Source organism: Arcicella sp. (assembly GCF_964672035.1).
The window spans coordinates 1-56,449 of sequence record NZ_CBABQS010000011.1 but is presented as its reverse complement, the minus strand read 5'-3'; the positions used below and the strand labels follow the sequence as shown (position 1 = coordinate 56,449).

Sequence of the window (56,449 nt, the reverse complement as noted above, 5' to 3'; positions counted from 1 at the left end):
TTTCAACTCCACCACCGCAATCTCCAACTGCTTAACTGTATTACCCGTATTCGCAACAATCGCCTGCTGAGCCAAAAGCCCTTCACGCATCACCGAAAGCGAAGTATCTGAAGTAGATAAAGTCCGCTTATTAATATCGTACATCGCTCGAAAAAGCCCTAATAGTTCACTACCCGTTTGCTCTGTAATACTCCGTTGAATCACCCCCGAAATACTACTCCCGCCCGAACTCGCTGTACTCGAAGCAGAACCCAATTTATCCAAGCCCGTAATTTGTTTCAAAGCCTCAAACTGCGTATTCGCTCCCGAAATCAAGCCTTCAAACAAGGCCTTCAAATCCTTAATTTCGTCACTGGTTAAATTTCCGTCCGAAACCTCCGCCGCAAATTCCTTATAAAATTTGTCCATCGCTTCCGCCAAAACCTTATTTTTAAAAATTGAAAGAGCCGCATCCTGCATCGTCTTTTCAAAGAAATCCGCAAAATCTTTTGCCGAAGTCTTGCCTTCCTGAAACATTTGAACCAGTGAGTTAGTCAAACTATCTGCCGTAGTTCCCGTGAATAATTCCGCAATTTGTTGAGCCAAATCCCGAAGAGCCTGCTTTGCATCGTAACCCTTCTTTTCTAATTCCACAAGGCGAGTCACCAAATCCTTTGCCTCCCCTTGCAATTTTCCTTCTAATAACAATTTTTGTAAATCTGCAAAACTTTTCCCTGCCAACGTGTCCAGTACATTAACCGTACTCATCGTAAACAAACCAAAAAAAGTATTTTTCACAATCTCTTTCACATACTGCAAACCTTGCAGTTTCTTCATAATCTCAACGCTCTCTTTTGCATAATCTTCAATTTCCTGCTTTCTGATTTTCACCTGCTCCATTGCCGACTTGTATGCCGTATTATCAATTTTTGCATTCAAAATTGCTCGCTCATTCAACACGTCCTGATACTTATGCTCACCATCAATCGCATTCCGATAAAAACTTTCGTAGGCCGCATCCGCCGCTTGTATGCCACCAATAATACCGCCCAAAATGCCCATCACTCCCGTTACTCCGCCCACAATATCTCCCGCACCAAACGAAGCAGAGATGTTCGTGAGCTGGCCTGCCATTTTGGTCATACTTCCCAACGCAATTAAACTTCGTCCTAATCCACTATTTATCCCTCCAACCGACTGAGCAATGCCATCAAATCCACTCGCAAGCCTGCCTAAATCCTGCTCTAAGCCTTTTGCTATTTCCTTTGTATCACCCTTCAAATATTCAAACTGCTTCGCCACCTTATCTCCCCAACTCACCTTTCCGTTTCCATTCGCATCAATTGCTTTTATTTTCCCCTGTATTTCAGCGAGTGCTGCAACAATCCGCTTCCGTTCTTTTTCGCTTACAATACTATTCCCCACATCATCTTTGCTACCTAATTCCTGCGTCAATTCTCGAAAACGCAACTTTAAAGCATCTAAATTGCTTTGCTCAACACCAACTTTTAACTTAATTTCCAATGCTGACAAATCTCGCTCTAACTGCGACCGTATTTCAGCGGGCAAATCTACCTCACTATCCAAAGCCTTTTTAACCGTAGCAATCTGCTCAATTACCTGCTTTTTGGTATAGTCCAACAATTCAACCGATAATTTTCGATAGATAGCCGTTTTCTGCAAAGCTTCATCTTTTGCCGACTCAATCGCTTTATTTTTCGCTTCGTCTAAAGCCTCTTGCCTATCTGCGGTCAAAGCCCCATTTTTCAATAACGATGCCCTATTTTTGTTATAAGTCTTTTCGATTTCAACCAACTTATCAAAATAACTTTGACTTGCATTGAGAGCATCTTTAAAAGCCGAATCATCAATTTTCAACTGTGAAAATTTAGCCTCCGTCAACAACTTTTTCAAAGCCGTCATTCTTTCCGTTTCCGAACCCGTCAAAGTGGTTTTGTTTGCTAATTTATCGTATTCATCTTGCACATTTTCAGCAAAAGTTTTTGATAAATTCAACTCATTTTCATAGCGTGCCTTTGCCCTCTCTTCACCAAATGTCTTTTTATATTCCTCATAATCCCCGTACAACTTCTTTTGCTCCTCAAATCCGATTTTCATCTTTTCCGTTTCCTGCCGATACGTCAAATCCGCTACCGCATTATCACGTGTAGCCAACAATCCCGAACCATCCACCTTAATCTTGTTTTTCGGATTCTTATTAAACTTCTCCACCTCTTCAAAAATCTTCGTGAACCTATCTCGCAAAGCTTGCAACTCTTCCTCATCTTTTGTTTTAGCTTTTCGAGCATATTCTTCCTGAATCTCAAAAACTCGACGTTGTAAGGTTTCTGCCTGCTGAGCTACATTATTAGCCTTCACTACATTAGATTTATCAAGTCCCAAAGTTCCACCTAATGTCTTTGCTAAGTCTGCCGCTTCTTTTTGTGCTTTTGTCGCAATTGTTTTCAGTGCAGCTGATTCTTCATCAAGTCGCTTTGCTGCATCTTCTCGCTCATTTTTCAACCCTATTCCTAAATCTGCGACACTTGAACCTATTAATCTTTTAAAGCCTGCTTTTGCAATATCAACAGGTTCTAACTCCCTATTTGAGCGCTTTTGCATCGCTTCAAGAGCTTTCTTGCTTGCCTCTTCGAGTGCCAATTGAGCAACTGATTTTCTTAGCGTCATTTCAATAAAAGCATCCGCATTTTCAATCAAACCTCTCTCTGCTTGCTCCAAAGTATTAACCTGACCCGCTACCGTTCCAATGCTTTGATTGTATTGGTCTATTACTGCTTTTTTGTCATACAATCCATCCTTTGCGAGTGCCACATTAATTTTCAGACTTTGCACATTCTCAATTGCCTTGGAATATTCGCCACCTCCCGCCAGTGCTGATTGTAATTGTTTATTCGCTAATTCAGCCTCTTCCAATTTCGGTTTCAGAAAATCTAATTCTGATATATATTTCAAAATTGGTTCAACCGCAAACGCAACCAAACCTCCTATTCCTATTCCTGGCAAAAGGTTTGCAAGTTGTGATAGTCCTGGCAAAAACTTAGTGGCAAGACTGGTTCCGCCTTCCGTAATCGCATCACCCAAAGAATCAAACCCTTCCTTCCCTACGTTCTTTGTCCGCTCAATCTCCTTTTGCGTTTCTTGCAATTTTCGATTATACTTCTCTAATAATTCAGGATTGTTAGTAGTTGCTGCTCCATTCGCATACAGTTTCGCCAATGCCTGCAACTTCTGCAAACGCCCAATCGGTTTCTCCACGGCATCCACAATCTTATTTCCCAAATCATCAAAACCCTGTTTACCAATCACCGACAATCGTTGTATCTGCTTTTCGTATTCCTGTATCTTAGCGTTCGCAAGTTCAATCGTCGTTTCATTCGTTGCTGATCTTGCCAACTTTTTCGCCTCATCCAACTTCTTATTCAAAATATCAATCGAAACCAATTCTTTTTGCAAAGTCTTTTCCGTATTCGCTTGCACCCGTGCCGCCACCTGCTCCGCCGAAACCCCAACACCCGAAATCGTCGCTTTTGCCTGTTCCGAGGCCGCTTTGAGTTCAGGATTGTTAATCAAAAAATCTACGTTTACTTCTATATTATCCATATTTTTCCTTGATTCTTGCGGCTAAATCGTCCGTATTACCTTTTTTAATTTCACTGCCTTTCACCATCCGTGCGGAGTCGGCAAGTATCATCTCTATATTAATCCACGACCGCTCCCACATAATTTCCTTCCACGTCATCCCCAAATCTTTCATAATCGTGTGTACAATTCCCCAAACGCTATTAAGCCCAACGGCCCTTAACTCGTCTGAGCCTTTTGCCCCAGTTTCGGAGTCGTGATTTTCATCGCCCTGATAAATCTGGTAGTAGTCATAAAATCCGTAGTTCCCGAAAACTGCAAAATCAACGTTACCAACGTCGTAACATCTTTCGGATTAAGTTTCCAAAGCAACCACTTCGCTAAAATTGTATTAAATAATTGTGGCAAATACCGTCCTTTGAACATACAGAGCGCAACAATTTGCAACTGCGCAAAACTATGTTTCAGCATCATCGCCTCTGCTTTCACCTGTGTAGTTTCAAGTAGTTCAGCATCATCAATGTTCATGTCCAAATACAGTTTTGAAATCCTTAACCGATTCCCTAAACTCGGCTGATAAATTCTAAGGTGTTTTACTCCCAAAAACCTTAAAAAAAATGGGGTACGTATTCCCAACGACACCCCATTTTCTAATAGCGTTTCCGCCGCTAATAATTCTGTTTGCACCTTATACCGATTCCGTAATAGTCATCGGAGCAACGCCCACAAAACCCGTATCGGTTACCGTCACTTTACAGTCAATCGCAATTAGTTTAGAATCCGACAAATCAAGATTTTTCTTTGCCATTAATGATCCTCTCGAAATCGTAATTACACGACCATCAATCGTAGTAGCACGCAACACGCAAATTTTTTCAACGGGCTGTCCTGTCGCTTTTTTCCAAGTTGTCACCTGTGCCACCGTCGTTACCGTTCCACCGAGCAAAGCCGCTAAGGTAGTCGCTTGTGAATCCATCACCGTGAAGCTTGCCATCTCTTCACCACCTTGCAAGTTCACTACAATCGGATGATTCTTCCCTGCCTGATAGTGCTTTGTAGCAGTAGGTTCCGCTTCCGAAATCACCATCGTGTCCTTGTACACAGGATATTCTACAAAACTGGTAGCCGTGCCATCCGTCGTAGAAAATACCCCAATTTCAAGCTTCAAAAGCCCGTAAGAGTTTTTATTCGCCATTTTCTTAAATGAGTTTTAAATGATTTTTAATTAGGGTTTATAATTTCCCATAAACCCTAATTTTGTTATTGTAAAATATCAGATGCCTCAGCAAGAGCAGGAACATCACCCGCAGAAACTTCCTCCGTTACTCCTTCCTTCGTTCCTACTTCTTTAACTTCCTCCGTTGCTACTTTCTTCGTTTTCCCTTTTGCCCCTTTCGGTTTTGCAGGAGCCACAACTTTTGCAACTTCCGTTTCTCCTTCCTCCGTTCCTGCTTCCTCCGTTCCTCCTTGCTTTGCTGAACGACTAAACCATTCTAATGAACCATCTTCCAAAGTCTTCGCATGATTAGCGCCATCCAACTTGTGACCTTCCGAAAAAGCCTGATTGTCGGAAGTAAGAAAAAAGCCTTTTTCTGCCTTTAAGGTAGGGTCGGCAAATAAACCCTCTAAAATATCATCTCTTTTCATTGTAAGTTTTTGTTAATCCCTCGCTCCGAATTGAGCGAGGGCGTTGTGTGGGTTTGCATTTTTGACATAGCAAGTATGCCACCCGTTTTTATGAGTTTTTAGCCTTAAAATCGTATAAAATTATACGACAATCCTAATCCAATACTCGGTTCAATCCTACGGGCAGTTACATTATAACTATACCCAATCTGCAAACCTAAGCCAATTCTTTTCGTGCGGTCGGGAGGCAAAGTAAAACGTTGCACTCCCGTAATGTAACCATTCGGATCCGCCAACGACACATCTCTATACCACGTCTTACCCGTAAGCCAATTACCCTTATAATATTTCGTATCCACTAATTCGACATTATAGGAATACGCTAACATTGAATCCTTTGTCGTCAACTTCGCATCCAACCACTTGTTTTTATAGGCATACGTTTTGAAAACACCGCTTAAACTATCTGTTACGGTTGTTTTTACTTTGTCCTGAACCGTTGCCTTAATTCGTGTAACCTCGTTAATTTTTGATACAGATATATTTAGGGCCTTTTTCAACGAGTCAATATAACCGAGTGTAGCGATATACTTCTCATTGTCCGACTTTGCGAACGTTTCTGTATATACGGCGTGCTGCGTTTTGTCGGGAGCGATGTAGCGGGTAATAATTACACTCTGCTTATTTTGCACCTTTTCGGAACTTGCAAGGCGTTCTTTTACCTCCTTATTTTCCGTAAATTGCTGATAATTAAAATACGCTGATATGGCTAAGCATAGCCCCAGCAGTCCGATAACGATTTTAGTTTTCATTTTTAAGAATTTTTGATACTGGTTGTTGTGTTTGCTCCCGTAGTTCGTCCACGGGAACCGTTCCGTTTTTCAATTGTTTCAACAAAACATCTTGAAATATCACTTTGTCATATAGCCTCAAACGTTCGGTATTAATTGTATCAATCCTTCCGTTCAACCGTCTTACTTCACTTTCAGCGTCATATCGTTGCTGATTGAAATATATTATTGCGGCAATAAGGCAAGCAATCAGAACCTGAATAGGATATTTTTTAATATCCAAAAGCGAAAAAGGTTGTTTCAAGTCCATCTATATTTAGTAGGTAGGTTATTTATTTAGTCCTACCGCTGTCAGCCATTCGGCAACATCGAAAGAAGGACAATCTTTGTGAACATTCGGGAAGTCTCTGTGTCCTTGTACTTTCGCATTCGGAAACTGCTCTTTCAATTCTTTTACTAATTCCATTTGAGCAATTTTTTGCGGTATCGTCCGATTATCCATCGCCTTATTATTCTTATCCACACCCCCGATATAACTAATATGAATCGAATTATGATTATATCCTGCCACTCCATTGCTAATTTTGTCAATTTCCAAAAGGTTTACAATCACGCCCGTAGGCTTAATAATATAATGATAGCCAACATTCTGCCAACCCATCACCTCTTTCCAATATCTTTTAATAGCTTCCACAGTAGCATTTTGTTGCGTAGCGGTGCAATGCAATACGATATAATCAATCTGTCTCATCTTAGGTTTTTATTTATCCCTCCCGAATCTGGGAGGGATAATGGGTTAGGAATCTACGCCTTATTGACACTCAAAATCGCCGCACTAAGTTGCACACGCTTATTAATAGCAATAAAATAATGACGATAATTCAACAAATTTTGCTGATTAATCGGATCCATGCTTGCAGGAGCAAAATACTGCTTTGTCATACCTGTTTTCTTTGCAACGTTCTTAGCAACAAACACAAACGAAGCCTCATATTGTCCTGACGAAGGCGTTGAGCCATACGCCAGTTTTGCCTTCGTTCCTGAATTGTAATGCGGATTCTCATCATAAGAGTGAATTTCAAACCCAGCAATTTTCGGAGCCACATCGCCTTCGCTATGCTTGACCAACTGATCAGCAAAGTTTTTGCGGTCTAACAACAAATCATTCCAGTGATTCTGACACAAAACCAATCTTCTGCCTTGTTTTGGCAATTTTGGTACTGCATTATCACACGCATCTTTCAAGGCCACAAGGTCAGCGTAAGTCATCACCAATCTTGCCCCACTCGCTTCCGTGCCTTCACCTTTCACCAAAATCACAGGCGTTGCCGCCGTATGACCCGCAGGAGCAATGGCATGAGCTGCTTTACTATACTTCTTTTCCAAAACTGCCTCCGTGTGCGTTGCCGTCACTTCGTCAATTTTATTGTAAGAAGAACCTAACGTTTGATCATCGGTCAAAGAAGTTGCCTTCGTTTGAAACCTATCAAGATTAATCGTTACCGAATCATCCGTATAAGCCTGAATAGCAATAGGATAAGTAGTATTATTAATTAATACATCGGGCGAAAAATCAGTCGTAGGAATGTGGATTAAATTAATCTCGCTCGCAGAACCACTTCCTACCTCAATCACATCCATTGGCATCTCTGGAATTCCGTCAAGCCATGCGGCCTCTGTACCATTTTTTATGTTTCGCTCAACTCGGTCGAGCCACATTTCGGGATAATTTGCTGGCATTTTTTTATAAAATTTAAGGATTATAATTTATTTAAAATCGCCTTCCGCTCTCACGGAAGGCATTACAATAGCAAGGATTACAATACTATTTCTTGGCAAATAAAGCCTTGAAAGCCTCTGGATTGTCAGTCTTAAAAGCCAACTTTGCAGCTGTGCTTAGTTTCTCAAACTCATCCACGTTTTTCGGCAATTCACTGCCTGCATCCGCTCCCGTATTAGTCGCACCTAATTGTTTCTTTGCAGGAATACGAGCAAACATTTTAGCCGTCAATTCGTAGTTTTCCGTTGCATCTTTCACAAAGCTTTCCACTTCCGAACCTTCAATTTTTCCCGCAAGTTTTGCTTCCTCTACAAGGGCCTTTGCACGGGTTTCCGCTCCCTGTTTGAAAAGTTGTTTTGTCGCATCGTGTGCCGTTTTTTCGGATGTCAATGCACTCGAAAGTTTTGCAATGTGTGTATCTAATTCTACCGCATCGGCAGGTTGTTGGTTAATGCCCAACGCTACCAATGAGGTAGCCGAAAGATTAATTTTTTCCATTTGATTATTTTCAGTTTTAAAATTCAAATTTGTTTGTAATTCACTCACGGCCAACTTCACCTCTTCCTCTTTCATTTCAATTCCTTCCATGCTGAATAATCTCACAGCATTCTTATTTGAAGGAATTGCCACAATCGAAACCTCAAAAAGTTCGCACTCACTCAAAACCCATTTGCCATCGGGATTTTGCTTCATTTTCTCACGGTCAAAGGTTACGCCCATACTGCAACCCTTAATAAAACCTCTTTCCACTTTTCCCGCAATCTTTTTCGCAACCTCATCTTCTAAATCAAAATTTGGTTCCCCTTCCAATCTCCCCTCTACAATCGCAACATCTTTCCAATTCCCAATCACGTTATTAGTACTTGCATAATGCTCATCCAACATAATCGGATTGTCCGAAAACCGTCCTAACGAAATGCCCTTATTCGGTATTGAAAACCCGTAACTATTATCTACCGTTTCGTCATTGAAAATGAATTTTGCCATTGCTGTTTTTGGTTCTATTGCGTTGTTTACAATGCAAATATGACACACTTCCAAACATCCCGAAAATAACCGTACAAGCCATTACCTATTTTTTTCTTTCAGCCTAAAAACCGTACAATTTTGAAGAAAAAACAACAATATGGCAAAAGCAAAAGACAGGACTAAGCAATTAGCCGAAGATTATTATACCCAAAATCCCGATGCCACCCAGAAGGAAATTGCCGAACTTTTTCAAGTAACCGAGAAGACTTTAGGAAAATGGCTGGTCGAAGGAAAATGGTCTGATAAACGTTTTACCTTCCATTCATCACCCGTAAAAATCAAGCAACTTTTACAGGCGGAACTATTAAGCGTTTCGCAGGGAAAAGCCGCCGTTCTTAATGCCGATGGTATCGCAAAACTTATGTCGGCCCTGGATAAAGTAGAACGCAAAGCAAATCCGATTGTCGTCTCCGAAATCCTAAAGGCTTTAGATAATTTCATTTCGGAGGTTGATCCGCCTTTTGCCGTCAAATGCACGGAGTTTCACAAAAAATTCCTCCAACACCGTATTAATCTCGAATCATAATGCAAGCAATCACAGGAAATAGCAAATACGGAAAACTCCTTGCCGACTACGACAAGCATTGTACACGCATTGCCCAGTCCACCCACATAGATATTCACGAAACACCCGACGCAAAACTAAAAAGGGTTCGTGCCTTAGAGAAAAACTATGTAGAATGGTTCGAGTATTACTTTCCAAATTTTGCAAAGAAAAAATGTGCATGGTTTCACGCTGAACTCGCCAATAACATTATCAATAATCGGCGGATTAGAGAGCTGGCAGAAATGTACCGTTCAGCTGGTAAGTCCGTACACATAGATATGGGAATACCACTATTCCTATACTTAGCAAAATCCGACCTAAAATTCATGTTGCTCGTTGGCGAAACCGCCGATAAAGCCGCACAATTATTATCAGGAATTCAATCGCAATTAGAATACAACAACCGACTCAAAAATGATTATGGTTCTAAGTTTCAGCAAGGCAGTTGGGAAGAAGGAAATTTCACCACTACCGATGGCATAAAATTTATGTCCCTCGGTTTTGGACAAAATCCCCGTGGTGCAAGAGAGCAAGGTGAACGTCCTGATTATATTGTCGTGGATGATGTGGACAATAAACGTCACGTAAATAACGACCGCATGATGGGCGATGCAATTGATTATATCAACGAAGATATTATCGGCTGTTTTGATTCGGTCGAAGATGGTGTTGAACGCTTCGTATATGCAAATAATAATTTTCACAAGAACTCTATTACCAACCGTTTACACCTACATTTTCAGTCAATTATCAATCGACAAAATGAAGCAATAGAAAGCGGAAATGAAGAGGATTATGAAGATGTAGACTCTGACTTCTATGTACTGTATCACATTTTTAGGGTTTGTGCGGTCAAAAATCTTATTGATTTTGAGCCAGAATGGCCAGAAAAAACATCTTCAGGCTATTGGCGTGCAAAATACAGAAATAGCAATACCCGCTCTTTCCTCCGTGAATATATGCACAAACACGTGCAAGAGGGAAAAGTGTTTAAGGCGAATGATATTCTGAGACGAAAAGCAATGAGCCTCGACAAATATGATGCCCTTTGCGTCTATGGGGATTTATCGTACAAAGAAAAAGGAGATTTCAAGTTCCTGGGACTCATCGGAAAAACTGGAAAGGAATTCGATATTATCAAAGTTTACCTCCGACAAAAAAGCCGTGCCGATGTTGCCCGCTGGCTCTACGATATGTTCGAAAAATACGGCTGGGACAAATTCGCAATCAAATACCTAATCGAAGGCCTTTTTGCACAGTCTGATTTTATTAATGATTTTGATAAGGAAGGAGAAAAGCGATGGGGAGAAGGCAATTGCATTAGAATTGCCTCTGATACCAAACCAAAGGACAACAAATTCGATAGAATTGAAAACGATTCTGGACTATTTGAACGGCATGAAATATTTTTTAATGAAGATGATCAAGGACAAGACCAAGAAACACTTATCGACCAATACTTAGAATTCGAGAAAGGCTCTGGAGCAAATGACGACGGCCCCGATGGTTGCAATGGCGGATTCCGCTGGTTGAATAATAGAACTTTCAAAGCCCGTACAACCTCAAGACATGGCAAGCGGAGAAGTATGAAACATTAACCCCCAAAAAACATGGCATTTGTAACAAAAGAAGAATTTCAAACACATCTCTATGCGGAAGCACAAGAAATAATATCTCGTGATGACGAAGAGAAAATTAACAATGCCCTACTATTAGGACAACAAATCGTAGAATCTTATCTATCAGGATACGACACCGCAACCATTTTCGCCACCACAGGAAACGACCGAAATCCATTTCAAATCATTACAACCTACATTAAGGACATCGCCAAATGGCACGCCATCGCAGTATGTAATGTAACCGTAGATTTAGAATTGGCCGAACGTCGCTACTCATCCGCTATTAAGGAATTAGAGAAAATTCAAAGCGGAAAAACTCGATTACCAAATTACCCACTGGCAGTCAACAACCTTGAACCCAAGCCATTTCGCTCAGGTTCAAGACCAAAATTCAATCATTCATTTTAATTAAATAGATATGAATATTATCCAAACACTCGCTACAAGAATTGGAACGAGCATTGCCACAACATTAGCTCCATCCCTCAAAACACCGATACAGGATGCCAAAAAGAAACCGCTTCCATGGGTTGCGAAATCCGTTTCCAAAACCCGAAAAGACATGGAGTCTTGGAAACGAGCCGAAACGATGTATTATAATGCCGATTCTCCTTCCAATTATCTGCAACAACTTTTGTACGATGATGTGATGGAAGATGCTTTATTAGGCTCTCAAACCAATAACCGTTTTCAACAATCACTTTCAATGCCCTTTATTTTGAAAAATGCAAAAGGCGAAGTGGACGAAGAACAAACCGACATCCTAAAAAAACATCACCTTTACCGCTTTCTTTCTCAAAAAGGATTAGAGTCAAAGACCTACGGAAATTCAGTAATTCAATTCATTTTCGATGCCAAAAAGCAACTAACCGCCGAACTCATTCCCCGTACCAATATCGTCCAACAAACAGGTACATTTTTTGCGGATGCAACCGACCAAAGCAAGGGAATAAAATATCGGGAATTGGCAGAATTTGGCACGTGGGTTATTGAATACAATACGGGCGAAATCGGACTATTGAATAAGTGCATTCCAAACGTAATCATGCTTCGCTATGCCCTTTCGTGCTGGTCAGAATTATGCGAAATCTACGGAATTCCTCCCCGTGTAATGAAAACAAACACCACCGACCCGAAGGAATTAGAAAGAGCTGAGCAGATGATGAAAGACATGGGTTCCGCCGCATGGTTCATTATCGACACCACCGAAGAATTTGAATTTGCCGATAACGTAAATACTAAAGGAGAAGTTTTCGAGAACCTTATCAAGGTAGCAGGGGATAGAATTTGTCTCGCTATTTCGGGAACTGTTATCGGACAAGACACCAAATTCGGAAGCAAAGGCAAGGAAGACACCGCACAGGATATGTTGTGGTACATCGTTCAGGACGATATGCAATGGCAAGAACAATTGTGGAATAATATCAATTTGCCCGCCCTTGCAAAACATGGCATTATCAAAGACGGCCTAACTTTCGAGTTTGAACCTGCCGAAGACATCACCCAATTATGGAATTTTGTCAAAGATTCATTGCCATATTTCGATTTTGACCCTGCATGGATGAAAAACAAATTCGGAATTGAAGTAAAGGAAAAAGCCACCCAACAAACCGACCCGAACGCCACCAAGAAAAACGCACTCAGTTTTTTTCTGAACGCCTCCGAGCAGGAGGCGAATCAGAACCAGTGTTGTGGACAAGCCCACACATTAATTAAGCTATCTGGAAGCCTAAACGACGAGCAATTATTAGAACGTTTTTTCCAGGATAAAGGAGAACGAAAATTTGATGAAGAACTTTTCTCTTTCACCACCCAAAACCTTACAGAGGCATTTTCAAAAGGGTACAGAAAAAAGAAAAAGGCGAAACTAATTGGGCAAATCGGTATTACTTACGGACTCGACGACCCCGCTGCTTTGACTGCCTACGAAATGAATCTTTTCCGTTTCGGAGGCATCAAAACATTGGCAGAAAGTCAATTGCTCAATAAGGCATTCAGAAGTAGCAATTCGTTCAACGATTTCAAAATACGTGCGGGATTAATCACTAAAATGCACAATGTGGACTGGTTGCGAACCGAATACAATACCGCCATTGCTGTGGGCGAAACCTCCGCAACGTATCAGCGATTAATCACCCAAACCGAATTGTACCCATACTGGGAATACAAAACGGTAGATGATAATAAAGTACGCCCTGAACACAATTTATTAGACGGATTAATTTTGCCATCAACGCACGAATTATGGCAAAAAATCTATCCACCAAACGGGTGGAATTGTCGATGTTACATCGTGCCAAGACTCAAAAATGAACTCAATGGTCAAAATATCGAAGAGAATATCAAAACTTTTGAGGCCTTCATTGCCTCCGAAGAATTCCAGAAAGCAACCAAATCAGGATGGGGAATTAACCGAGCCGAAACCGAGCAAGTCTTTTCTGCCAATCAGCAATATATTACTAAGCAAAGTGAAGCGGATAGGCTGTTATCGAATCTTAGTCCAAGCGATTTTAAGATAAAGGAGGTAATTCCAAAATCAAAAATCACAGAAAACGAAGGCACAACCGAGGAAGCATGGAAGTATTTTCAAGATAAGAATATCAATTTTCACGATTACAATAACCGACAAATTAATATTCCTGAAAAAGAATTTATACAGGCCGTTAAAGATAGTAAGCTAATCAATGAAATTGAATTCATATTAGAAAAACCCGACGAAGTATGGCACAAAGCCGAAACAAAAGGAGGTATTTTCAATCAATTTCTGTACGTAAAATACTACAAAGATTCTGAACCGCTTGCGTTTGTTGCCGAATTAAAAGACGGAAATCTAATCATTAAGGCCCTCTTTAAATTAGCAGATTTGGCGGAAAGATGGGGACTTTTAATTAAAAATTAAATCACATTTAAACGGCCGTTAAACGCTATAAGCAAAATGGAATTCAAACTTATCATTTCAATATTCAGATTTATCATTTTCAGAATATCCAAAACTGAATTAACAATTTTGTGTCTTCGTAAGGTTACTTATAATTCTAATTTCACAAAAATTATAAACGAATCTTCTCTTATCCAAATCGAAAAAATTGGAAGCAAACAATATGGAGAATGGTACTATTTTCAATTCTTATTCTTCATAAAAATTCGTACAAAACAAAGAAAACCCTAACTAATTAACACTATGTTCGATTCAGAAGGATTAGCACAAGCATTTAGATTCGGAGCAATCTTTTGCTTAATTGTCGGTATAATTGTCACTTTAGGAATAAATAAAGGCATTAGAATTCTATCCCATTCAGATGATATAGAATCCCACAAACCAATTATTCCAATTAAAAAATTAGTCGTCAAAAACAACAAAGTGGACACATTATATATTTATCAAAAGCCAGAATAAAAAATATATAAATCCACCTTATTCCAAATTATATTCTAAGTACTCGCCAAATGGCTGCTATATTTTCAGAATATAATTTGGTTTAAATAAAAATCAAATGCAATTAACTCACAACATCAACCTTCCCCCAACCTACGGCAAAATAGTAGAAACCTACATACAAACCTTAGAACGGGATGTTTCGCACCCCGCCTTCACCGTGTCGGATAATCTCCAAATCGTCGGCATAAATGGCAGAATTGAAAACAATCAACGTTTGCACTACAACCATAATTCCGACAATTCCGAAGATGAACTATTTATTATTTACGTCGGAAGTGGAAAAAAAGAAAAACGCTGGTGGACAACCGATTTTGCTGAGGCCCAAGCCGTCCGAGCCAGAAACATCAAGGAATGGGAAAACATACTAAAAACCGAAATCAAAAAATATGCCTAATCATAATCAACAAAACTTGCAAGATTGGTTTGCTAATTTCGAGCATCGAATGAATAGCGAAGTTCCTTCCATTCTTGCCGAAACCGCCACCGAATTTTTCAAGGAAAGTTTCGTAACAAAATCGTGGGATGGTGTGCCGTGGTCGGATACAAAAAAGCCTGTAAGTCGTGGTTCATTAATGATACGAACCGCACAACTTATGGGGAGCATTCGCCCAAGTCACGTTTCAGCCGACAAAGTAACCATCTCCGCAGGTTCCTCAAAAGTTCCTTATGCAAAAGTTCATAACGAAGGCGGATTAATTACCAGAAAACCCCGTTCCGAAACCTTCCAAAGAAATCGGTTTAGTTCAGGCAAACAAAAAGGAAAGTTTAAAGGAGGCACAACCAGTGGACAAGGTTTTACTTTCAAAGAATCATCGTTTACTATGCCTAAACGCCAATTTATTGGACATTCGGCAAACCTAAACATCATCATTGCAAAACGCCTCATGGCACATTTTTTAAAATGAAAGAAATCTATCAGCGGGTTGTAGAACTACTCGCAACCGTCACCGAATTACGATTCATCGACAAAGACAAAGGACAATTAGAATACTATAAAGAACGGCCCGCTGTGGCGTTCCCCTGTGCCTTAATCAAACTGGATATTCCAAGAATTGAAAACCTTGGCAAAGCAACCCAACGCCGAACCGCCATTATTACGGTTCGAGTAGCTTTCGACTACGTGGGTCAAACCTCCGCATCGCTCACAGAACAAGCTCGCAACCAATCGCTTCAATATTTCGACATTATTCAAAGCATTGAGCAAGCAATCGAGGCACAAACAGGCATTCAAAACATCCTAATTCATCAAACCTCCGCAGGAGAAGAAAACCGCCCCGACGGCCTTTTAATTCTCAATATGAAGTTTCAAACCCAATACTTAAAGTCATAAAAAAAGCCTGTGAAGTTCACAGGCTTTTTTGTTTATATGGATAAAAAATTAAGCTCCCATAGCAAATTGTGAATTATCCGTTTTTATAGTCTTACCCACCAATTCACTATAAGCAAAGAAAAAATAAAACATACTTTTCACACCCCTTGAAAGTTCCCGTTTTCCGCCTAAATACTGTGAAATCGTACTTTTGTCAATGCCCAACTTTTCCTCTAATTCCGCCGCCTTAATTCCATGCTTTGCCATTTGTTCTTTTATCCATGCAGTCGTTACCACGTCGGCGGGTGCTTCAAAGTAAGGCTTTGCCCCAACTCGTAATTTGCGTCCGTACAATACGGGTGCAAATATACTTTCAGTGACCTCAATCAGTTTTTTGGCATCCGCATAATTCTCACTCAAATGTTTCAATTGTACCGTTTGCACAATCAACTCTTTTTCATCCACTTTTTTCACGTCAAAAGAGATATTTGAAAAACGTAAATGTGCCTGAGCTTTCACTTCAATACTTTTCTTTTGTGCCTCATTGAGGTACGAAATACGATCTAAATTTTCAACGATAGTTTTCATATTTTTGATATTTTTGGTAAAAGGGTAGGGGTTTTACCCCCCATCCTTTAAATTAATTCTTTGTAAGTGTTTGTGTGAATTTCGTAGATTCCAATTTGTTCATTTTCAATTCCCAACTTGGTTGCTTCATCTTCATTTTCGAGTATCATTACGGCATCAAAATAAAACTCTTTGCCATATTTCCAACCTCCTACAATTGCACTGGTCTTTTCCAATGCCACACTAATTACTTTTTCTGCTCCCACTCTGCCGAAACAATTTTGAGTTTCTTTGAGAGCCACCGCCCAACCTCTTTTAACTGGTTGAAAATCGGTTAGATTAATTGTGAACCCTGTTGGGTTTTCAGATGCTACACTTAGTAGCTTATCTGCGATTTGTTTGTTTGTCATGTAAAAGAACGTTTTTTGATTACCTTACAAAGATAGTTATAAGTTTGCATAGTGCAAACTATTAAGGGTAATATTTTTAATAATTAATAAAAAAAATGCCGTAACAATCTGCTACGGCATTCTAAACTACCAAACCTTATCTTAGAACAAAACCAATTGTTTTTTATTTACCTTAATCATCTTTCTTTTATGCTTATACCCTTGCATAAATCCTGTATAAGTCATTGAGTGTCCTAAATCCCTCAAAATTACTTTGACAAAATGCGTATCGGGTATATCACCGTTTTTTGCCTTCCAATCGTCGTAATGCTTCATTACGAATCCGACTCGCTTCATGTGGTTTCGGGAATTATAAGCCATAATTTATTTTTTTTAATGTGCTTTACCGTCGAGCATTATTAAACCTCACTCTACATTTATCATCACAAAACCGTTTCGTTTTGCGTCCAATTTCAATCCGTTTCAAACATTGTTCGCAAACCGTTTCACTTAGCGTTTCAACCTTTATAGGCTTCAAATAGCCTTTATTAGGCATTTTTACCGTTTCCGTCTCATGCTTTACCGTTTCAATTCTAAGCGTTACCGTTTCATCTTTTACCGTTTCAACCGTTTCAAGTTCCGTGTAAGTTTGCCACCGTCCTGTAAGTTCCCAATGCACAAAACTAAATCCATAACTCTCTGCCACTGCTCGCAACTTGTTTCTTGCTGTATTCCTTACTACTTCCGAATAATAGCTTTTCACATTCCCTCCCAATCGTGCAAGCTCCTGTATTTCCTTAGAATAATTAATAGCTTCCATGTTCAACACCCACCCTTAACAAACTCAATTATTTCGGCCAAACTATTCGTAGGAATCATATCAAACTTTCCTATTTTCAATTCAATTCCTTCAATTAATTCTGTCAATACCTCCTGTTCTGCTTCGGTATCACACTCGTTCTCTTCAATCAGTTCAGATATTACAACATACATCAGCATATTGCCCGCAATTTGTCTTTGTTTTTTTGTTAGTATCATTTTATTGTTCTTTAAGGTGATGTACTACTCCATAAGCATTAGGTTTCTTCCATTTTCGAGTTTTATTGATTTCCATTTTAGCGATAATAATTTTCTCAACATCTTGAAAACTCATTCCTCTTTTATGGGCAATACCAAAAAGCAATATTAAGCAATCCGCTAACTCATCATCTGTGGTCTGTACTTTACCAAGTAAATCTTCATATCGAACAGTTTGCGTTAATTCACCAACCTCTTCGTATAGATGTACTGCCATTGAAATAGCATTACCTTCAGGGAATGTAATATCCTGCCAACCCACAATCTCATTAAATAATTTTTCCATTTTAGTGTTATTTTTTAGTATTTATTCATCATCAAAATCACAATAATCATCAAAATCATATCTATCATCATCACAAACATCTCTAATTTCATCTTGACAAGCCCCACAATAAGCCCCTAATCTTGAAGTATCATATTCATTATTTCCAGCTGAAAAACTCCCACACCCAAAGCAAAAACCTGCCTCCTCTGCACAATTGTAACACAAAATATCTAACTGCTTTTCACCTTCAATATAAGTTTCTGTGAGCCAATCTGTTTTTTTACACTTCGTGCAAACCGCTTTGAATTCGCCTCTTGTCTCTTGTTTGAATTCGCTCAATTGTTCCATACAAAGTGTACTTTATTGATTGTTAGAATTAAACTCATCCCATTTCCATCATTAAAAAATTTCGTCCATCTCGGTTTATCCATCCGAAAATCCATAATTAATAACTTAAAAATTGGCGGATTTTCATTGTTACCATTATCCAAAGTCTGAAAATTTATTCCCGAAATAGTAAAAATTGATTTCTTAATATCTCTATGCTTTGAAAACAAACACCCACTTAGTTCTACCTCATGACCCACCAAATCCAAATAATTTTTTATGTCCGTTTTGTTTAATTGTTCCATAACCCAGCGTTTAAATAAGTTTCACAATGCTTTTTACTAATCCCACCCGAACGCCTTAAATCGTTCTCGTACCGCTCAATAAAGCCATAAGCCTTATATTGTTCCGACTCGCTCATCTTATTCCAAATTTTTTCCGTTTTCAATTTGGACGATAACCGTTTGTGATCATATTTTTCCCAGAAAACCGCAAACGTTACATTATCAAAATACTCAACCATGCTACGGTTAGCAGAATCCAAACTAACCAAATTTTTCAACTCGTCAAGACTCCTCGGAAAGTTCTTCAAAAATGCAATATGTTGAACCTCCGCAATTTCTGCTTTTGAAATATCAAACATTACTAATAATTCAGGAGCATCTTGCGAGTACCAGAGTAGCACTTCTCCCTCGAAGTGCTTACTCGTATACACATACTTTTTTATCATGCCGCAACTACCTCTTTTTTTAAGTCGATATAAAACATTTCATCTTGCACAATTTCAACGCCAATTTTTTTCAAATCTTCGTCCGAAATCGTATCCCGATTCGCCAAAATCAAATCCTTTGCGGGTTCCTCTACGACTCTAATATAGGTTGGCAAGAACTCCTTAATCAAATTCGTTACTGAGGCCCACGTAAAGCCTTTGAGGTTTTTCAACTTCGGCGTTCCCGTCCTGAATCCTACTACGCCATGCAATGTTTCCAAAGATTTTCTTTTCGCAAACAATTGTGAATTTTCGGCACAATACACCTGAATTAATTCAAAAGCGGATTCCTTTTTCTCCTTAATCCCGTTCAATTCATCTTCTGATTTCCTGCGTATGCTCGCAATACTCTCATCCAATTTTGCTAATATCGAAGCCTGTCGAGCGTCCAGCGTTGCATATTCTTGCAAACAATCCTGAAACACCATTTCACTCACACCCTTAATCACTACTTTTTTTGTCTTACTATTAGCCATGTTATTATAAATTATTGGTTGAAAATTTGATTAAAAAAATAAGCCTACTACTGCCACCGCAACCCCGCTATATATCACAATCGTAAAAAATATAGCTACTCCCCACGCCCAATTTTAAATTTTAGATTTCATAGATTTTCCAAGTTTTGTTGTAAATAAATTTTTTGCGTATCCTTTGTTCTTCGTAACGACCCAAAATTTTAGATTCCATTATCTCAAACGTTACATCAATTATCCTTAGCGATTCAAAATAATCTTTTACGTCCTGTCGCTTTCGTGCTTCCAATGCCTCCCGCATTTTCGCCCCTGGTCTTTTAGGCATCTCCATTTGCCGCCCTCCTCACTGCCTTCGCTCTATCTTTCAGTGCATTTTCTGCGGCCAATTTAATTTTGAATAAATCAGCCATTTCAAAGGAGTTTAAAGAGGCTTTAAAATGCGTTGAAACCCATGCCATACAAACTTTCACTGCCTGTTTACGTTCGTCCACCGTATTGGCATTTTCCATCCGATACCAGATTGAAATAATGTATCTACGAGTAGATTGTTTCTGTTCCTCCTTTTTATCAAGTTCGGGTTTTGCCGCTTGCTGTTCTTGTTTATCAATCACATTACGGAGATGTATCACCAAATCAACCGCCTCATTCTCCGTCATTTCCCGACTGCTCCCCGTTCGTTGATTCGTGAACGAATACACTAAATCCGCTTTTTGCTCCATATACCCAGCCTTGCTGAGTAATGCGTGTAGTTTTACGTTAGTTTTTTGGGTCATTTTCTGTAATTTTTGCAATTAATTCATCTCGTTCGCCAGTGGTAACCTTAGTATGCCAGATGTTGATAGTTTTTTCGACATGAAGTATTTCAAACTCGAAATTATCTTCCATTCGTCCTGTTGAACTCTTCTTTGTAGCTTCACACTTTAACTTTATTGCTCTAAGACACCCCGCTAATTCATCACCATTTTCACCCCACACCTTTGAGCATAAATTTGTATCTGCAACCATTTCCTGAACATAAGATTTCAGAAGCATCCTTTCCAACCTGTTTGATTTGCAATCACTTGTATATTGTAGCATCATTTCCACTCCAAAAGAGCCTTTAATTGTTCCAAAATCTTAAAATCTTCAATTCCCCGTTTCAAATATTCATAGCCACCAGCACCAATTTCTCGCAATTCCCAATCTTGCGACAATATCAAAGCATCATCCTTAATCCACTCAAAAACCCATACATCCCAGAAGTTTGTTTGCGTAGCCATTAGTAGCGAGTTGTCGGGAAAATACATCCGTAAAAACTCACTGCCTAAGTCTATCTGCATCCAAAATATTTCCTCTTTCGACAAACCTAATTCCTCCCGAACTTTTCTGCTTGTCATTGTCAATGTCTCAATCTTGCTCATGTTCTTGCATTTCGGGTACACCCCAGTAAAGCGTTGCTTTTTCTTCGTCAATCATGTAATCGCCACCTTTTGTTCGGCCAGACACCGACGCTTTCAATCCTTGCACGTGTACAATTATTTTTGCTAATTTCTTACAGAGCTTTGCCGAGGCAGTGTACGGGTCGCCCCGTTCTTCGTGGGCAATAAATACAAACAATACCTTCGGAAAATCATCTTTCAACTTCTGCAATTCTCCGTTTTTCAGTTCCGAATTATAAATCGTTGTATTGTCCAAAAAAACCACGTTAGGAGCATTCCTTTTGCTCAACATTATCCGTAGGTCAGGCAGAGGAGTATATTCCAAAAAACCTAAATTCTTATCACTTACCGCAATTCCCGCCCGTCTTATGCTATCACAAAACTCTTTCCCAACACCTTCCTCGGCCGACACATACAAAACCTTTCGGAGCGTTGCCAAATATTTCGCCAAAAGCAAGGCAAACCAAGTCTTTCCGTTTTTCTCTTTTCCCCAAATCATCCAAAAACCACAATCACTCGGCTCATCCGAAAACGCCGCATTCCACGGAGCCTCAAAATCAAATGTACTATGCTTCATTTTCAGCATATTACTAATACTTATCGTCCTAACTATTGCCATTCCCTGTCAAAATCAACAACGATTCAGCCCGTCTCAAACCTCCAATATTCCCGTTTTCGTCTTTCGTCAAACACCTCGAAACAATGGAGGTTAATTTGCTCTTATCGTCCATATTCACGCTCAAAACATCTGTGATTAGCGTCCGATAAAATTCTAATCGTTCTTGCGTTCCCTGTGGCACGGGTGAAGTATAATTTTCAGAATAGCGAGAAAACAACTCCCGAAAACCAACCTTTTTAGAATTAATCCCTCTGGCAATTTTCTCTCTCAATCCATCCGCTCCAATCAAATACCACCCGCAAACCCCTTCCGTAGCATTCCAAAACTCTTTCAATTCCAAAAATGCCGAATATTCCAAATCTCCCGCTTCGTCAATAATCACCATCGGGTTCGGCAACATTTTCAAGTAATGCTTTATATTCGCCTTCATTTCCGCATATTTCCCAAATTCAACCCCAATCGTTTTCGCAAATAATCGAATAAATAATTGCTTGGTTTTCGCTTGCGAGGCATCAATGTAAAAGCAGTTTTTCAGGGTACGGGAGAGGTATTTTGCGGAGTAAGTTTTCCCAATACCACAATCGTCAACGCATATTCGAGATTTAGCAAAATTTTGGCAAAACACTATTTCCTGTTCAATCACTTCAAACACTTCCGTTTTCGCCATTTTCCATTTTCGCTCGTTCATCGTCACGTTCAACTCACGCCCAATGTTCAGCCATTGCCCATCCTTTAGCAGTCCCGCCATTTCGCCATTTTTCAACCTCGAATAGACCGCATTATTAATACCCCATTGCTTTGCAAAAGCAGTATCAGAGCCGTCAAAATTCGCCCGTTGTTCAAGCAGTGCGGCCAGTGCCTTTTCTTTGTAATCCGTTGTTATTTGTAGCATCTTCGTTTCGTATTTTAGTGTTAGTATTGCACTCAATAAATATTGTTCCGTTCATACCGCCCATATAAGGCAGGCTTTGCATAATGGCACGAAATTCTTCTTTTGTAGCGTAATTGATTTGTATGTTCATCGTCGGTTAGTTTAGCAGAGCATCAAGCCCCATGTTTTCATCTTCCAAAACCTCTACTTCGTTATACGCATACTTGGCAAACTGTTCGGCCGTTTGGTCATTCAAAGCCTCAAACGTGTTTTTCAAATCATCAAACGTTTCTTCAAAAACTCGCTCCTCAAACAAAGTATGTCGCACATACACGGAGGCTTCTAAGTAGTAATTAATACGTCCATGGTCAATCATCATCCGAAAACACACCTCTGAGAAATTGCTTAAAACAAAAATTTTAGTGAATTTTTTCATATCTGAATGGTAGGTTTTAAGGTTATCTTTTAGCCTCTCTAATCATCGTATCCACGTACAACACTCCCCAAAACAACAATACAAACCCGAATACGAATACCCTTTTCAATCCTACATTCTTCAACATTTCATTGGCTCCCATAGCGGCCAATATCCCCACAAACCCATACCCAATCCCAAAAAACCAAAGCAATCCATTTATCATCTTTTTGTTTGTTTATTGCCCACCTCAATCAGAGGTGAGCAGGTGAATATTTTAAACTTCTTCCAAAATCAAACAGTTAGCATCTACACCACTTGCTAATAATTGCTTATACACAACCTTTGCCTTTTGTAAATCATCTTCTTCCACACTTACACTAACCTCCTTTTCTCCTTCCCAAAAATCTTTAAATAAGTAAGGAGCCGTTTTTCGCAATAACTCAATCCTATTTCCCTGCATCCATCTAATTTGCTGGTAGAAAAAATGGTCATCGGGCAATTTTTCTATGATAATCCGTTGTTTGAGTCGATTAATGCGGGCCTCATATTCCGCAATCGCATTGTCATATTCATTCACATTTAGATTTCCGTGGTATTGCAAAACGCAATATTGGTAGGCTGTCCGTTTTTTCGGCAAATTCATTTGATAGCTCATTTTGTGCTTATTTATAATTCATAATTCATAACTCTTAAAACCTATCCAAAAGGCTCCGCTTTTTCTTCGGCATCACATAAGTAATTGGCTCATCTTCAACCTCTTCCAACACCTCAACAATCCTCACACTTTCCACAGGCTTATCCGCCGAAAGGTTTTTCATTAGCGTAATGCTCGTAATATTCTTTCGTTGTGCATTCCCAAAAGAGGCTATCGTATTGGCATAAGCCGACATCATTGCATAATTCTCGCTTCCGTGTTCCGAGTCCACCCGTTCAAAATAGGCTCTGCTATAAGTCGGTTGTTTCACCAATTCACATATAATCCTATCGTCCTTATAGGCAAAAGCCTTAATTATTTCGCCTTCGTTGTCGTCCAACCACTTCACCGTAATTTTCTTGCCTTCAATTAGCTTCATTGAATTAATCAACTCCTCACCACTTGCTAATTTCCCGATAGAATTGGCAATACAAAAAGTATTGCTATTTAGGGCCATAACCCCATTGCCACAACTCGTTTTTGTTTCGTATCCCACGTATGGCAAAATCAACTCCCAACAAATTGGTGTACGTTTCGGGTTTTGTGTTTCCGCAAAAACTTCTAATCTTGTTTTCCCAGGATAGCGAGGATGTTCCGCCTCATTCCATTCGTTCATTGCCCTTTCAGCGATGTTAACAATCTTGCCATAAGGCAAAACGGGTACAATACCATCGCCAACCTGATTCGCTTCATTCTGTGCAAAAGGTCTCGCAATCCAACCCTCTTCCTCTTTTTCCTTGCGGTAACGCAACTCTTCAAAATACCGCTCAATCTTCTTTCCCGTAGCATTGTTTGCCTCAATCCGTACTTTCTCAAACATTCTACCATCTTGCAATAGTCCGTTCCGTAGCGTCGAGTTCAACGAACTTTCACATTCCAATTCACGTGGCAATCCAAAACCCCATTTTGCGTAGTTCCTGACTAATTGTCGGTAGAAATCCAGAATAATACCTTCTTTCGTTTTTCCGTGTACCCAGCCAGTCCAAACCTCACTGCATAAATCAATTGCACAATAAAACCAAACTCGTTTCCCATCTTCCATCTTGAAAGGTGGGTTTCTATCATCCACCGAAACAATCGAATTTGAATACTTTGGAATTTCCAGTTTATGATACACCTTAAATCCATTCATGTACGTTTGTCGATTACCACTCCGTTTCTTGTGTGTCGCAATCGCCGCATCCCATTTCGCCAAATATCCCATTATGGTCGTATCGCTCAAATCTGGATAACCTTCGGGTTTAATGACTTCCCCCGTTTCATGATCTATCACATCCAAAGCACCCACCAAGAATTTTGTGTACTGTCGGGTTACATCCGTCATCGAAGGTTTTAATCTCGTCCCTGCAAATAGATTATTCAGCAACTCAATTACATCCGCTGTCACTTTCACCGCATTCTTATTATTGTGTTTTCTCGAAATCAACGAAGCATAACCCAATAGTTCAAATTGCTTATAAGCCTCCGTAAACCTTCGCTCATTGTTAGGCAACGTATGCCCAAAACCGAGTTTCATTTTTTGTACTGATCTATATTGTATTGCATCAATCCAAATCGTTGTTGAAACCCCTCTAAGGCTTCCACCTTTCGTTTTTCGTTCTCGTTCCCGTGCTTCCTTCAATAACTTACAGGCCTTCAACGTACTGGCATTCATCATATACTCTTCAATGTGATCATTACCTAACCCGCCACCTCCATCAAATCGGTAAGCACTGTAATACTGTCCCGCCATGCTGTCCAATTCAAAGAATTTATCCATCCAATTCGTCACCTTCCGAGGATCACCCAAGGCGTTCCGTATTTCAATGTCCAGCGAATCAAAGTCTATTAATAATTCTCTGCCATTGCCTGCCTGTTGCAGTCGTTTCATTCCGAAAGACTTTTCTTTGTCCCTTGTTAATTGCTTCGATAGTATTGCGATTGAACTATACCACGTAGGGATCAACTCGCTTGCTCTTACAGCAATTTTTCCGTTATAGTCATGTGGCATAGTCGTATTAGTTTATATTTACTCCTGCAACATTATTCACAATCTCATTTAACTGCACTTTGCGGATTTCAATTAAACTATTAATTGCTTCCTCAATACGTTGATTTTCTCTAACTCCCTGAAACACTTGATATACAGAGCTTTTATGAACCCCAAGTGTATTAGCCAACTGTCTCAAATCGCCATGTTTCAAATACTTATCATCTGCGAATTTTTTTTCAGCATCTATGCTATTCTCTGATTTCCCCATTTTGTGTTATGTTATTTTATGGTTACTTTTACACACTTTGTAGTATTAATTACTACTTATGCACAATATTAATACGCAATTTGCATATAATCAAATCAAAAAAGAATTATTTTTAAACAAATTACGCAAAATGAGTACAGAATCAAGTAAGTCGTTGATTATCAATAAGATAAAAAACTACTATAATTTAAAAAGTGATAAGCAATTTGCGGATTTTTTAGGTATTAAACCTCAAACTTTGTCTTCTTGGAGAACAAGAGATATGTTAGATTATGATTTAATCTCCGAAAAATGCAAGGACATTAGTATGGATTATATTTTGCGAGGAGTGGGGGAAATAGAGGAAAATTGTGATGAAAAAATACCGCTTAATAAAAAAGCAGTACCGCTTGATAAGAAACATAATAATGCAGAAGAGATTGGCGAAATTAAAAGTGTTCAAGAATCTGTCGTGGAATATATAAGTGGAAAATCATTTATTGATATTGGTAATGGAAAAATGCAAATGTTTATTCCACTCGTAGAACAATATGCTTACGCTGGTTATCTGTCAGGTTACGCAGATTCTGAATTTTTAGAAGAGTTACCAAAGTTTTCAATTATTGTTGACAAACATCACAAAGGAGACTACAAAGGCTTTAATGTAAGAGGGGATTCAATGGATAATAACTCAAAGCATTCTATCTCTAATGGAGAAGTCGCAGTTGGTAGAATGATACACAGAGATCACTGGAAAAGTAAGCTGCATATTTTTCAGTGGCCCAATTATGTTATTGTACACGAAAGTGGCATCATCATAAAAAGGATTACTCACCACGATGTTGAGAATTGTTTAATTTCTTGCGAATCACTGAATTTAGACAAGAAAATATATCCAGATTTTGATATAAGCCTAACAGAAGTTTATGAACTCTATAATATCGTACAAATTGTAAGGAATAATTTTTAACATTTTTAATTTTTAAATAAATGAAAAATCTCATTTTAATTTTTATCGCCATTTCTTTTGCTTGCTCTTCGCCAAACAAGCCCATAAAAAGACCCAAGGCAATATCCGAAGTCAATAAGTTTGTAATGGATTTTGCCAAAAAAAATCCATATTGGTCTCAAAACGATATTTTAAATGCTCAAACAAGCAAACATTTTGAAAAAGAACTTGTGAAATTTTATAAAACCTCAAAATCTCTTGATAGCCTTACTTTGGTTCTCGAAACCTCTGGACAATTATCAAACAAAGGGTATGTGGCAAAATTTGTAAATTTTGAAGAGTTATTAACAGATAATAAAAACATTCACATTGAAATAGTTGGATTGATTGATAAAGGAATGGTCTCACAACTTGTAACCGAAAAAAAATATACAATAAAAGGAACATTTGTAAGAATGGTTAAAAATGATGTTGCTTATATTTCACCTTCTGCCATGAACAATATCTCTGTTGAATTTAATAAGGATCTAACCACAGATAGTACCTATTATTTGGGTATGGCATATTTTATTATAGATAAAATAACACCTGTTAAAAGAAAATCTGAATATTTGTAACAACTCTACTCTGAACACAATTGTACAGCAATTTAACTACCTTTCATTTCGCCCGCTGCTCTTCCCGATACAATACATAAAGTAAAAGAGATTAATAATCCTCAACCCCGAAATAATAGCATCTCAACGAATAGTAAAAATCATTTTAAATAATATTTATAACTCGTAGAGAGTATTCATTTCGTGTACACGCAAAAACCCCATATCCTCACGCACACACATGAAATCATAGATCTATTTTTAAAATTTCAACACAATTTATTGATTTCCAGTTACTTATAAGTATGTTCCACGTTTTATCCGTGTTCTTGGTGGGGTGTTTCACGCTAAATATATACAAATATTGCGTATTTTATACATAAATTGCGTAGTTTCGATAGCGTTTCTTACATAGCAGTGGTAATCCAAATGGTAATCCAACTGGTAATCCAAGACAAAATGTACGCAAAATTCGTATATTTTAGGCATTTTTAAACTGTTTATAAATGCTCTTTAAATGATATATTTTGTTCTCAATTCTCACAATATCAAGCAAAAAAAAAACCCTTAAAAAAGTCTATTTTTAGGCTGTTTTAAGGGTTTTTTGTATATTTGTGGGGGTCTAATAGTAATAGCAATTACATATCATTCACATTCATCTACCGTAACAGTATATAGGTAGTACAAAATAGTAAACTTGTACATTTCGTTTTTTTAGGCAATTTTCATCATTTTTCACTATAACTATCTATAAATCAATCAATTGCAACCCTTTTTTTCATCAATTTTCACTATTCATTTATGTACATTTCGTTTCCTTGCCCGTACTTTACAACTCTCAAAGATTATGAATCGAATTGAAGATAAAATAAGGGTATTAGTAGCAGAAAAAGGAATTACCCTACTACAGTTAGCTACGAAATCAAAAATTACCGAAGCTACTTTGCACGCAATTTTAAATAGAAATGATGCGAAGTATTCCCAGTTAAGCAGAATAGCTGACACTTTGAGTGTAAATGTGGCATATTTGGCAGGCGAAACAACCATTAAGAATATGTCAGTGGTGGAGGAGCCAAGGACTGGGTATGTGGCGATTAAGGCCGAGGAAGTTATTGATATGCAGAAACAAATAATTGATTTGCAAGCGAAACTCCTTGAAAAAAAATAAAATTATTTGAATTAAAAAGTTCAAATTGACATCAATTTTGAGCTTTTTAATTTAGCGATTAAATCTATCTTTTAGTTTCAAGAGTGGCGTTTCTATAAATCTAAAGGAAAGTTCGCACACTAAAATAGTCATTAATATAGCCGATGGATATAGCAATAAATTGAAATTTAAAACATCAATATTTTTACCAAAAAAGAAATGAATTGTATTGACGCATAATACAATTATAGCAGGATGATAAATATAAATACCGTAAGAAATTTTACCCAAATAATGGATGATTTTTTGTTCCAAATAAAAAATTGATTTGGGGTTTCGGGATACATTCAGAATAAAAAAGCAAAAGAATATTCCGTAAAATTCCATGTTTAATCCCGGGAAATGAAAACCAGTTCCTAACATCAGGAATAAAACTAAATAGGCAATAATTTGAACATCTTTTCTAAATAAAACTGACAATACATTTTCCTGTTTATTAAAAACCAAATAAGCACCCATACCTCCAATTACCATCGTCAATATCCTAAATTGACTAAAAAACAACGCTAATCCATCTTGTATTTTCTGCTTCATCATTTCGGATAAATCACTGATTTTGAATACATAAAGCCAAAAAATTCCTAAAATCAACAGAAAAATACTTAATAATTTGAAGAAGGTTTTTACTGGGTTTTTACTTTTTATAATCCACGGCCAGATCGCATAAAATTGTTCCTCCACTCCTACCGACCACGTTTGCGCACATAGATAAGGAGAACGATAAAATACAAATCCCAAATTGGGCAAAAAGAGTAAGAAAAAAGGCAATCTTTTGAAAAAATCTGCATCAAAATAATATTGATTTCTCAAGGGTTCGTCGAAGATTGGGATATTGGGAAAAACAAAAAATCCTAAGATGACAATGATAAAATAGAGTGGCCAGATGCGGAGAACTCGACGAATATAGAAGTCTTTGGTTGAAATATCTCCTCTACGCTGTTTTTCGCTCAACAATAGATAAGTAATTAGAAAACCACTCAAAACAAAGAAAAGACCAACGCCTAATTTTCCTAAATTTTTAATAAAGTAATTTCCATAAATGTTCTCCAAACCCATCAAATATTTAATTTGTTCAGTATGATGAATCAACACAGAAAAAGCAGCAATAAAACGTACTCCGTTGAGGTTAGGAAAATAAACAGGTTGATGTGGGTTTTGCATTCAGTTTTGTATCGTACAATTATGGTTTACAAAATTACACATCGTAACTTTGATTTCAAATTATAAAAACAAACAATGGAAAAACAAAAAAATAATCCGCTTCATGGAATCACCTTATCGGCCATTTTGGAGCATTTAATTAGCTTTTATGGTTGGGAAGATTTGGGTAGCCGTATCGAAATAAAATGTTTCAACATTGACCCAAGCATTAAATCAAGTTTGACCTTTTTACGAAAAACACCTTGGGCAAGAGAAAGAGTGGAAGGATTATATTTAAAATCGTTAAGGGATATGAAAAAAGTAGATAAAACGAAAAGTTTAGAGGACCAAGTATAGAGTTCAAAGAATAAAATCACTTTGACATTTTACGCTGAACTCTATTCTTTAACCGATTTCTTTACAAAATTCTCAGACCCAAAGTCAATTGCCAAAGATTGCCTTTTTGGGTAAAATTGATGTTATTAAATGTATTTCTGGTTACTTCTGAAAGACTGCCTTCGTAACGTAAATCTAAAGATAAAGCCCCAATATCAAGCCCACCACCAGCTTGATAACCATAAGCCGCATTTTTGAAAGAATCGCCAACATTGCTTGAATATGCTTTCAAGGCTTCGTCTAAGCCTTTATCGGAGATTTTAAAAGATGCCATTGGCCCAGCATTCAAGCGTAATGGACCCACTTTGAAACCAATCATCAATGGAATATCGAAATTAGTATATTCAATTGCAACGGTTTGAGAAGTACTGGGTGAACCACTTTTCAAAATATTCACGCTCCCTCCTTTTGCCGAAAATATAAATTCGGGTTGAACAAAAAACTTACTGCCTATTCTGACGTAAACTCCTCCAACGTACCCAGTTTTTGTATCTAAACTTTGTTGCAAATTATCACCAAAAGATTGTGTTTTGAAATCCGTTTTTAATTGCGAGAAATTTACTCCCCCTTTTATCCCAATCGAAAATTGGGCAAAAGAATCAGTTCCTTTTGCAAAAGCTAAAAAGAAAAGAAGAATTAACAGTTTTTTGTGCATATTGATTTAGTTTTTTTATGTGATGGAAAGATAACGTGAATTAATGGCTCGAATGTATTTTATAAGTGGATTTTTTGGCATAATTTAGTGTATGGCAAAAGTAAAAACATCATTTTTCTGTCAAAATTGTGGACATCAAGCACCCAAATGGCTTGGTAAATGTCTCTCATGTGGCGAATGGAATACCTTCGTTGAGGAGGTTGTTCAAAAAGAAGAACCCACCAAAGGCTCTTGGAAAGTTTCGACTTCTACAAAAATAGCCTCAAAACCGAGGTCAATTCAGGATATAAATTTTGAAGAACAACCCCGAATTCTCACCAAAGATGCAGAACTTAATCGTGTTTTGGGGGGTGGAATTGTGTTGGGTTCAATGGTGCTGATTGGCGGAGAACCTGGCATTGGCAAATCAACATTAATGCTTCAAATTGCATTAATGCTTGATAATTTAAAGGTTCTATACGTTTCAGGAGAAGAATCAGAACAACAAATTAAGATGCGAGCGGAACGTTTGGAGAATAAAAGTAAAAACTGCTTTATTTTAACGGAAACGCAAACGCAAAATATTTTTAAGCAAATTGAAGCATTTGAACCCGATATTTTAATTATTGATTCCATCCAAACCTTACAATCTTCTTTCGTAGAATCGGGGGCTGGAAGCGTCTCGCAGGTGAAAGAATGTGCGGCTGAATTGATGAAGTTTGCCAAAGAATCAGGGACACCTGTCTTCATGATTGGGCATATCACCAAAGATGGTTCGTTGGCGGGTCCCAAAGTACTGGAACACATGGTTGATACCGTTTTGCAGTTTGAAGGCGACCGCCACATGGCGTATAGAATACTCCGTACCACCAAAAATCGTTTTGGTAGCACCTCAGAATTAGGCATTTATGAAATGTTAAATTCTGGTTTACGAGAAGTTTCAAATCCATCTGAAATATTGATTTCACAAAGAGATGAAGATTTTTCGGGAATAACGATTGGGGCAATGCTGGAAGGAAACCGTCCGCTTTTAATTGAAACACAATCTTTAGTTTCAATTGCTACCTACGGAACGCCACAACGGAGTTCAACTGGTTTTGATGCCAAACGACTAAATATGTTATTAGCAGTTTTGGAAAAGAGAGGTGGTTTTAGATTGGGCAATCAAGATGTATTTTTGAATATTGCTGGAGGCTTGAAAGTGGAAGACCCCGCCGTTGATTTAGCAGTTTGTGCCTCCATTGTATCATCTTACGAAGATTTGAGCATCCCATCCAAAGTTTGTTTTGCGGCAGAGGTTGGCTTAGGCGGAGAAATTAGAGCGGTCAATCGCATTGAGCAAAGAATTTCGGAAGCTGAAAAATTAGGCTTCAAAGAAATTTGGATTTCAAAATATAATGCAAAAGGCTTAGATACGAGTAATTACAAAATAAAAATCAACATGGCAGGGATGCTGGAAGATGTATTTATGCAAATTCTGCGGAAGTGATAGATTTCGGTGAAGTAGCAATGGAGGGAATTAGAATGACATAACTTATTAGAATTGGAACTTCCCGAAAGTTTTAAACTTTCGGGAAGTTGAACCGAATTACGAAATTTTACCTACAGTAGGTTAGTTATCAGTCTGTAAATTATAAATTATGATTTCTATTTTATTACATCCTCAATAGATTAGTATTTACAAAATCTCTTCCCGAACTTTACCAAAATTTTAACAAAAATAGACAATGGCACAAGTAAAATCGGGCGATAAAATCAACGTCCACTACACAGGAAAATTAACGGACGGAACACTTTTTGATTCTTCAGAAGGACGTGAACCTTTGGAATTTGAAGTGGGCTCTGGAATGGTTATCAAAGGTTTCGATGAGGGCGTTACGGGCATGAGCGTAGGTGAGAAAAAAACCATTCATATTCCTGCTGCTGAGGCTTACGGAGACATGGATCCAAATTATTTAGCCGTTTTCAACAAGGCAGAAATTCCTTCGGATATTCCTTACGAAGTAGGTATGCAACTAAATATGCACCAAGATGGTACTGGACAGGTAATGCCAGTATCGGTCGTGGAAGTAACTGAAACTACTATTACTTTAGATGCCAATCACCCTTTGGCTGGCAAAGATTTGATTTTTGATTTGGAGTTGGTTTCTATTGCATAGTATTAGAAGTAAGGGAAACTAAAAAAGCATCAGTCGATATTTCGACTGATGCTTTTTTATACTTGAACATTAAGAATCTAAATGCTCTTTATTGCTAAAAGTATTAAGCTGGTTTTGCTATCTCAACATTCACTTTTTTCCCTTTGATAGAAGCGCCATCCATACTATTCAATACTGTTGTTGCATATTCTTTTGGAACATCAACGAAAGTATATTTATCAAAAATATTGATTTGTCCTAAAGTATTTCCTGGAATTCCAGATTCTCCGGCAAATGCTCCTACAATGTTGGCAGGTGAGATTTTCTCATCAAAACCAATATTTACAAACATTCTTACCATGTTTTCATCCTGACGATATGGTTTTCCAGCTTTATCCGTTCTTGGTCCTCTGTCTTCGCCTGAACGAGGACGGTCACCTGTACGGGCAGGACGTGAATCTGTACGGTCAAAACTTCTTCCGCCATCTCTTCCACCACGAGAATCACTTCCGTAACTTCTTGCACCGTCACGGCTTCCACCATCACGACTGCCAAAACGGCTACTACCTGAATCTCTACCATCACGAGCAGCAAAACGATCACCACTGCTTCCACGACCACCTTCACGACTTCCGAAACGGTCATTACTTCTGCCATCACGACTTCCGTAACGATCACCACCACGGCTATCACCTTCTAAATTCTCATCAGCAAATTCATTTTTTGCAACACCCATAGTCATTTTCACTAAAGCTGCAACAATTTGTTCGTTCGAGAATCCAGCGTGTGTTAATGAACCATAAACATCTCCGAAAAGCTCTAAATCGTTTTCTTCGATAGCGTTCTGAACTCTTTCAATAAACATTCCTTTTTTCACACCAACCACATCAGAGAACGATGGAATTACACCTTTGTCAATTTTAACTTTGGTATAATTCATGATGTCTCTCAAACGGTTACGTTCAGCACCCACAACGAATGTATAAGCTTTACCAGACTTGCCAGCACGACCTGTACGACCGATACGGTGTACGTAATATTCTTCGTCTAATGGAATATCATAATTGAAAACGGCATCAATATCATTCACGTCAATTCCACGAGCGGCAACGTCCGTAGCAACCAAAATAGTTGTTGCACCAGAACGGAATTTCGCCATTACGTTTGTACGTTGCGTTTGACGTAAATCTCCGTGTAAACCTTCAGCTGCGTATCCTCTCAAAATCAATTCTTCTACTACTTCATCCACTCTTTTCTTCTGGTTACAGAAAATTAAAGCCAATTTTACGTTGTAGAAATCCATCAAACGAGTCATTACTTCCATTTTCGCCTTGCCTTTCACATCGAAATACAATTGTTCGATGTTGGCATTAGTGATTTCGTTTTTAACAACTTTCACCAATTTAGGGTCATTTTGGTAACGAGCCGTAAGCGCCATAATTGGCTTAGACATGGTTGCCGAGAAGAAAACTGTTTGACGGTCTTCGTTTGTTTCTTGCAAAATACTTTCGATGTCATCACGGAAGCCCATATCAAGCATTTCGTCAGCTTCATCAAGTACTGCCATTTGTACTTTTTCTAATTTCAAAGCACGTCTTTCAATCAAGTCAATCACACGTCCAGGCGTACCTACCACGATGTTTGCCCCTGCTTTCAACGACTTAATTTGACGGTCGATTGAATCACCACCATAAACCGTAGTAACCCAAACGCCTTTTTTATATTTGGCTAATTTTTTGATTTCTTCGGTAACTTGAACTGCTAATTCACGAGTTGGGCAAAGCACCAAACCTTGAACATACTTATCGAAAGCGATAACTTTCTCAATCATCGGGATACCGAAAGCGGCTGTTTTACCAGTACCCGTTTGGGCTTGTCCGATTACATCACGACCTTCCAATAAATAAGGAATAGCTTCTGATTGGATTGGAGAGGCAGTTTCAAAGCCCATATCCAATACTGCTTTTTTAATATCTTCCGACACGGGAAGTTCGTCAAATCTTAATCTTGCGATTTCACTCATAATTTTTCTGCGTCACATCTAACGACATGAAGAATAAGTAGGGCATCGGCATGATGCTCCATTCGTTTCCTGCGACTAATTTTTTAATTGATTTGTAATAAATTTTGCTTTAATGATGCCCGAACATCCGTTAAAGCTCTGGGAGACCGACTTGAGGAGTTATGAGTTGTGAGTTATGAATTACAAGTTGAAAATTTCAACATTTAACTTTTAACTATTAACTAAACTTCTCTTAGAAGAAGTGCTTCGTGCCAACGAAGCGAACACAGAGACGTGCGGATGTTGTTTTTGTACTAATTTTGCACAAAGGTACGCCAATCTTTTGGATTCGCAAATCTATTTAGATTATTTTTAGAAAAGAAAAAGATTTTAAGCTCTGTCATTGCGAGTAAAAGGAAGCAGCCTGTTAGAGATTTTGAGGCAAAAAATATTAAACTATTTATTTTCACTTCCCCAAATAATAATCCCAAACCACCAAAGTAATCTCCGCAATCATCTTATCATTCGTCATTTCATCTTCCAAAGAGTTTGAAACAAAAATGGCAATGGCAAATTGTTTGCCGTTGGGTAAGGTAATGATGCCGATGTCGTTTGTGCCTCCCGTTAAGCCTTCTTTATTTTTTCCAGAAAAGCCTGTTTTGTGGGCTATAATAGTATTTTTTGGTAATAATCCTCTGATTTTATTGGGTCCTGTGGTGGTTTCTACCATGATTTTGTAAAGAAAATCTTGACTATTTTTTGAGAGAATATGCTGTTTATGAAATTTTTGCAGTAGTTGAACGGCGGCAAAAGGTGTACTGTAATTCTTGTATTGAAGACTCCAATCGTTCTGAATTCTTACCTCTGGGTCTAATATTGCCACGTCTTTTACGCCTATTTTATGGATAAATTTATTGGCGATTTCTGTTCCGCCAATGAGTTTAAATAGAAGGTCACAACCACTATTATCGCTTTGTGATACGGTATATTTAATTATTTCACTCAATGGCAGATTTACATCTCCTTCGGGATATTTTTCCCGCATCGGGCTATATAAATTTGGTATCAAGTCGGCTTTACGAACAAAAATATTCTGATTTAGCGTAAATTTTCCTTGATCAACTTGGTTCAAAACTGCCAAAGCCAAATGAAATTTAAAAACACTTTGCATCGGGAAATGTCCACTTCCATTGAAGGTTAAGGTATCGCCATTCTCAAAATCTAAAACACCCACGCCAACGGTGGCACATTTTGATTTTACAATTTGTTCGATTTTCTCCTTGATGATATTTATTTGCGAAAACCCTGAGTAATGAATGATTAAAAAAGTAAGGATTAGAAGGGTATTTTTTTTCATTTGACTTAAATAAATGTGCGGTAAAAAAGGATGGTAAAAACAAAAATAAGGATTTTGATGAGGTCTTACAAACTTTTAAAGACTTCTTTCGAGTATATATTCAGCTTGCTTTTTTTGAATATGAGTTACCTATGAAAACCTTAATAAAGGTGAAATAGTGAAATCGCTGTCGTTATCTTTGAGCATAAAACTGGCCAAAACATATTAATCATGAAAACACTAAAATTATATTTTGTAATCCTAATCGTTATCTTGCTATCATCTGACCATTTATTTGCACAAAAATTCAAAGTGATTGCTTTTTATACTGCCAAAAATGACCAGGCTCACATCAGTTTTGTCCATGAAGCCAATCAGTGGTTTTCAAAAATGGCGAAACAGCATAATTTTGTCTATGATTCTACCGCCAATTGGAATAATCTCAATAAAGACTTTCTGGCTCAATATCAAGTGATGCTTTTTTTGGATACTCGGCCCGAGGAAATTGCACAAAGAAAAGCCTTTGAAGAATATATGAACCATGGAGGTGCTTGGATGGGATTTCATTTTGCAGGATTTGCTATGGCTCAATCAAAATATCCCCAAAATTGGGACTGGTATCACAATCAATTTTTGGGTTCTGGGGAATATAAAAGCAATACATGGCGACCAACTTCAGCCATTTTACGAGTGGAAAATCCCAAACATCCTGCGACAAAAAAACTACCTAAAACATTCAAATCATCCCCCAACGAATGGTATTGCTGGCAAAATGATTTACGAGAAAATACAAACATTGATATTTTATTATCCATTGATTCCACCAGTTTCCCTTTGGGAACAGGACCAAAACCGCACGAAATTTGGCACAATGGGTATTATCCTGTGGTTTGGACAAACAAAAAATACAAAATGTTATACATCAATATGGGACATAACGACATTGATTATGAAGGCAAGACTAATAAAGAATTGTCTTTTCAGTTTGAAAATGAACTGCAAAATAAATTTATACTCAACAGTTTGGGTTGGTTGGGGAACAGCAAAAAATAGTTGATAATATTTAGAAATAATTCATGAACAAATCGTAATAAAACCAGAAGAGGATAAGCATTTGAAAAAAATAATGAAACTTTAACGAATAATTGTTCATTAATATACGTTAAGTATCTAAACTCATTTGTATTATTCCATGAAAAAGCTATTTGCTATATCCTTATTCTGTTTAACCTTATCCTTTTCTGGTTTTGGCCAAGTATATTCCGATTCTCTAATTATTAATATTCAAGGCTCGCTGGGCAAATTACAAAATGAAAATGAAAATCTCAAAAGTCGTCTCGAAATTCAAGGTCGTTCATTAACGGATATATCTAAAAATCAATCACTTACAGACAAAACTAAGTGGGAAAAAATCAAATCCAACTTGATTAAAAGTGCAGAAGTTTATAAGATATTGAGCGATGATATTATTGATTTAAAATCGCAAGTTTTGAATCAAGATTATCAAGGATATATTAAAAAATTGAGTTCCGTTGAAAAAGGCCCCTTAGGATTTTCCTTTGAAGATGTCATCTTAAAAACGGCACAAAGTAAAGCTATTTTTAGCAAGAAAGAGAAAAATGAACGCTTTATGAACGTATTAAAAAGCTTGAAAGACAGTCCAATTGTGGGCTTAATTCCTTATGCTTCTCAGGCCGTAAATCTTTCCACAGCGGCAGTAAACGTTGCGTATGCTTCGGGTATGCAAGACAAAAAGGTCAACTTTGATAAAATAAAAGAGTTTGAGAAGGAATTACAACGCTATACAGGCTTTTACAATATGTTGGATAAAGCAAATTTGATGAACACCAACTCAAGCGGACAAACCGTTACGATGTTGGAGGCCTTGCAATTGGATGTTTTAGAAAAATTCAAAAAGGACGCTCAAAAAGTAGGTTATAATCCACGAGATATTAGAAATGATGAAGCTTTGGATGATTATTTTAATTATATGATTGGCGAATTTTCAACCGATTATATGAAGAAACGAATTACCGAAATTGAAAGTAAATACACCGAAAAAAATGGCCAAACCAATTTAGGCGAAATGTTGCAATCTGAGTTGGATATTCGTCACGTAAATAATAATTTGGATTACGTTCAAAGCCTTTGTAACCGTTTTATTGCGGTTCATGACCAATATTTTGACTTTGAAAACCGATATTTCGACCAAGTGAAACAAGCCATTAATGTGGCAAAAGCTAACAACATTATTGAAGGTGTTGGCGAAAAACCCGCCCAAATGGTTTATGATGATTTGATGAAAGATTTAGGCGCAAAAAAGAAGAAAAAAGATGCAGCCATCAAATCAAGCATTAATATTAAAGAATTGAAAGATAAGATTGATTCGGTTGATATTTACAAAATCTTGTAAGTCAGGTGATGGTTTAGGGATTACGTTTTAACTATTTTTGAAGGAATTGCAAAAAACTAATCCCTAATCCTTAACCCCTAATCGCTATTCATTATCTTTGCAGATGGAAAAACTGCCTTCTATTTATACCCCTCAATTTTGGTTGCTCTGTGTGAGTAACTTTCTTTTCTCTGCCAGTTTTCAAATGATGATTCCTGAATTGCCCGACTATTTGAAAAGTATGGGTGGTAAAGAATACATCGGTTATATTATTGCACTTTTTACCCTTACCGCAGGTTTTGCAAGACCCTTTTCTGGAAAATTAACGGACACTGTTGGTCGAGTTCCCATCATGGCGTTTGGTTCAATTGTATGTTTTATTTGCGGAGGAATTTATCCTTTTGTTCACACCGTTTTTGGATTTTTATTATTGAGATTTCTACACGGATTTTCTACAGGAACAAAACCCACCGCCACTGCTGCGTACGTAGCCGATATAATTCCAGAAGACCGAAGAGGAGAAGCTCAGGGAATGTTAGGAATTTTTACGGCAACTGGGATGTCAATCGGACCTACAATTGGTAGTTATTTAGTAATTTGGACTTCTCTCAATTTCATGTTTTATACTTCGTCGGCCTTTGCGCTGGGCTCAATTCTGATATTGCTAAATATGAAAGAAACCCTATCCAAAGAGCAGAAACAGCCTTTTTCTCTTAAATTATTAAAAATAAAATGGGTTGATACTTTTGAACCACGAGTACTCCCTGCTTTTTTAGTAATGCTTTTAGTATCATTTTCATCAGGGGTTTTGCTTACGCTCGTGCCTGACCAAACCAAATTATTGGGCATATCCAACAAGGGAGCTTTCTTCACAATTTATACGATTGCATCATTAACGGTAAGATTATTTTTTGCCAAAAGCTCGGACAAATACGGGCGAATTCCGATTTTGATGTTGTCTTCTGCAATATTAATTGTTTCGATGATTTTGTGCATTTCAACGGATTCTACTTGGATTTTTGTGTTGGGAGCGATTTTATTTGGCTTTTCTTGGGGGTTCAATACGCCAACTTTAATGGCTTGGACTGTAGATTTATCGCACGAAAATTATCGTGGACGAGCCGTTGCAACCACCTATATTGCCCTCGAAGCGGGCATTGGCATTGGCGCTTTATTTGCGGGACATCTATACCAAGGAAAAGTAGAGAATATGGCTATTCCTTACGAATTATCCGCTTTTTTGGCCTTTGTTGCGTTGGTTTATCTATGGAAAAAAGGTCGAGATATTAGATTCGGTCACGAAGTCTCCAAGCGTTAAGCACAGGGAAATCCCGTGACTTAAATTCCTTTAAAATCAGGCAATTTTTTTCCTAAAAAGGCCGAAACACCTTCCATAAAATCATGGGTTTGGCCCGCAATATCTTGATTGACGGCTTCCAATTCCAACATCTGTTCCAAGGTTGAATGATAGGATTGATTCAATACTTTTTTGATTAAACCAATGGCTTGCGTGGCTGATTTAGCGTACATTCTGGCTGTTTGATTTACGGCAAAATCTAATTCATTTGGCGGAAAAACTTTATTAACTAATCCTAATTCCAAACATTCCTTTGCTTCCACAATTCTACCAGTTGAAGCTAATTCAAAGGCTTTTTGAGAACCCAATAATCTGGGTAAAAAATACGAGGAACCTGCATCAATAATTAATCCAATACTCACAAAAATCTGCGACATTCGGGCGGTTTCTGATGCAATAATCACATCACAAGCCAAAGCCAACGAACAACCCGCTCCTGCTGCAATTCCATTCAACCGACAAATTACTGGCTTCGGTAAATCTCTAATTGACAATATCATAGGATTGTATCCGCTTCGTAATGAATCGCCCAAACTGGTTGAACCATTTATGCCTCCTTTTAAATCTGCGCCCGAACAAAAGGCTTTATCACCCATTCCGGTGAGGACAACTACACGCACCGATGAGTCCGCTCCTGCTTGTAAAAATGCTTGGGTAATTTCCTGAATTAAAGCGGGATTAAGCGCATTGTAAACGTCGGGCCGATTGAGAGTTATCGTACAAATACCTTCCTTTATTTCGTAAATAAGATGATTCAACATGATTATTTTTATTGATAATTTAAAAAAAAGTGCCACTAAAAAGCACTACTGAAAGACTAACGATTAATCCCAAAAATGCTCCCGCCATTATTTGGGCGGGTGTGTGGGCATTCAAATGTAATCGGGCAGAAAACAAGAAGCCTGCAATTAAAATCACCGCTATGATTGGAAAAAAAAGCTGGTAGCTATTGAATTTTATAGCAATACCAATCAAAGCTCCCAAAGCACCACTAATACCCACCGCATGGGCCGAAATTTTCCAATATAAACTTATCACGGCTACCGAAGCAATCGAAAAAGCAATTCCTGTCATAATGATGGAGACTTCTGGCAATTGCTTTAATTTCATCGTAAAGAAAGTAGCTACAAAAGTATAAATAGCCATCGTTACGATGTAGGGAAGTCGTCGGTCTTCCAAGGTTTCCATTTTCAAATCTCCGATAAAACCGAAACGATGAAGACAATAAATGGCAAAAACGGGCAGAATAAATGTTTGGAGGAAAATCAACAACAATAATCCCATTTTCAAGCTCATTAAGCCTACACGAGCGGAATCATTGAACAATTCGAGGTTCTGAATCGACTCGGGAGCAATGTAAAAAAGAATCCCAAAAATAATTGTTGGCATCATCAAAGGATGTAAAAATGCGGAAAGTATATGAGCAAAACGAGTAGTCAATTTTGGTTATTGGGGATAAGGTTATTAGTTAATGGGAACTGTGAAATCGTATTTCAATTATCATGTCACAATTTACTCAAAAAAAACTAATCCCATAAGATTTTAAAACCTTATGGGATTAATTATGATATTATATTTCTCAAAAAGCAACTAATCCCTAAACTCAAAGTTGCTTCCGCAAACGAGCCACAGGAATATTCAATTGCTCACGGTATTTAGCAACCGTTCTACGAGCGATGTTATAGCCTTTTTCGTTGAGATATTTTTCTAACTTATCATCCGACAATGGATTTTTCTTGGGTTCATTATCAATTAATTCTTTTAAAATATTTTTTACCTCACGACTTGAAACATCCTCACCCGAATCGGTGGCAATTCCTTCTGAGAAAAAGTATTTTAAAGAATATAAACCAAATTCTGTTTGAACCGATTTACTACTGGCAACCCTCGAAACCGTAGAAATGTCCATTTCAATTTGGGTGGCAATATCCTTCAAAATCATCGGTTTTAATTTCGTTTCATCTCCTGTTAAGAAGAATTCTTTTTGATAATCCAAAATGGAATTCATCGTTCTCAACAAGGTATTTTGACGTTGTTTAATGGCATCTATAAACCATTTTGCCGAATCTAATTTTTGTTTGATAAACGTCACCGTTTCTTTAATGATACGATTATTTTTGTCAGATTTATCGTAAGTATCCAACATTTCGTGAAAAGAATGGCTTACACGCAATTCTGGAGCATTTTTTGAATTTAAAGAGAGTTCTAATTTTCCGTTGTTATTAAACAGTAGATAATCAGGCATCAAGTACTGAATTACCACACCATCTTCTTCGGCTGAACCAGGTTTTGGGTTTAATTTAGTAATAACATGAACGGCTTGCTTCATTCCTTCATCATCCACACCCAAGCGTTTTTGAATTTTTTCGTAATGTTTTTTGGCAAATTCATCAAAATTATCCGCAATAATTTTGATGGCATTCTGTACCCCAGCATCATCCGTATCTTTTCTATCCAATTGTATCAACAAACATTCTTGTAAATCACGAGCTGCAATTCCAACGGGATCAAAAGTTTGAATTTGTTTCAAGACAACCTCCACGTCCTCCACGGTGGTATAAACGCCTTGCGTAAATGCCAAATCATTTACCACCGCTTGCAACGGACGGCGCATATATCCATCAGTTTCAATCGAGCCAATCAATTGTTTGCCAATAATTTCATGTTGTTCTTGTAAACGGAGAAAGCCTAATTGAGCGTTAAGGTGGTCTGTCAAACTCGAAATCATCGCAATTGGCATCTCTTTGTCCTCCTCTTCCCCATTGCCGTCACCTTGCATTTTATAACCGTTATGGTCGTCGTGTAAATAAGACTCAATATCTATATCACGGTCGTTGTAGTCTCCGAATTCATCATCCGCAAAATCATCAAAATCATCGTCATACTCATCACGTTCTTTCACGTCATTTTCCATTTCTGCGCCTTCTTCAAGGGCAGGATTGATTTCGAGTTCTTCTTCGATTCGGGCGGAAAGTTCAAACGTGGGTATCTGCAACAACTTGATAAATTGAATTTGTTGTGGAGATAATCTTTGTTGTTGTGATTGATTCAGGGAAAGTTTTTGCATAACAACTAGCGGTAAGGTAAAATTGAAAATTATAGGCGGGTATTATATTTGTGCAAAGCACATCTGAATACTGTTCTGACAAATATCTTGCCAAATGTATCAATAAATAATCTATAAAGTCAATATTTATTATTTATTAAGTAAAAATAAGTGTTAAATCACTGAACAACAAATATTTGATTTTTTATTTATTTTTAAAAAATAGAAATATTTTAAAAATAAATATCGATTATAGCAAATTTCAATCTACAAAACTTGATTTTTTTGCACAATTTGATAGCACTATTTGAGCGAAAATGGCTCACTAATTAAGCCAAAATCAAGAGAAAAAAGTACCGAATTAACAAATGTTTATTGATAAATTTATACAACTATTGGCGATTTGTAATTACCTAAATTCGGTAATTGAAGGAAATCTTGGTAATTTTGAAAAAAGCAATGGTTTTAGTATTTTAAATAATCCAACAAGAAGGGTGCCGCCCCAAAGGGATGCCGCCCAGTCATAATTCAATAATTGTATATCAATGCAAATCAAACAAATTTTAGCGGAGGCTGCCGTTGGTAGCGAAATAACAGTAAAAGGTTGGGTCAGAACCAAACGTGTTCAGCCCAATGTAATATTTATAAACATCAATGATGGGTCAATAATTCATAATATCCAAGCGGTGGCAGAACCAGGTATAATTGATGAAGAAACGCTAAAATTGATTACAACGGGCTCGTGTATCGCCGTTTCTGGCGTGTTGAACGAATCAAAGGGTTCTGGACAGCGGGTTGAATTGCAAGTTAATAGCGTTCAAGTTTATGGAACTGCTGACCCTGAGAAATATCCTTTGCAACCCAAAAAACACAGTTTAGAATTTCTTCGTGAAATTGCCCATCTTCGCCCTCGGACGAATACTTTTTCGGCAATTCTCAGAATTCGTCATGCTTTGGCATTTGCGATCCATAAATATTTTAATGATAATGGTTTCTTTTACCTACATACGCCAATTATCACTGGTTCGGATGCCGAAGGTGCGGGAGAAATGTTCAGAGTATCGACCCTCGACCCAAAGAATCCGCCTCTAAACGATGATGGAAGCATTAATTATAAAGAAGATTTCTTCGGAAAAGAAACTAATTTGACCGTTTCAGGACAATTGGAAGGTGAATTGGGCGCAATGGCTTTGTCAAAAATCTACACTTTTGGACCAACTTTCCGTGCGGAAAATTCAAATACGGCTCGCCATTTAGCGGAGTTTTGGATGATTGAGCCAGAAGTTGCTTTTTATGAATTGGAAGACAATATGGCTTTGGCAGAAGATTTTACGAAATATGTAATTCGCTATGCCATCGAAAATTGTGCGGATGATTTAGCTTTCTTGGAAAACCGTTTGAAAGAAGAAGAAAAAACCAAAAAAGCCGAGGAACGTTCGGAATTAGATTTGATTCAGAAATTGAACTTTGTCGTGGATAACGAGTACGTTAAGTTGACTTATACCGAAGCCATCAAAATTTTGTTATCGTCTAAACGTCATAAAGAAGGCAAATTCCAATATCCAGTTGAATGGGGCATTGATTTACAGTCGGAACACGAGCGTTATTTAGTAGAAAAACACTTCAAAAAACCCGTTATTCTCACTAATTATCCAAAAGATATCAAGGCATTTTACATGAAATTGGATGAAGACGGAACCACTGTGAGAGCCATGGACGTACTTTTCCCGGGCATTGGTGAAATTATTGGCGGTTCGCAAAGAGAAGATAATTACGAAAAATTATTAGCCCGTTCAAAAGCCGTAGGAATTCACGAAGACACCATTTGGTGGTATTTGGAAACCCGTCAGTTTGGCACAGCTCCGCATTCAGGTTTCGGTATTGGGTTCGAGCGTTTGGTAATGTTTGTAACGGGTATGACCAATATTCGTGACGTAATTCCGTTCCCAAGAACACCAAAATCGGCTGATTTTTAATTTCAACTAACTAACAGAGTTTTAGACCACGGATTATACTGATTTTGCCGATTTGCCCAGATTTTATTAAATTTAATCTGTGTAAATCAGTAAAATTCATCTAATCCGTGGTCTAATCATTTAATTTCTCATGAAAAAAACATTTCTTCTTATCATATTTTTAGGTTTTTTTGAAACAACTTTTGCGCAATCAGAAGATGAAAAAGCCGTTAAAGCAGTTGTTGTTCAATTGTTTGAAGGTATGCAAAAACACGACTCTACGATGATTAGAGCCTGTTTCCATCCGTCCGCCCGTATGCAATCCATCGGAATGAATCGTAAATCTAACGTTGTAGAATTGACTACTGAAAACACGATTGATGGTTTTGTAAAATCAATTGGTAGTTTGACTGTTACCACTAAAATTGAGGAACGAGTTTTGAGTTACGAGATTAGAGTGGATGCACAAATGGCTACGGCTTGGACACCTTATGAACTTTATGTAAACGAAAAGAAGATTCATTGTGGCGTTGATGCTTTCCAATTTTTCAAAACGGACAAAGGTTGGAAAATCATTTCTCTTGCCGATACTCGTAGAAAATGTGATTAGTTTTGCTCATAAAACTCGTGGAATGACTTGCACTAATTCACGCCATGAGTTTTTTATTCTTTTTACCCGCTGCTCCTTCTTTCCATTTCTACAACCTCTACCTCATAAATTCTTTTACCATCAATTTTTAGACGAACCGCCGTTTGAATATTATGAAATCCGTGCGTTCCCGCCGCCCCAGGATTGATATAAAGCATTTTATCCCGATACAAATCACGTTTTACTTGTAAAATATGTGAATGTCCACACACAAAAATATCAGGTTTTTGAATCCCAAAACATTCCAAAGCATCGGGTTTATATTTGAAGGGTGTTCCCGCAATGTGCGTCATACCCACAATAAGGCCTTCGCATTGAAAATGATTAATTTTTGGATAAATTTGTCGAACGGTCATATCGTCAATATTTCCGTAAACGCCTTCAATGGGTTTTATCGCTTCCAACGTATCGGACAACGACACATTTCCCCAATCGCCGCCGTGCCAAATTTGGTCACACCAATCAACGTGTTCCATCAAGCGTTCGTCGAGGAAACTATGGGTATCAGAAATGATTAATATTTTTTGCATCTGTAGCTCGAAGTGACCGTTGCTCGATAACATTTCGAGGATTATGAATTAAACGTATAAATATCTATACGAAAACAAATTTACCCTCAAATCGTTTAATTATCAAACTTCGAAATCCCCATAAATTTTACCGATATGCTTGTAAAATCTTTTGAAATTGCCCTTTATGATAAATTACGCTTGTTTTTTGAGCAGAATGATTTTGTGTTGATGGCTGATAAAAAACAATTCCGTAAAGTTACCCCGAGAGGATTTCAGAATGTCATTTTCACCGCAACTTCTTATGACGAAGAAATTTGGTTAGAAGTAAATTTTGGTTGTCGGAGCAATCAAATTGAACAAATTGCCCAACAGTTTTTAGGCAATACTCGTGACTTTTGGAATGAGTCAAACACCATTGTTGTTTCAATTGGCAAATATAATGATGCGAAATATTTCAGATACAAAATCATGACTGAACCGGATATTGAAGATGTTTGTGATATTGTAAAAGACTTTTTGTTGACCCAAGGTTTCCCTTTTTTACTTTCCTCCGATAACCTTTTGGCTTTGAATGACATTTTTAATAAACATCCCCAAAAGCCTTGTAAATACGTTTATAATCAAGTTCATCGGAGTTTTAAAGGCATCATCAATGCCAAATTGATTCACCATGAAAATTTCTTAGATTTAACCGATAAACATCGAGAAAATCTCATTCGTATCGGTGCAACTGATGAAGATCTTTTAACGTTTGAACGATTACTGAGTTTTCTTTTATACCACTCACCTAATTAATTTACCTTTTTTATCAACCAGAATATTCATAAATTGCGGTTGAAAATGCTACTCAGAAATATCATATTTTTTCTTTATCTATTGTGCGGTTGTTTGTTCGACACAACCGCACAATTTCGCTTTGAACGCCTCGGCAACCAGCAAGGTTTGTCCCAATCTACTGTTCTCAAAATATTTCAAGATAAAAAAGGTTTTATTTGGTTCGCTACTCGTGATGGATTGAATAAATATGATGGCTACAATTTTACTGTTTATCGTCATATTTTCGATAACCCAAATTCATTGAGTAGCAGCAATATTTCGTGTATTGCGGAAGATTTGGATGAAAATTTGTGGATTGGTACTTCAGACGGAGGAATCAATAAAATGGATGTAGAAACGGGTAAATTTATTCATTTCAAGCTCACTGACGACAAAAAAGATATTTCAAAACTTAATATTGCGGCCATAAAAGTCACAAAAGATAATCAAATTTTAGTAGCAACTTATTGGGCTGGACTTATTTATATTGACGCAAAATCAAATCGTTTTACGTGGAAATCAATTGAAACAAATCCCATTCCGACCACTAACATTTCTAAGATTTATCAAGATAGACGGGAGAATGTATGGTTGGGTAGTTCTTTAGGAGTTTTTACACAAATTTCAAAAAGTGGAAAGGCTCATTCTTTTAAAATTGAAAATGGTTTAACACTAAAAAAGAACAATATATCCTGTTTTCTCGAAGATGCTCAGGGTAATATTTTATTAGGAACCCGTGGAAATGGCTTATATAAATTTGATATTATTACCCAAAAAATCTCCCAGATTCTTTACAATCCTTCCCAAATTGATCGAGACAATCTTATCACTTCGTTGGCCTATGACCAAGAAAATACCCTTTGGATTGGTACCGACAGCGGAGTTATCTTATTAAAAAATAACGATTACAATCATCCAATTCATTTACAAACCAATCCAGATTCTGAAACGGGTTTGAGTTCGCATGCCATTCAGTCATTGATGGTTGATAGAGACGATAATGTCTGGATTGGCACTTGGGAAGCAGGTTTAAATGTGCATTTCAAAAACAGGAATAAATTTGCACTCTATCGGCACAAAACCAATACTGAACAGAGTTTATTGCGGGATAAAGTCACCGCCATTGTTTGCGAAGATGAGCATAAAGTTTGGGTAGGAAGCAATAGTGGACTAACACTTTTAGATAGAAAAACGAATGTCTATAAGCATTTTGTGGTCAATCCTTCCACTTCGACGATACTCAATAATAATGACATCAATTTTTTACACATTGATAATGATGGCGATTTAATCGTTTCAACTTGGGGAGCTGGCTTACGAATTTTGAAAAAAGGAAGTAGCCATTTTTTAAATTATCAATACAATAGTGGTCAATATATCCCCTATTTTACCTGCATTCAATCGTCAAAAACTCCTCACAAATTGTGGGTTGGAACGCAAGAATTAGGGCTTTTGTCTTTCGATAAAACAACTGGAAAATTCACGCCAATTACCGAATTAAATAAAAAAGGAATTCTGGCAGAAGTTCACATCAATTCCATTTTGGAAGATAGTAAAGGGCTTCTTTGGATAGGTTCATACAACAATGGAACCTTCAAATACAATCCTAAAACGCACGAAATTAATCATTTTAAACAATCTGATAAACCTGGAAGTATCAAAGGGAATCACGTTTTTCAGATTTATGAGGATACACAAAAAAGGATTTGGATTGCCACTAACGGCGGAGGATTATGTATGTATCAACCTCAAACTGATACTTTCAAAACTTGGACAACACTCGATGGACTGCCAAATAATACGATTAAAGGCATTTTGGAAGACAAACACCAGAATTTATGGTTGGCAACTAATGAAGGGCTTTCTGAATTTATTATCAGAAGCAACTCTTTCAAAAATTACACCCAAGCCGATGGCTTACAAGGTTCCGAGTTTTTGATAAATGCCTACGCACAAAGCAAAAATGGCGAAATGTTTTTTGGGGGAACAGGTGGCATGAACGTTTTTCATCCCGATAGTTTGGAAGAAAATAACAAAGTGCCTTCGGTTTACATCACAGGCTTGCGACTTTTCAACAAACCCGTAAGTGTTGGGCAAAATGATTCGCCTTTGCAAAAAGATATTTTAGCTACGAAAGAATTAATATTTGAGGCCGATCAAAATGTTTTTTCAATAGAATTTACGGCACTTGACTTTGAATCTCTCAAAAATAATCACTACGCTTATCTTTTGGAAGGTTTTGATAATGAATGGCAATATGTGGGTACGCAAAGAATTGCAAGTTATACCAATTTGAATGCAGGAGAGTATATTTTTAGGGTAAAAGCCAGTAATAATGATGGTGTTTGGAACCCAAAAGAGGCAACTATAAAAATCATTATTTTGCCCCCGTGGTATAAAACTTGGTGGGCTTTTTGGATTTATGGGGGCTTAATTATGGGCAGTATTTACATTTTCAGAAAAGTCATTCAAGTGCGTGAACGGTTTAGATTAGATATTAAAATTCAAGAAAAAGAGAATGCCCAAATCCAAGAATTAGACCGCCTTAAAACCAACTTTTTTACCAATATCTCGCATGAATTCAGAACACCTTTAACGCTGATTATCAGCCCATTAGAAAAGTATTTATCCGAAAATAATGACTTGCCTACTCCGCAAAAAAAGCGTGCCGAATCCATTTATAGAAATGCCAAACAATTGCAAAAACTGATTAATCAATTATTAGATTTATCAAAGTTGGAAGCGGGTAGATTTTTTCCAGAAATTACCCAAAGCGATATCATTGAATTTACCGAAAAAGTAACCAATTCATTTCAAGATTTGGCAGAAGAAAAGCATATTTCTCTGCAATTTATTTCTCCAGAAAAGCATTTAATGGCTTATTTCGATGGCGATATTCTTGAAAAAATTCTCACTAATTTGCTTTCTAATGCCTTCAAATTTTCAAAAAAAGGCGGCACAATTAATGCATCTATTTCCTTAAAACTTTCTGATAATCAACAAGTTATTGTAAAGGTTTCGGATAATGGCATTGGGATTGCTCCTGAAAATTTACCTAATATTTTCAATCGTTTTTATCAAGTTCATGATAAAAATCAATCACAGATTGTGGGTACGGGTGTAGGCTTGTCTTTGTGCAAAGAATTGGCTGAATTGCACCGTGGAGAAATTTTGGTGAGTAGTAAATTGGGCGAAGGAACTACTTTTTCAGTTTATTTACCAATTACTAAAAAAGCTTTTGATAAACAATGGATTAGAGAAGGCGAAAACATTCCTGACAATCAAAATCATCGAACAAAAAATACTATTCAAATTACCGACAACCAAACCATTGAAATCATCAATAAAGATAAACCGCTTATTCTAATAGCCGAAGACAATGAAGATTTAAGGGCTTATATTAAGGAAATTTTCATCCAAGATTTTCAAATTTTGGAAGCTGAAAATGGTTTAATTGCTCAAAAAATTGCCCAAGAAAACCTGCCCGACTTAATTATTTCGGACTGGATGATGCCTTTAAAAACAGGCGTTGAGTTGTGTCAAAATATTAAAATGAATACCAATACCAGTCATATTCCAGTAATAATTCTTACTTCAAAAAGCAGTAATGAAAGCAAATTGATGGGTTTGGAAACGGGTGCAGACGATTACATAACAAAGCCCTTTAACGCCAATTTATTAGCCGTAAGGGTGAAAAATATTTTAGAAAACAGAAAAAAACTTCGAGAATTATTCAGTAATTCCCCTAAAATTAAAGCCCGAGAAATTACCCTAAATTCATCAGACGAGCATTTTATTGAGCGAGCAATTAAAATTGTTGAAGAAAATATGGGTAATATCAATCTGGATATTACGTTCTTGGAAGAAGAATTAAAAATGAGTAATATGCAGATGTACCGTAAATTGAAAAGTTTAACCAACCTTTCAGGGAATGAATTCATTAAAAATATCCGTTTGAAAAAAGCGGTACAATTGCTCGAAAGCGAAAATTATAATATCGCTGAAATAGCCTATAAAGTAGGATTTAATGACCCTTCGTATTTTAGTAGAATTTTCAAAAAACAATATGGAAAAGTGCCTTCTGAATACGTTGAGAAGGGTTTTGAAGTATAAATCAATTAATACCAACTGAAAAATAAATTACAAAAATTTTGAAAAAATCAATCTTAACAATCATTTTAAGTTTTAGAATTCTGTTACCTATTGTCGGTCAAAATCATGACCACGATTCAACTTTTCATAAAGCTTCGTTGGCTCATTATATTATTCCCGCCTTATTGATTGGCGGGGGAATTGCCATTAATAATCAAGATTTCAAGAACAAACAAATCAATTGGCATAACCAAAATTATAAAGATTTTAGCAATAAAGCCGATGATTTTTTGCAACTTGCCCCACACGCTGCCGTATTTGGTTTAGACTGGATTGGGGTGAAGAGTAAGCATGATTTCAAGGATAAAGTTGGCTTGATGCTCACGGGAGGAATCATTATGTTAGGAACGGTAAATGCCTTAAAATACACCACTGACCAAATTCGTCCTGATGGTTCTTCGGCTAATTCTTTCCCTTCTGGTCATACAGCAAATGCTTTTTTTGGCGCAACAATTTTAGCGAAAGAATATTCTGATAAAAGCATCTTAATTACCATCGGAGGTTATTCTGTAGCAACCGCAACGGGAGCGTTAAGGATACTCAATAACCGCCATTGGGCTTCTGATGTGTTAGTTGGAGCTGGAATAGGCATTGTTTCGGGCGAAGTTGCTTACATTGTTTATCCGTGGTTGAAAGAAAAATTGGGTGGAAAAGGGAAAAATAAAAGTGTCGTTTTCATACCGACCTACAATGGAAACATAATGGGTGCAAACTTGGTGATTGGATTTTAACAGTTGTGAGTTATCAAAAATGCCGATTCGGAAGCATTAGTTCCTAATCGGCATTTTTTTGTTTACTGATAACTGTTATCTGATAACGCTTACCTACTCCTCAATCTTTCCCTTCCGAGCCTGTAAAAGGCCATTTTTAATCAATTCATTATTTTTCCAAATTTTCTTTTCAGATTTTAATTTAGCCTTATCTTCATCGCTAAATGTCTGGAAATCGGATAAATCTGGGCAACCTGCATCCACCCAAGCGGTAAACCAAAAATCTGCCACCGTTTTGGAAGCATCCAACATTCTTTCGTTCACCGTATTTCCCAATTTCAAAGCATAAGCTTTCGCAAATTCACCCGTATAATTCTTGCGCATTTGCCCGAATCTTTCAGAACGTTTAAATTTCTTTTCATCCGTAAAACCTTCCGAAGCGGCAATTTCATCCGCAAGCACTTTGTCTAACATCACCTTAGATTCGCTAATTTTCACCCAAATAACGGCTAAAGGATTTTTTAAATATTTGGCTTTATGATGTTGATAAAGGTTATAATTATCCATATTCATTTCAGGAACTGTACTCTCCCAAAGTGAATGCAAACCTCGCTGATTAGTTAGTTGACCGTCGTAATTAATCGTAGTGTGCAATGGAACATGGGCATCTGAAATGTAATGACCTAAATCTGCCGAATAATATAAAATACTGTCTTTCAATTTATTACGAAAAGCATTCGTCAATTTTTCTTGTAATTTAATAACTTCCCACGGCACAGTTCCGTACTTTTTGAGGGTATCCGCCGAATATTTTTTCACCGCTTCGTCCCAAGTTTTAGGCATTGAATCTAAGGAGTTTTCTCCAAAAATAGGGGCATCAATGTCGATAAAGTGTTTGGTTGCTTCGGATGGATCGTCCTTACGTCTTACATCGGGTCTGACTGAATTATAGACTAAATAATCTGCATTTTTGAAGAAAAAAGTTTGAAGTTTTTTCGGAAGTGAATAAATGGCAAGTTGATGAATTGTTTTGTGTGCCAAGAAGCCCCATGAACAACAACTTAAAATCACCACTAAGGTCGTAATTTTTAATAAAAGCGGATATTTCATAAAAGAAAATGATGTGATTTTAATGGGTAAAGGAATTTGTTTTTATGGTAAATTATTGAATATTAAAGTGTTAATTGAAAATAATGCACTTCTGATAAGGGATTATAAACGTAAGCATCAGTTTCAACAAATCCTTTGGAGCGATACAGTTTAATTGCCTGTTTTAAAGAAGAAATAGTATCTAATTTCATGGTTTTATAACCCACTTTTTGAGCAAAATTGATTAATTCTTCTACTAATTGGTTTCCCAATCTCTTTCCCCTCGCTGCGGGTCTGACATAAAGTCGTTTCATTTCACAAACGCCTTCACCGATTGGTTTTAGGGCAATACATCCCATTACCTGATTGTCTTCTTTTGCTAAAATGATGCAACCCAAAGGCGGCAAATAAACTTGATGAAGTGTTTGTAATTCATTTTCAAAATCTTGAAAACACAAATCAACTTGTAAAAAAGCGGCGTATTCAATAAATATTTCCCTAACCTCCTCCAATTCTTCCAATGAGTATTTTACGTAGTGTAATTGCATAATCTAAATAATATTTTTGAATTATCTAAGAAGAGAAAAATCTATCGAAAACATAGAATTACTTTTGGAAATGAAATTACAAAAAATAATCCAAACCATCATCCAAGAGGATAATCTCCACGCAAGGTTTTTAAATACTTTGTCTCTCATGGAAAATACGGGAGCCAGAAAAATCTCGGCATCCGAACACAAAACAAAGGTATCTTATTTAATGTTAAAACACGCTTGTGAAGAAGCAAGACACGCTTTTTACCTTAAAAAACAGATTTCAAAAGTAGCTAAAATCGAAGATTTTCCAAGCTATGAAAACGATTATCTTTTAGCCCCTTTCGCCAGTTATACTTATTTGCACAGTTTAGACATCCAAGTTTGTAGATATTTGAAAAATACTTTAAAATTACAGCGTGATGCTTTAAAATATGCCGCCTATTTGTTGGTTACCTACTCCATCGAAGTAAGAGCGGACGAGCTTTATCCTATTTATCAAAATGAGCTTGATGAAGCAAAATCAAAGGTAAACGTAAAGTCTATCATTGTGGAAGAAGAAGGCCATTTGGCAGAAATGATTGACCAATTGAAAGCGTTTTCACCCGATTGGGAAATTCACGCTGGAAAAGCCGTTGACATAGAAAAGCAACTTTTTGAAGATTGGACTTTATCGCTGGCGGGTGAAATCAAGTAGGCAAAATGGCATTCTAAGTTGCTACCCATAAGATAGTTAAATATGAATTTCATAACTATTTACTCCATAAAAGGTGGCGTTTTGAGAATGGTAAAATTAAGCGAAAAGAAACCATTTGTATTTTTTATCTCTTGCATCTTTTCACCCATTTTACCTTTTTCAACTATTTCCCCTTGAAATATACTAATTTTGCCAATTAAAAACCTGTCAATCTGACAGAAAAAAAGATATGGCAAAACTTTTGAACATTATAGAGAATTATAAAAATAAAGCGAAAAGTGCATTTAAAATGAAAAATAAAGACGAATTGCCAATAGAAGGCGAGGAAACAACTCAAAATACTGACATTGTTTCAGAAGAAACTTTGGAAACACCAATCGAAGAAATACCTGAATTGTCGGAGGCTGAAAAATTACAAGCGGAATTATACGAATTAAAGGATAAATATTTAAGACTTTATTCAGATTTTGACAATTTTCGTAAACGTACTGCCAAAGAAAAATTAGAAATGATTCATTCGGCATCTGAACGTGTAATTGTAGATATTATACCCGTGATTGATGATATCGAAAGAGCCACTGCAAACGCTCAAGAAGGTGAAATTTCAGAAGGCATTTCTTTGATTTTTAGCAAATTATATAACACTTTGTCTTCAAAAGGCTTAAAACCAATGGATGCCAAAGGAACAGTTTTCAATGCTGATTTACACGAAGCAATTACCCAATTTCCAGCGCCAAAAGAATCAGATAAGGGTAAAGTTTTTGATGTTGTTGAAAAAGGATATTATTTAAATGATAAAGTAATTCGATTTGCGAAAGTAGTAGTAGCAAGTTAGTTATTGGGGATTCGTTAATTTAGGAATTGGGTAATTTTAGCAATGAACTAAATCATATTTTAATAACCATTTTTCCAATTACCCAATCCCTAATCACCTAATCCCTAATCAAATATTATGGCAAAAAGAGATTTTTACGAAGTTTTAGAGGTTTCAAAATCTGCTTCGGAAGACGAAATAAAGAAAGCCTATCGCAAGATGGCTATTAAATATCACCCCGATAAAAATCCAGGTGACAAAGCCGCTGAGGATAAATTTAAAGAAGCTGCTGAGGCTTATGAAGTTTTATCGGATGCCAAGAAAAAAGGTCAATACGACCGCTACGGACACGCTGGTATGGGCGGTGCTGCTGGTGGCGGTGGTGGCTACGGTGGGCAAGGCATGAATATGGAGGATATTTTCAGTCAATTTGGAAATATCTTTGGTGGCGATGAAAGCCCTTTCGGAAATATGTTCGGCGGTGGCGGCGGTCAGCAACAACGTAGAATGCGAAAAGGCACTGACCTTAGAATCAAATTGAAACTCAATTTGGAGGAAGTTGCCAATGGCGTTGAGAAAAAAATCAAAGTCAAACGCCATGTTACGTGTAAAGCCTGTACGGGAAATGGCGCAAAAAATGGCACTGAACTGACCACTTGCCAAACTTGTGGTGGTGCAGGTCAAGTTCGTCGGGTTCAACAAACGATGTTGGGACAGATGGTTACTACATCTCCGTGTCCAACCTGTAATGGTGAAGGAAAGCAAGTAAAAACTCGTTGCGAAGTTTGTTTTGGTGAAGGTCGTACTTTAGAAGAAGAAATTATTCCAATCAAAATCCCAGCAGGAGTTGCCGACAGTATGCAATTATCAATGTCGGGTAAAGGCAACGTTCCTCCACGTGGAGGCGTAGCGGGAGATTTATTGATAATTATCGAAGAAGAACCCGATGAAGAGCTTCATAGAGATGGTACAAACGTAATATTTGATCTTTATTTAAATTTTGCCGATGCTGCTTTAGGAACATCCGTAGAAGTGCCAACCATTGGTGGAAAAGCCCGAATTACGATTGAACCTGGTACACAAGCGGGTAAAATTCTTCGCCTGAAAGGTAAAGGAATTAAGGAATTAAATGGCTACGGCGTTGGTGACGAATTGATTCACGTGAATTTATGGACTCCAAAAACACTATCAAAAGAAGAAACGGAAATGCTGGAAAAGATGCGTAATTCACCCAATTTTGAGCCAAAACCTAATAAAAATGACAAAAATTTCTTTGAGAAAATGAAGGATTTTTTTAATTAGGTGACCAAATAGAAAAGATGGGAAACATAGAAAAATAGTTTCTTATTCACAAATGCCCTTAATCTAACAATTAAGGGCATTTTTTTATTTTAGAATTGAAACTAAACCCTTCATTTTGCGTTATGTATTCGGGAAATAATTTCTCGGTATTCAACAAAACAATTTACCTCATAAAAACATTTCTGAAATTTAATAG

66 protein-coding genes (1 of these 66 cut by a window edge) are annotated in these 56,449 nt (G+C 37.3%); 25 read left to right on the top strand and 41 right to left on the bottom strand.

From position 1 onward, the window contains the following. The 10 genes from AC1W31_RS05080 to AC1W31_RS05035 form a co-directional block, all read right to left on the bottom strand. Positions 1–3,600: the 5' portion of a phage tail tape measure C-terminal domain-containing protein gene (locus tag AC1W31_RS05080; protein ID WP_481733327.1), read on the bottom strand. The gene continues 54 nt to the left of window position 1, outside the view; only the first 3,600 of its 3,654 coding nucleotides appear in the window; its start codon is at positions 3,598–3,600; the stop codon falls past the left edge of the window. Beyond that, on the bottom strand, positions 3,593–3,754 hold the full coding sequence (locus AC1W31_RS05075; RefSeq protein ID WP_481733326.1) for a hypothetical protein: 162 nt from the start codon (positions 3,752–3,754) through the stop codon (positions 3,593–3,595). Before AC1W31_RS05075 ends, AC1W31_RS05080 begins: the two co-directional genes overlap by 8 nt. 44 nt (positions 3,755–3,798) lie before the next feature. Then, positions 3,799–4,266: a hypothetical protein gene (locus AC1W31_RS05070; protein ID WP_481733325.1), complete on the bottom strand. Its 468-nt coding sequence runs from the start codon at positions 4,264–4,266 to the stop codon at positions 3,799–3,801. Position 4,267: 1 nt separating this feature from the next. Beyond that, positions 4,268–4,774: a hypothetical protein gene (locus AC1W31_RS05065; RefSeq protein WP_481733324.1), complete on the bottom strand. Its 507-nt coding sequence runs from the start codon at positions 4,772–4,774 to the stop codon at positions 4,268–4,270. A 65-nt stretch (positions 4,775–4,839) separates the two neighbouring features. After that, positions 4,840–5,226, bottom strand: coding sequence for a hypothetical protein (locus AC1W31_RS05060; RefSeq protein WP_481733323.1), 387 nt, complete (start codon positions 5,224–5,226; stop codon positions 4,840–4,842). Between the two features lie 104 nt (positions 5,227–5,330). Next, positions 5,331–6,017: a hypothetical protein gene (locus tag AC1W31_RS05055; protein ID WP_481733322.1), complete on the bottom strand. Its 687-nt coding sequence runs from the start codon at positions 6,015–6,017 to the stop codon at positions 5,331–5,333. After that, on the bottom strand, positions 6,007–6,306 hold the full coding sequence (locus AC1W31_RS05050) for a hypothetical protein (protein ID WP_481733321.1): 300 nt from the start codon (positions 6,304–6,306) through the stop codon (positions 6,007–6,009). Before AC1W31_RS05050 ends, AC1W31_RS05055 begins: the two co-directional genes overlap by 11 nt. 18 nt (positions 6,307–6,324) lie before the next feature. Further along, complete coding sequence (locus AC1W31_RS05045; protein ID WP_481733320.1) at positions 6,325–6,747, bottom strand: N-acetylmuramoyl-L-alanine amidase; 423 nt, start codon at positions 6,745–6,747, stop codon at positions 6,325–6,327. Positions 6,748–6,800: 53 nt separating this feature from the next. Next, a complete protein-coding gene (locus AC1W31_RS05040) occupies positions 6,801–7,736 on the bottom strand; it encodes a phage major capsid protein (protein ID WP_481733319.1) in 936 nt (311 codons plus the stop codon). 85 nt (positions 7,737–7,821) lie between these two features. Then, on the bottom strand, positions 7,822–8,763 hold the full coding sequence (locus AC1W31_RS05035; protein ID WP_481733318.1) for an HK97 family phage prohead protease: 942 nt from the start codon (positions 8,761–8,763) through the stop codon (positions 7,822–7,824). A 139-nt stretch (positions 8,764–8,902) separates the two neighbouring features. On the opposite strand from AC1W31_RS05035, the gene AC1W31_RS05030 reads away from it, so the two are divergent. The 8 genes from AC1W31_RS05030 (at position 8,903) to AC1W31_RS04995 (ending at position 15,743) form a co-directional block, all read left to right on the top strand. Then, positions 8,903–9,331, top strand: coding sequence for a hypothetical protein (locus AC1W31_RS05030; RefSeq protein WP_481733317.1), 429 nt, complete (start codon positions 8,903–8,905; stop codon positions 9,329–9,331). Continuing rightward, positions 9,331–10,950, top strand: coding sequence for a hypothetical protein (locus tag AC1W31_RS05025; protein ID WP_481733316.1), 1,620 nt, complete (start codon positions 9,331–9,333; stop codon positions 10,948–10,950). Before AC1W31_RS05030 ends, AC1W31_RS05025 begins: the two co-directional genes overlap by 1 nt. Positions 10,951–10,962: 12 nt before the next feature. Then, positions 10,963–11,382 carry a hypothetical protein gene (locus tag AC1W31_RS05020; protein WP_481733315.1) on the top strand — a complete coding sequence of 140 codons (420 nt, stop codon included), beginning with the start codon at positions 10,963–10,965 and terminating at the stop codon, positions 11,380–11,382. A gap of 10 nt (positions 11,383–11,392) precedes the next feature. Continuing rightward, positions 11,393–13,873, top strand: a complete 2,481-nt coding sequence (locus tag AC1W31_RS05015) for a phage portal protein family protein (RefSeq protein WP_481733314.1) — start codon at positions 11,393–11,395, stop codon at positions 13,871–13,873. A gap of 282 nt (positions 13,874–14,155) precedes the next feature. Beyond that, the gene (locus AC1W31_RS05010; RefSeq protein ID WP_481733313.1) at positions 14,156–14,371 is read left to right on the top strand and encodes a hypothetical protein; all 216 of its coding nucleotides are present in this window, start codon (positions 14,156–14,158) and stop codon (positions 14,369–14,371) included. Between the two features lie 97 nt (positions 14,372–14,468). Beyond that, positions 14,469–14,807 (top strand): hypothetical protein, encoded by a 339-nt coding sequence (locus AC1W31_RS05005; protein WP_481733312.1) that lies wholly within the window; start codon positions 14,469–14,471, stop codon positions 14,805–14,807. Then, positions 14,800–15,318, top strand: coding sequence for a phage virion morphogenesis family protein (locus tag AC1W31_RS05000; RefSeq protein WP_481733311.1), 519 nt, complete (start codon positions 14,800–14,802; stop codon positions 15,316–15,318). The genes AC1W31_RS05005 and AC1W31_RS05000 overlap by 8 nt, the downstream gene beginning before the upstream one ends. Continuing rightward, entirely contained in the window at positions 15,315–15,743 is a 429-nt protein-coding gene (locus tag AC1W31_RS04995; protein WP_481733310.1) for a hypothetical protein, read from the top strand. The genes AC1W31_RS05000 and AC1W31_RS04995 overlap by 4 nt, the downstream gene beginning before the upstream one ends. A 48-nt stretch (positions 15,744–15,791) precedes the next feature. Here the strand turns inward: AC1W31_RS04995 and AC1W31_RS04990 are convergent, their stop codons facing one another. From AC1W31_RS04990 to AC1W31_RS04890, 21 genes are all read right to left on the bottom strand, one after another. Next, positions 15,792–16,310, bottom strand: a complete 519-nt coding sequence (locus AC1W31_RS04990; RefSeq protein WP_481733309.1) for a helix-turn-helix domain-containing protein — start codon at positions 16,308–16,310, stop codon at positions 15,792–15,794. 47 nt (positions 16,311–16,357) lie between these two features. Further along, positions 16,358–16,699: a hypothetical protein gene (locus tag AC1W31_RS04985; RefSeq protein ID WP_481733308.1), complete on the bottom strand. Its 342-nt coding sequence runs from the start codon at positions 16,697–16,699 to the stop codon at positions 16,358–16,360. 141 nt (positions 16,700–16,840) lie between these two features. After that, entirely contained in the window at positions 16,841–17,059 is a 219-nt protein-coding gene (locus tag AC1W31_RS04980) for a hypothetical protein (protein ID WP_481733307.1), read from the bottom strand. Positions 17,060–17,081: 22 nt separating this feature from the next. Beyond that, positions 17,082–17,498 carry a hypothetical protein gene (locus AC1W31_RS04975; RefSeq protein ID WP_481733306.1) on the bottom strand — a complete coding sequence of 139 codons (417 nt, stop codon included), beginning with the start codon at positions 17,496–17,498 and terminating at the stop codon, positions 17,082–17,084. A 2-nt stretch (positions 17,499–17,500) separates the two neighbouring features. After that, complete coding sequence (locus AC1W31_RS04970; protein WP_481733305.1) at positions 17,501–17,716, bottom strand: hypothetical protein; 216 nt, start codon at positions 17,714–17,716, stop codon at positions 17,501–17,503. 1 nt (position 17,717) lies between these two features. Beyond that, positions 17,718–18,041: a dATP/dGTP pyrophosphohydrolase domain-containing protein gene (locus AC1W31_RS04965; protein WP_481733304.1), complete on the bottom strand. Its 324-nt coding sequence runs from the start codon at positions 18,039–18,041 to the stop codon at positions 17,718–17,720. A 21-nt stretch (positions 18,042–18,062) separates the two neighbouring features. Next, positions 18,063–18,371 (bottom strand): hypothetical protein, encoded by a 309-nt coding sequence (locus tag AC1W31_RS04960; protein ID WP_481733303.1) that lies wholly within the window; start codon positions 18,369–18,371, stop codon positions 18,063–18,065. Continuing rightward, entirely contained in the window at positions 18,359–18,655 is a 297-nt protein-coding gene (locus tag AC1W31_RS04955; protein ID WP_481733302.1) for a hypothetical protein, read from the bottom strand. The genes AC1W31_RS04960 and AC1W31_RS04955 overlap by 13 nt, the downstream gene beginning before the upstream one ends. After that, on the bottom strand, positions 18,643–19,080 hold the full coding sequence (locus AC1W31_RS04950) for a hypothetical protein (RefSeq protein ID WP_481733301.1): 438 nt from the start codon (positions 19,078–19,080) through the stop codon (positions 18,643–18,645). Before AC1W31_RS04950 ends, AC1W31_RS04955 begins: the two co-directional genes overlap by 13 nt. After that, a complete protein-coding gene (locus tag AC1W31_RS04945; protein ID WP_481733300.1) occupies positions 19,077–19,595 on the bottom strand; it encodes a host-nuclease inhibitor Gam family protein in 519 nt (172 codons plus the stop codon). The genes AC1W31_RS04950 and AC1W31_RS04945 overlap by 4 nt, the downstream gene beginning before the upstream one ends. A gap of 121 nt (positions 19,596–19,716) precedes the next feature. Then, entirely contained in the window at positions 19,717–19,917 is a 201-nt protein-coding gene (locus AC1W31_RS04940) for a hypothetical protein (RefSeq protein ID WP_481733299.1), read from the bottom strand. After that, positions 19,910–20,365 (bottom strand): hypothetical protein, encoded by a 456-nt coding sequence (locus tag AC1W31_RS04935; RefSeq protein WP_481733298.1) that lies wholly within the window; start codon positions 20,363–20,365, stop codon positions 19,910–19,912. Before AC1W31_RS04935 ends, AC1W31_RS04940 begins: the two co-directional genes overlap by 8 nt. After that, positions 20,349–20,624 carry a hypothetical protein gene (locus tag AC1W31_RS04930; RefSeq protein ID WP_481733297.1) on the bottom strand — a complete coding sequence of 92 codons (276 nt, stop codon included), beginning with the start codon at positions 20,622–20,624 and terminating at the stop codon, positions 20,349–20,351. Before AC1W31_RS04930 ends, AC1W31_RS04935 begins: the two co-directional genes overlap by 17 nt. 44 nt (positions 20,625–20,668) lie before the next feature. After that, a complete protein-coding gene (locus AC1W31_RS04925; protein WP_481733296.1) occupies positions 20,669–20,992 on the bottom strand; it encodes a hypothetical protein in 324 nt (107 codons plus the stop codon). Continuing rightward, the gene (locus AC1W31_RS04920; RefSeq protein ID WP_481733295.1) at positions 20,979–21,587 is read right to left on the bottom strand and encodes a hypothetical protein; all 609 of its coding nucleotides are present in this window, start codon (positions 21,585–21,587) and stop codon (positions 20,979–20,981) included. The genes AC1W31_RS04925 and AC1W31_RS04920 overlap by 14 nt, the downstream gene beginning before the upstream one ends. 28 nt (positions 21,588–21,615) lie before the next feature. After that, a complete protein-coding gene (locus AC1W31_RS04915) occupies positions 21,616–22,521 on the bottom strand; it encodes an AAA family ATPase (protein ID WP_481733294.1) in 906 nt (301 codons plus the stop codon). Between the two features lie 136 nt (positions 22,522–22,657). Then, on the bottom strand, positions 22,658–22,936 hold the full coding sequence (locus AC1W31_RS04910; protein WP_481733293.1) for a hypothetical protein: 279 nt from the start codon (positions 22,934–22,936) through the stop codon (positions 22,658–22,660). A 22-nt stretch (positions 22,937–22,958) separates the two neighbouring features. Beyond that, the gene (locus AC1W31_RS04905) at positions 22,959–23,141 is read right to left on the bottom strand and encodes a hypothetical protein (RefSeq protein ID WP_481733292.1); all 183 of its coding nucleotides are present in this window, start codon (positions 23,139–23,141) and stop codon (positions 22,959–22,961) included. Between the two features lie 51 nt (positions 23,142–23,192). After that, positions 23,193–23,561, bottom strand: a complete 369-nt coding sequence (locus AC1W31_RS04900) for a hypothetical protein (RefSeq protein ID WP_481733291.1) — start codon at positions 23,559–23,561, stop codon at positions 23,193–23,195. Positions 23,562–23,607: 46 nt separating this feature from the next. After that, positions 23,608–25,482 carry a hypothetical protein gene (locus tag AC1W31_RS04895; protein WP_481733290.1) on the bottom strand — a complete coding sequence of 625 codons (1,875 nt, stop codon included), beginning with the start codon at positions 25,480–25,482 and terminating at the stop codon, positions 23,608–23,610. 127 nt (positions 25,483–25,609) lie between these two features. After that, on the bottom strand, positions 25,610–25,852 hold the full coding sequence (locus AC1W31_RS04890) for a hypothetical protein (protein ID WP_481733289.1): 243 nt from the start codon (positions 25,850–25,852) through the stop codon (positions 25,610–25,612). Between the two features lie 58 nt (positions 25,853–25,910). On the opposite strand from AC1W31_RS04890, the gene AC1W31_RS04885 reads away from it, so the two are divergent. From AC1W31_RS04885 to AC1W31_RS04875, 3 genes are all read left to right on the top strand, one after another. Further along, complete coding sequence (locus AC1W31_RS04885) at positions 25,911–26,801, top strand: LexA family transcriptional regulator (protein WP_481733288.1); 891 nt, start codon at positions 25,911–25,913, stop codon at positions 26,799–26,801. 20 nt (positions 26,802–26,821) lie between these two features. After that, positions 26,822–27,397 carry a hypothetical protein gene (locus AC1W31_RS04880; RefSeq protein ID WP_481733287.1) on the top strand — a complete coding sequence of 192 codons (576 nt, stop codon included), beginning with the start codon at positions 26,822–26,824 and terminating at the stop codon, positions 27,395–27,397. An 826-nt stretch (positions 27,398–28,223) separates the two neighbouring features. After that, entirely contained in the window at positions 28,224–28,544 is a 321-nt protein-coding gene (locus AC1W31_RS04875) for a helix-turn-helix domain-containing protein (protein ID WP_481733286.1), read from the top strand. Between the two features lie 51 nt (positions 28,545–28,595). On the opposite strand, the gene AC1W31_RS04870 is transcribed toward AC1W31_RS04875, so the two are convergent. Then, the gene (locus AC1W31_RS04870; RefSeq protein ID WP_481733285.1) at positions 28,596–29,744 is read right to left on the bottom strand and encodes an acyltransferase family protein; all 1,149 of its coding nucleotides are present in this window, start codon (positions 29,742–29,744) and stop codon (positions 28,596–28,598) included. A gap of 75 nt (positions 29,745–29,819) precedes the next feature. On the opposite strand from AC1W31_RS04870, the gene AC1W31_RS04865 reads away from it, so the two are divergent. Beyond that, positions 29,820–30,080, top strand: a complete 261-nt coding sequence (locus AC1W31_RS04865; protein ID WP_481733284.1) for a VF530 family protein — start codon at positions 29,820–29,822, stop codon at positions 30,078–30,080. A gap of 61 nt (positions 30,081–30,141) precedes the next feature. Here the strand turns inward: AC1W31_RS04865 and AC1W31_RS04860 are convergent, their stop codons facing one another. Then, a complete protein-coding gene (locus tag AC1W31_RS04860; RefSeq protein WP_481733283.1) occupies positions 30,142–30,774 on the bottom strand; it encodes a porin family protein in 633 nt (210 codons plus the stop codon). A 91-nt stretch (positions 30,775–30,865) separates the two neighbouring features. Between AC1W31_RS04860 and radA the strand changes: the two genes are divergently transcribed. Continuing rightward, on the top strand, positions 30,866–32,242 hold the full coding sequence (gene radA / locus AC1W31_RS04855) for a DNA repair protein RadA (RefSeq protein ID WP_481733282.1): 1,377 nt from the start codon (positions 30,866–30,868) through the stop codon (positions 32,240–32,242). A gap of 238 nt (positions 32,243–32,480) precedes the next feature. Then, a complete protein-coding gene (locus AC1W31_RS04850; protein WP_481733281.1) occupies positions 32,481–32,912 on the top strand; it encodes an FKBP-type peptidyl-prolyl cis-trans isomerase in 432 nt (143 codons plus the stop codon). 103 nt (positions 32,913–33,015) lie between these two features. On the opposite strand, the gene AC1W31_RS04845 is transcribed toward AC1W31_RS04850, so the two are convergent. Together AC1W31_RS04845 and bla are read right to left on the bottom strand one after the other, a co-directional pair. Beyond that, positions 33,016–34,914 carry a DEAD/DEAH box helicase gene (locus AC1W31_RS04845; RefSeq protein WP_481733280.1) on the bottom strand — a complete coding sequence of 633 codons (1,899 nt, stop codon included), beginning with the start codon at positions 34,912–34,914 and terminating at the stop codon, positions 33,016–33,018. Positions 34,915–35,359: 445 nt separating this feature from the next. Next, the gene (gene bla, locus AC1W31_RS04840) at positions 35,360–36,250 is read right to left on the bottom strand and encodes a class A beta-lactamase, subclass A2 (RefSeq protein ID WP_481733279.1); all 891 of its coding nucleotides are present in this window, start codon (positions 36,248–36,250) and stop codon (positions 35,360–35,362) included. Positions 36,251–36,460: 210 nt separating this feature from the next. Between bla and AC1W31_RS04835 the strand changes: the two genes are divergently transcribed. The 3 genes from AC1W31_RS04835 (at position 36,461) to AC1W31_RS04825 (ending at position 39,939) form a co-directional block, all read left to right on the top strand. After that, positions 36,461–37,282: a ThuA domain-containing protein gene (locus tag AC1W31_RS04835; RefSeq protein ID WP_481733278.1), complete on the top strand. Its 822-nt coding sequence runs from the start codon at positions 36,461–36,463 to the stop codon at positions 37,280–37,282. A gap of 139 nt (positions 37,283–37,421) precedes the next feature. Beyond that, the gene (locus AC1W31_RS04830) at positions 37,422–38,642 is read left to right on the top strand and encodes a hypothetical protein (protein WP_481733277.1); all 1,221 of its coding nucleotides are present in this window, start codon (positions 37,422–37,424) and stop codon (positions 38,640–38,642) included. 103 nt (positions 38,643–38,745) lie between these two features. Next, the gene (locus AC1W31_RS04825) at positions 38,746–39,939 is read left to right on the top strand and encodes an MFS transporter (protein WP_481733276.1); all 1,194 of its coding nucleotides are present in this window, start codon (positions 38,746–38,748) and stop codon (positions 39,937–39,939) included. A 20-nt stretch (positions 39,940–39,959) separates the two neighbouring features. Here AC1W31_RS04825 and AC1W31_RS04820 read toward each other — a convergent pair whose 3' ends face one another. The 3 genes from AC1W31_RS04820 to rpoN all read right to left on the bottom strand — a co-directional run bounded on the left by AC1W31_RS04820 (position 39,960) and on the right by rpoN (position 43,045). Then, the gene (locus AC1W31_RS04820) at positions 39,960–40,739 is read right to left on the bottom strand and encodes an enoyl-CoA hydratase/isomerase family protein (protein ID WP_481733275.1); all 780 of its coding nucleotides are present in this window, start codon (positions 40,737–40,739) and stop codon (positions 39,960–39,962) included. Between the two features lie 19 nt (positions 40,740–40,758). After that, positions 40,759–41,418 carry a hypothetical protein gene (locus AC1W31_RS04815; protein ID WP_481733274.1) on the bottom strand — a complete coding sequence of 220 codons (660 nt, stop codon included), beginning with the start codon at positions 41,416–41,418 and terminating at the stop codon, positions 40,759–40,761. Positions 41,419–41,581: 163 nt separating this feature from the next. Next, on the bottom strand, positions 41,582–43,045 hold the full coding sequence (gene rpoN, locus AC1W31_RS04810; protein WP_481733273.1) for an RNA polymerase factor sigma-54: 1,464 nt from the start codon (positions 43,043–43,045) through the stop codon (positions 41,582–41,584). Between the two features lie 524 nt (positions 43,046–43,569). Here rpoN and asnS point away from each other — a divergent pair. Together asnS and AC1W31_RS04800 are read left to right on the top strand one after the other, a co-directional pair. Beyond that, positions 43,570–45,000, top strand: coding sequence for an asparagine--tRNA ligase (asnS, locus tag AC1W31_RS04805; RefSeq protein WP_481733272.1), 1,431 nt, complete (start codon positions 43,570–43,572; stop codon positions 44,998–45,000). Between the two features lie 130 nt (positions 45,001–45,130). Next, the gene (locus AC1W31_RS04800) at positions 45,131–45,589 is read left to right on the top strand and encodes a nuclear transport factor 2 family protein (protein WP_481733271.1); all 459 of its coding nucleotides are present in this window, start codon (positions 45,131–45,133) and stop codon (positions 45,587–45,589) included. Positions 45,590–45,651: 62 nt separating this feature from the next. Here AC1W31_RS04800 and AC1W31_RS04795 read toward each other — a convergent pair whose 3' ends face one another. After that, a complete protein-coding gene (locus AC1W31_RS04795) occupies positions 45,652–46,158 on the bottom strand; it encodes a metallophosphoesterase family protein (RefSeq protein WP_481733270.1) in 507 nt (168 codons plus the stop codon). Positions 46,159–46,293: 135 nt separating this feature from the next. On the opposite strand from AC1W31_RS04795, the gene AC1W31_RS04790 reads away from it, so the two are divergent. Genes AC1W31_RS04790 through AC1W31_RS04780 form a run of 3 tightly spaced genes read left to right on the top strand, consistent with a single transcriptional unit; the run spans position 46,294 to position 51,839 of the window. Continuing rightward, positions 46,294–46,935: a hypothetical protein gene (locus AC1W31_RS04790; RefSeq protein WP_481733269.1), complete on the top strand. Its 642-nt coding sequence runs from the start codon at positions 46,294–46,296 to the stop codon at positions 46,933–46,935. 45 nt (positions 46,936–46,980) lie between these two features. After that, positions 46,981–51,069: a hybrid sensor histidine kinase/response regulator transcription factor gene (locus AC1W31_RS04785; protein WP_481733268.1), complete on the top strand. Its 4,089-nt coding sequence runs from the start codon at positions 46,981–46,983 to the stop codon at positions 51,067–51,069. 38 nt (positions 51,070–51,107) lie between these two features. Next, positions 51,108–51,839 carry a phosphatase PAP2 family protein gene (locus AC1W31_RS04780; protein WP_481733267.1) on the top strand — a complete coding sequence of 244 codons (732 nt, stop codon included), beginning with the start codon at positions 51,108–51,110 and terminating at the stop codon, positions 51,837–51,839. A 93-nt stretch (positions 51,840–51,932) separates the two neighbouring features. Here the strand turns inward: AC1W31_RS04780 and AC1W31_RS04775 are convergent, their stop codons facing one another. Together AC1W31_RS04775 and AC1W31_RS04770 are read right to left on the bottom strand one after the other, a co-directional pair. Next, a complete protein-coding gene (locus tag AC1W31_RS04775) occupies positions 51,933–52,928 on the bottom strand; it encodes a zinc dependent phospholipase C family protein (RefSeq protein ID WP_481733266.1) in 996 nt (331 codons plus the stop codon). A 62-nt stretch (positions 52,929–52,990) separates the two neighbouring features. Further along, complete coding sequence (locus AC1W31_RS04770; RefSeq protein WP_481733265.1) at positions 52,991–53,455, bottom strand: GNAT family N-acetyltransferase; 465 nt, start codon at positions 53,453–53,455, stop codon at positions 52,991–52,993. A gap of 70 nt (positions 53,456–53,525) precedes the next feature. On the opposite strand from AC1W31_RS04770, the gene AC1W31_RS04765 reads away from it, so the two are divergent. From AC1W31_RS04765 to dnaJ, 3 genes are all read left to right on the top strand, one after another. Further along, entirely contained in the window at positions 53,526–54,137 is a 612-nt protein-coding gene (locus tag AC1W31_RS04765) for a hypothetical protein (protein ID WP_481733264.1), read from the top strand. A gap of 289 nt (positions 54,138–54,426) precedes the next feature. After that, a complete protein-coding gene (locus AC1W31_RS04760; RefSeq protein WP_481733263.1) occupies positions 54,427–54,972 on the top strand; it encodes a nucleotide exchange factor GrpE in 546 nt (181 codons plus the stop codon). 114 nt (positions 54,973–55,086) lie between these two features. After that, entirely contained in the window at positions 55,087–56,253 is a 1,167-nt protein-coding gene (gene dnaJ / locus AC1W31_RS04755; RefSeq protein WP_481733348.1) for a molecular chaperone DnaJ, read from the top strand. Positions 56,254–56,449 lie beyond the last annotated feature (196 nt).

Coding starts and splice junctions, on each gene's coding strand:
- AC1W31_RS04955 (WP_481733302.1), bottom strand. CDS start 18,655: ATGGAACAATTAAACAAAACGGACATAAAAAATTATTTGGATTTGGTG.
- AC1W31_RS04830 (WP_481733277.1), top strand. CDS start 37,422: ATGAAAAAGCTATTTGCTATATCCTTATTCTGTTTAACCTTATCCTTT.
- AC1W31_RS04910 (WP_481733293.1), bottom strand. CDS start 22,936: ATGAAAAAATTCACTAAAATTTTTGTTTTAAGCAATTTCTCAGAGGTG.
- asnS (WP_481733272.1), top strand. CDS start 43,570: ATGCAAATCAAACAAATTTTAGCGGAGGCTGCCGTTGGTAGCGAAATA.
- AC1W31_RS04820 (WP_481733275.1), bottom strand. CDS start 40,739: ATGTTGAATCATCTTATTTACGAAATAAAGGAAGGTATTTGTACGATA.
- AC1W31_RS04930 (WP_481733297.1), bottom strand. CDS start 20,624: ATGCTTCTGAAATCTTATGTTCAGGAAATGGTTGCAGATACAAATTTA.
- AC1W31_RS04870 (WP_481733285.1), bottom strand. CDS start 29,744: ATGCAAAACCCACATCAACCTGTTTATTTTCCTAACCTCAACGGAGTA.
- AC1W31_RS05030 (WP_481733317.1), top strand. CDS start 8,903: ATGGCAAAAGCAAAAGACAGGACTAAGCAATTAGCCGAAGATTATTAT.
- AC1W31_RS05075 (WP_481733326.1), bottom strand. CDS start 3,754: ATGAAAGATTTGGGGATGACGTGGAAGGAAATTATGTGGGAGCGGTCG.
- AC1W31_RS04860 (WP_481733283.1), bottom strand. CDS start 30,774: ATGCACAAAAAACTGTTAATTCTTCTTTTCTTTTTAGCTTTTGCAAAA.
- AC1W31_RS05040 (WP_481733319.1), bottom strand. CDS start 7,736: ATGCCAGCAAATTATCCCGAAATGTGGCTCGACCGAGTTGAGCGAAAC.
- AC1W31_RS04960 (WP_481733303.1), bottom strand. CDS start 18,371: ATGGAACAATTGAGCGAATTCAAACAAGAGACAAGAGGCGAATTCAAA.
- AC1W31_RS04795 (WP_481733270.1), bottom strand. CDS start 46,158: ATGCAAAAAATATTAATCATTTCTGATACCCATAGTTTCCTCGACGAA.
- AC1W31_RS04925 (WP_481733296.1), bottom strand. CDS start 20,992: ATGAGCAAGATTGAGACATTGACAATGACAAGCAGAAAAGTTCGGGAG.
- AC1W31_RS04915 (WP_481733294.1), bottom strand. CDS start 22,521: ATGCTACAAATAACAACGGATTACAAAGAAAAGGCACTGGCCGCACTG.
- AC1W31_RS04965 (WP_481733304.1), bottom strand. CDS start 18,041: ATGGAAAAATTATTTAATGAGATTGTGGGTTGGCAGGATATTACATTC.
- AC1W31_RS05000 (WP_481733311.1), top strand. CDS start 14,800: ATGCCTAATCATAATCAACAAAACTTGCAAGATTGGTTTGCTAATTTC.
- radA (WP_481733282.1), top strand. CDS start 30,866: ATGGCAAAAGTAAAAACATCATTTTTCTGTCAAAATTGTGGACATCAA.
- AC1W31_RS05020 (WP_481733315.1), top strand. CDS start 10,963: ATGGCATTTGTAACAAAAGAAGAATTTCAAACACATCTCTATGCGGAA.
- AC1W31_RS05055 (WP_481733322.1), bottom strand. CDS start 6,017: ATGAAAACTAAAATCGTTATCGGACTGCTGGGGCTATGCTTAGCCATA.
- AC1W31_RS04920 (WP_481733295.1), bottom strand. CDS start 21,587: ATGAAGCATAGTACATTTGATTTTGAGGCTCCGTGGAATGCGGCGTTT.
- AC1W31_RS04885 (WP_481733288.1), top strand. CDS start 25,911: ATGCACAATATTAATACGCAATTTGCATATAATCAAATCAAAAAAGAA.
- AC1W31_RS04770 (WP_481733265.1), bottom strand. CDS start 53,455: ATGCAATTACACTACGTAAAATACTCATTGGAAGAATTGGAGGAGGTT.
- AC1W31_RS04970 (WP_481733305.1), bottom strand. CDS start 17,716: ATGATACTAACAAAAAAACAAAGACAAATTGCGGGCAATATGCTGATG.
- AC1W31_RS04790 (WP_481733269.1), top strand. CDS start 46,294: ATGCTTGTAAAATCTTTTGAAATTGCCCTTTATGATAAATTACGCTTG.
- AC1W31_RS04935 (WP_481733298.1), bottom strand. CDS start 20,365: ATGACCCAAAAAACTAACGTAAAACTACACGCATTACTCAGCAAGGCT.
- AC1W31_RS05050 (WP_481733321.1), bottom strand. CDS start 6,306: ATGGACTTGAAACAACCTTTTTCGCTTTTGGATATTAAAAAATATCCT.
- AC1W31_RS04845 (WP_481733280.1), bottom strand. CDS start 34,914: ATGAGTGAAATCGCAAGATTAAGATTTGACGAACTTCCCGTGTCGGAA.
- AC1W31_RS04980 (WP_481733307.1), bottom strand. CDS start 17,059: ATGGCTTATAATTCCCGAAACCACATGAAGCGAGTCGGATTCGTAATG.
- rpoN (WP_481733273.1), bottom strand. CDS start 43,045: ATGCAAAAACTTTCCCTGAATCAATCACAACAACAAAGATTATCTCCA.
- AC1W31_RS05025 (WP_481733316.1), top strand. CDS start 9,331: ATGCAAGCAATCACAGGAAATAGCAAATACGGAAAACTCCTTGCCGAC.
- AC1W31_RS05010 (WP_481733313.1), top strand. CDS start 14,156: ATGTTCGATTCAGAAGGATTAGCACAAGCATTTAGATTCGGAGCAATC.
- AC1W31_RS04775 (WP_481733266.1), bottom strand. CDS start 52,928: ATGAAATATCCGCTTTTATTAAAAATTACGACCTTAGTGGTGATTTTA.
- AC1W31_RS05065 (WP_481733324.1), bottom strand. CDS start 4,774: ATGGCGAATAAAAACTCTTACGGGCTTTTGAAGCTTGAAATTGGGGTA.
- bla (WP_481733279.1), bottom strand. CDS start 36,250: ATGAAAAAAAATACCCTTCTAATCCTTACTTTTTTAATCATTCATTAC.
- AC1W31_RS04825 (WP_481733276.1), top strand. CDS start 38,746: ATGGAAAAACTGCCTTCTATTTATACCCCTCAATTTTGGTTGCTCTGT.
- AC1W31_RS04880 (WP_481733287.1), top strand. CDS start 26,822: ATGAAAAATCTCATTTTAATTTTTATCGCCATTTCTTTTGCTTGCTCT.
- AC1W31_RS05005 (WP_481733312.1), top strand. CDS start 14,469: ATGCAATTAACTCACAACATCAACCTTCCCCCAACCTACGGCAAAATA.
- AC1W31_RS05015 (WP_481733314.1), top strand. CDS start 11,393: ATGAATATTATCCAAACACTCGCTACAAGAATTGGAACGAGCATTGCC.
- AC1W31_RS04760 (WP_481733263.1), top strand. CDS start 54,427: ATGAAAAATAAAGACGAATTGCCAATAGAAGGCGAGGAAACAACTCAA.
- AC1W31_RS04990 (WP_481733309.1), bottom strand. CDS start 16,310: ATGAAAACTATCGTTGAAAATTTAGATCGTATTTCGTACCTCAATGAG.
- AC1W31_RS04950 (WP_481733301.1), bottom strand. CDS start 19,080: ATGATAAAAAAGTATGTGTATACGAGTAAGCACTTCGAGGGAGAAGTG.
- AC1W31_RS04875 (WP_481733286.1), top strand. CDS start 28,224: ATGAATCGAATTGAAGATAAAATAAGGGTATTAGTAGCAGAAAAAGGA.
- AC1W31_RS04975 (WP_481733306.1), bottom strand. CDS start 17,498: ATGGAAGCTATTAATTATTCTAAGGAAATACAGGAGCTTGCACGATTG.
- AC1W31_RS04865 (WP_481733284.1), top strand. CDS start 29,820: ATGGAAAAACAAAAAAATAATCCGCTTCATGGAATCACCTTATCGGCC.
- AC1W31_RS04895 (WP_481733290.1), bottom strand. CDS start 25,482: ATGAAACGACTGCAACAGGCAGGCAATGGCAGAGAATTATTAATAGAC.
- AC1W31_RS04800 (WP_481733271.1), top strand. CDS start 45,131: ATGAAAAAAACATTTCTTCTTATCATATTTTTAGGTTTTTTTGAAACA.
- AC1W31_RS05060 (WP_481733323.1), bottom strand. CDS start 5,226: ATGAAAAGAGATGATATTTTAGAGGGTTTATTTGCCGACCCTACCTTA.
- AC1W31_RS04900 (WP_481733291.1), bottom strand. CDS start 23,561: ATGAATTTGCCGAAAAAACGGACAGCCTACCAATATTGCGTTTTGCAA.
- AC1W31_RS04905 (WP_481733292.1), bottom strand. CDS start 23,141: ATGATAAATGGATTGCTTTGGTTTTTTGGGATTGGGTATGGGTTTGTG.
- AC1W31_RS04940 (WP_481733299.1), bottom strand. CDS start 19,917: ATGCCTAAAAGACCAGGGGCGAAAATGCGGGAGGCATTGGAAGCACGA.
- AC1W31_RS04785 (WP_481733268.1), top strand. CDS start 46,981: ATGCTACTCAGAAATATCATATTTTTTCTTTATCTATTGTGCGGTTGT.
- AC1W31_RS05045 (WP_481733320.1), bottom strand. CDS start 6,747: ATGAGACAGATTGATTATATCGTATTGCATTGCACCGCTACGCAACAA.
- AC1W31_RS04945 (WP_481733300.1), bottom strand. CDS start 19,595: ATGGCTAATAGTAAGACAAAAAAAGTAGTGATTAAGGGTGTGAGTGAA.
- AC1W31_RS04835 (WP_481733278.1), top strand. CDS start 36,461: ATGAAAACACTAAAATTATATTTTGTAATCCTAATCGTTATCTTGCTA.
- AC1W31_RS04890 (WP_481733289.1), bottom strand. CDS start 25,852: ATGGGGAAATCAGAGAATAGCATAGATGCTGAAAAAAAATTCGCAGAT.
- AC1W31_RS04985 (WP_481733308.1), bottom strand. CDS start 16,699: ATGACAAACAAACAAATCGCAGATAAGCTACTAAGTGTAGCATCTGAA.
- AC1W31_RS04765 (WP_481733264.1), top strand. CDS start 53,526: ATGAAATTACAAAAAATAATCCAAACCATCATCCAAGAGGATAATCTC.
- AC1W31_RS04850 (WP_481733281.1), top strand. CDS start 32,481: ATGGCACAAGTAAAATCGGGCGATAAAATCAACGTCCACTACACAGGA.
- AC1W31_RS05035 (WP_481733318.1), bottom strand. CDS start 8,763: ATGGCAAAATTCATTTTCAATGACGAAACGGTAGATAATAGTTACGGG.
- AC1W31_RS04995 (WP_481733310.1), top strand. CDS start 15,315: ATGAAAGAAATCTATCAGCGGGTTGTAGAACTACTCGCAACCGTCACC.